Source organism: Pseudomonas sp. JAI115, assembly GCF_014200835.1.
Classification (GTDB): Bacteria; Pseudomonadota; Gammaproteobacteria; order Pseudomonadales; family Pseudomonadaceae; genus Aquipseudomonas; species Aquipseudomonas putida_A.
This window is the reverse complement of sequence record NZ_JACHCY010000002.1, coordinates 169,373-223,299: the sequence shown is the minus strand read 5'-3', so window position 1 is coordinate 223,299 and position 53,927 is coordinate 169,373. Positions and strand designations below refer to the sequence as shown.

Here is a 53,927-nt window from a genome sequence, read left to right as displayed (position 1 = left end):
GCGTTTTTCGGTTTCCCGCAGGGAAAAACCACAATCCACCAGCACATAGGTATCAGCGCTGGCGATCAGCGTGCCGTTCCCTTGGCTACCGCTGCCGAGAACGGCAAAGCGCATGTGATCAGCCCAGGTTGTCCTGAATCACGCTCAACACTTTGCGCGCCACATCGGCCGGCGCAACGGTATTGATGTTCTTCTCTACGGTCACCTGAACGTTTTCACCGACCTTGCTCAGGCGAACCTGATAACGCTCGGCGCGGGCTTCAACTTCTTCCTTGGTCGGCGCACTGCCGAACAGGCTGCTGAAGAAACCAGGCTTGTCGTCTTTCTTCTCGGCTTTCTCGGCCAGGTTGATGTAGTACAGGCCCAGGCTGCGGTTGATGTCTTCAACGCGCCACTGACCCTGCTCCAGCGCACGACCGACGCTCGACCAGGCACGATCCAGGTCAGGACCGACGTTCAGTACCGGGTTGCCGCTGCCGTCTTCGCTGAGGCTGACACGGCTCGGGGTATCGAAGTCACGCGAAGCCAGCATCGACACCGAACCACCCTTCTCGGAGATCCGGCTCATGCTCGCGAGCATGTCGTCGACCAGCGCTGCGTCCAGGCCAGTGTTGGCCGAACGGTTGGTGAAATCGACGTCGGCGGTGCTGCCGGCAGGACGCTCGGCGCTGACCACGTAGATTTCACTGGTGTTGCGCTGCACGCCTGGCTCGATACGCACCCGCACGCGGGTTTCGCTGTCGGCACCGACACCGGCGGCGCTCAGGCGCTTGGCCATGGCGGCGGACAGTTCGTCGGAATGCTGCCAGGTGGTGGTGAATTCGCCGGTTTGCGGACGCTGTTCATCCAGCCGGAAACCATTGTCCTGGAAGAACTGTACCGCCACTGGCCAGACTTCGGCCGGCGGGTGCTGGGCCACGACCCAACGCGAGTCACCGCTCTTCTGCAGCGAGTAGTCGGTCGCCTCGGCAACCGCCGTCAGCGGTTGCGGGCGCGGTACCACGTATTCGCCCTTCGCCGTGTCATCAGCCACGTTGCGCGGGATCGGCAACAGCGGATCCAGACGCTTGGAGGTGCTGACATTCGGTGGCAGTTGCATCGGTGCAGTCTGTTGCGCTTCCAGGTAATCGCTACCACGGTCACGGAAATAACCTTCCGGGCCCCAGACCCATCCGCAGCCACTGGTGCTGGAGATAATCAAGGCAAGTGCGGAAAGTCCGGCCATTCGCTTCATGCGTTGTACTTCCTCAATTAAACCAGGACGCTGCACTGGCGCAGGGCCGTGCGAAGCGTTTCATGACAAGGAGCGCTCAGCCAGGTCAACGGCAGGCGGATGCCTTCGTGCATCAGGCCCATTTCAACCAAAGCCCACTTCACCGGAATCGGGTTGGCTTCGATGAACAGGTCCTTGTGCAGCGGCATCAATTTTTCGTTGATCGCCCGTGCGGTCTCGGCGTCGCCTTTCAACGCGGCCTCGCACAGGTCAGCCATTTCGCGCGGGGCGACGTTGGCCGTTACGGAGATGTTGCCTTTGCCGCCCAGCAGGATCAGCTCAACCGCGGTCGGATCATCGCCGGACAGCACGATGAAGTCCTTGCTCACGCCGTCGATGATGGCTTTGGCGCGTTTCAGGTCGCCGGTGGCTTCCTTGATGCCGATGATGTTCGGCACGCTGGACAGGCGAATTACGGTCTCGGCCTGCATGTCGCAGGAGGTGCGGCCGGGAACGTTGTAGAGAATCTGTGGAATGTCGACGGCTTCGGCAATGTGCTTGAAGTGCTGGTACAGGCCTTCCTGGGTCGGCTTGTTGTAGTACGGAACTACCAGCAGGCAGGCGTCGGCGCCGGCTTCCTTGGCGTTGCGGGTCAGCTCGACGGCTTCGCGGGTCGAGTTGGCGCCGGTACCGGCGATCACCGGAATGCGCCCGGCTACCTGTTTGACCACGGCTTTGATGACGGCGATGTGTTCTTCTACATCAAGGGTCGCCGACTCGCCGGTAGTACCGACCGCGACAATGGCATGGGTGCCGTTCTTGAGATGGAAGTCCACGAGTTTGCTGAGGCTGTCCCAGTCAAGACGCCCTTGTGCATCCATGGGAGTGACCAGTGCCACCATACTGCCCGCAATCATGAAACCGCTCCTGCCGGAAAAAGAGAGCGGTAATGGTACTGGCGCCAAGATGCTTGCACAAGCGAAGTACTGCGCCGCCATTCCCCTTGGCGTCGGTTTTCGCTACCCTTCAGACTTTGATCGGTACAGATCAGCTTGTACGCCGGGTTCCAGCCTCCCCTTTCGGCCTCCCAGGCCCCGTTCCAGTGTCGCTGCTGCACGCTCCGCCTTTATTGGAGCGAATTGCGAGCCACGGCCCGGGGCTTTCTGAACGGGCACGCGCAGACGCTTCCCGACGGCCAACACCCATCGACCTACCGACCGCTCATCGCTTTAGGAATGCTGCATGTCCACCCCCACAGTTCGCGAACAATTCCTTGTCATCAGTGCCCTTGGCGCCAACCCCATGGAGCTGACTAACGTCCTGTGCCGCGCCAGCCATGAAAATCGCTGCGCCGTCGTCACCTCCCGCCTGACTCGCCATGGCGAATGCAGCGCCCTGGTGCTGGAAATCTCCGGCAGCTGGGACGCGCTGGCCCGCCTCGAAGGCAGCCTGCCGACCCTGGCCAAGCGCCACGCATTTACCGTCAACGTGGTGCGCAGTGCGGCCCTGGAAAATCGTCCACAGGCCCTGCCGTACGTGGCTTATGTCAGCTCGGCGTATCGCCCGGACATCATCAATGAGCTGTGCCAGTTCTTCATGGATCACAACGTCGAGCTGGAAAACCTGACCTGCGATACCTATCAGGCCCCGCAGACTGGCGGCACCATGCTCAACGCCACGTTCACCGTAACGCTGCCGGCCGGCACCCAGATCAGCTGGCTGCGCGACCAGTTCCTGGACTTCGCCGACGCGATGAACCTGGATGCGCTGATCGAACCTTGGCGCCCACAAAACCCAATGTAAGGAAGCTTTCATGGCCGTTGTCATCGACCAACCGGTTGCGGATTTCGAAGCACCTGCCACCAGCGGGCAGACCGTCAGCTTGTCCGCCCTGAAGGGCAAGCAAGTGGTGATCTACTTCTATCCGAAGGACAGCACCCCCGGCTGCACCACCGAAGGCCAGGGTTTTCGTGACCAGTACGCGGCGTTCCAGGCCGCTAATACCGAGATTTTCGGTATCTCCCGCGACAGCCTGAAGTCTCACGAGAACTTCAAATGCAAGCAGGAATTTCCGTTCGAGCTGATCAGCGACAAGGACGAAGCCGTCTGCCAGCTGTTCGACGTGATCAAGCTGAAGAAACTGTATGGCAAGGAATATCTGGGCGTTGATCGCAGCACGTTCCTGATCGACAAGAACGGTGTACTGCGTCAGGAATGGCGCGGCGTGAAAGTGCCGGGGCATGTGGATGCGGTGCTGGCTGCGGCTCAGGCCTTGAATAAAGCCTGAAGGTTTTGCGTCGCCCTCATTGACGCCTTCGCGAGCAGGCTCGCTCCCACATTGAACTTGTGAACGGCACAGATCCAATGTGGGAGCGAGCCTGCTCGCGAATAGCCTTCATCTAAAATCTGGCTCAACCGCTACAGCAGCGGAGCGACAACCGGCTCCTTGCGCGGCCACGCATCCAGCACGGCCTTGAACAGCGTCGCCAGCGGAATCGCGAAGAACACGCCCCAGAACCCCCACAACCCGCCAAACAACAGCACCGCGCAGATGATGGCCACCGGGTGCAGGTTGACTGCCTCGGAAAACAGCAACGGCACCAGCACGTTGCCATCCAGCGTTTGAATGATCCCGTAGACCGCCATCAGATAGATGAACTGATCGCTCCAACCCCACTGGAACAGCGCGATCAGTAACACCGGCACGGTCACCACCACCGCGCCGACGTACGGCACCACCACCGATACCCCGACCAGCAACGCCAGCAGCGCCGCATAGTTGAGGCCAAGCGCGACGAAGGCGATGTAGGTCACGCCGCCACAGATCACGATCTCGATGACCTTGCCGCGAATGTAGTTGGCGATCTGCCGGTTCATTTCCTGCGCCACGCGGGTGATCAGCGCCCGCTCACGGGGCAGATAGCCGCGCACCCACTCGCCGATCATGGCCCGATCCTTGAGAAAGAAGAACACCAGAATCGGCACCAGCACCAGATAGATCATGATATTGACCAGCAGCGGCAGGCTCGACAGCGAAAAGGTCAGCGCCCATTGGCCGAACTTGCCGATTTCGCCACGCGCCGCTTCGATAGCCTGCAGCACCTGCTCGTCAGAGACCAGATGCGGATAGCGCTCCGGCAGCAACAGCAACAGCGACTGCCATTTGGCGAGCATCCCCGGCAGCTCGTTGAACAGCGTGATCAACTGATGCCACAGCAACGGCAACACTACCACGATGAACACTAGCAACACGCCCATGAACAGCGCAAATACCAGCCCCACCGCCGCCGCACCAGGCACGCGCATACGCTCCAGTGCGAGTACCAGCCCCTGCATCAGATACGCCAGCACCATCCCGGCCAATACCGGCGCGAGCATGCCACCGAGCGTGAGCACCGCGGTGAAGGCGAGAAACAGCAGCACCGCCAGCACCACCGCTTCTTCGTCGGAAAAGTAGCGCTGAATCCAGTCGCGTAACACTTTGAACATCAATAATCCTTAGGTCTTTTACGCTGTCGGTTCAGGCTTTTTTCAACCAGTAACGGTAGACGCCCGCTTCGTCTTCTTCGCGCAGCAGCGTATGACCGGCCAGACGGGCAAAGGTGCGGAAGTCGCGCTGCGAACCCGCGTCCGTGGCGATCACCTTGAGCACCGCGCCGCTGGGCAGCTTGTTGAGTTCCATCTTGGCCTTGAGCAACGGCAACGGGCAATTCAGGCCACTGGCGTCCAATTCACAGTCATGGGCTACAGCGTCAGTCATTGCGTCACTCCGGTTCAGGTGGTTGAGCTGCCTAGAATATCTGGTCGCAGGCCCGGTGTCCGGCTACAGTAAGGTCTTTGTCTTCTAAGGCTTTGTGCATGACATTTCTGCGCCCTACCCTGCTGACGCTCGCTTGCCTGCTCGCCTCACCGGGCTTTGCCGACGATCTGCCGTCACTTGGCGACGCCAGTTCTGCCATTGTCTCTCCGCAACAGGAATATCAGCTGGGCCGCGCCTGGCTGGCGATGTTGCGCAGCCAGGTTGCACAGCTCAACGATCCGCAACTCAAAGACTACGTCGAATCCAGTGTTTACAAACTGGTGGAGACCAGCCAGGTCACCGACCGCCGTCTGGAATTCATTCTGATCAACAGCCCGCAGCTCAACGCCTTCGCGGCGCCGGGTGGCGTGGTCGGGGTCAACGGCGGCCTGTTCCTCAACGCGCAGACCGAAGGCGAATACGCCTCGGTACTGGCCCACGAACTGGCGCACTTGTCACAGCGCCACTTCGCGCGCGGTGTAGAAGCTTCGCAGCGGATGCAGGTGCCGATGATGGCGGCGCTGCTCGCCGGGATCGTGATTGCCGCCGCCGGTGGCGGTGATGCCGGGATCGCGACCATCGCCGGTACTCAGGCCGCAGCCATTCAGTCGCAGCGTACCTTCTCGCGCCAGAACGAGCAGGAAGCCGACCGTATCGGCATCCTCAACCTGGAAAAGGCCGGATACGACCCGCGCTCGATGCCGACCATGTTCGAACGTCTGATGCGCCAATACCGCTTCGACGCCAAGCCGCCAGAATTTCTGCTGACTCACCCGGTGACCGAATCGCGTATCGCCGACACCCGTAACCGCGCAGAACAAGCGCCGGCGGGCGGCATCGAAGACAGCATGCGCTATCAGCTGATTCGCGCTCGCGTACAGTTGATCTACGAAGAAACCCCGGGGCTGGGCGCCAAACGCTTTCGCGCACAACTGGACGAGAACCCGAAAAATGACGTGGCGCGCTACGGCCTGGCGATCGCTCAGATCAAGGGCGGCCAGCTCAATGAAGCCAGGGAGAATCTCAAACAGCTGCTGGCCAAGTCACCCAACGAGATCATCTACAACCTCGCACAGATCGACCTGGACATCACCAACAACCGCCTGCCGGATGCGCAAACGCGGGTTGACCGCATGCTCACGCAATATCCGGGCAATTACCCGCTGAATCAGGTTCGGGTCGATCTGTTGCTGAAACAGAATCGCACCGCCGACGCCGAGAAAGCCCTCGACAGCTTGCTCAAATCCCGTCCGAATGATCCGGACGTGTGGTATCAGGTCGCCGAAACCCGTGGCCTCTCTGGCAACATCATTGGTCTGCATCAGGCCCGCGCCGAGTACTTCGCGCTGGTGGGTGATTATCGTCAGGCGATCCAGCAGCTCGATTTTGCCAAGCGCAAGGCGGGCAGCAACTTCCCGCTATCCTCGCGGATCGATGCGCGCCAGCGCGAGTTGATGGAGCAGGAGCGCATGATCAAGGACATGATGGGCTGAGTTTTCCTCGACGAGGCAAATGTTTCAGGCATAAAAAAACCGCCTCTTTCGAGGCGGTTTTTCATTTCACCGCTAGCGGATTATTCAGCCAGTTTGAAGGTGATGAAGCTCGCGCGACCTTCACGCAGGACGCGCATCGACACCGAACGATTCTTCGGCAGCGCCTTGGCGATCTCGGCGAATTCCTTGGTGGAGCCAATGGCCTGATTGTTCAGGTGAGTGATCACGTCACCCGGTTGCAGACCGATCAAAGCCGCAGGACCGTCCTGAACTTCCTTGATCACCACTCCGCCCTTGAGGTCGTAGGTTTTCTTCTGCTCAGCGGTCAGTTCCGCCACCGAAACGCCGAGGCGGTTGCTGCTGCTTTCCGCACCCGACTTCGGCAGTGCAGCCAGCTCTTTGTCCTCATCCGGAATCGCACCGACAGTCAGCTCGACATTCTTGCGTTTGCCGTCACGGATCACTTCGAGGCTGGCCTTGGCGCCCGCTTTCAGCGCACCGACCAAGTGCGGCAGGTCGGCGGACATGACGATCGGCTGACCGTTCATGCTCAGGATCACGTCGCCCACTTGCAGGCCACCCTTGGCTGCCGGACCGTCATCCTGAATCTGCGCAACCAGCGCACCGGCCGGCTTATCAAGACCGAACGACTCGGCCAGATCCTTGTTCACTTCCTGGATGACCACGCCCAGCCAGCCGCGGCTGACTTTGCCACCGCTTTTCAGCTGATTGGAAACGTCCATCGCCACGTCGATCGGAATGGCGAACGACACACCCATGAAGCCACCGGAACGGGTGTAGATCTGCGAGTTGATCCCGACCACTTCACCGTTCAGGTTGAACAGCGGGCCACCGGAGTTACCCGGGTTGATTGGCACGTCGGTCTGGATGAACGGCACGTAGTTTTCGTTCGGCAGGCTACGGCCGACGGCGCTGACAATGCCTTGGGTCACAGTGTGGTCAAAGCCGAACGGCGAACCGATCGCCACGACCCACTGACCCGCCTTCAGGTCCTGGGACTTGCCGAGCTTGAGCACCGGCAGATCCTTGCCATCGATTTTCAGCAGGGCCACGTCGGAGCGAGGGTCGGTACCGATCAGCTTGGCTTTCATTTCACTGCGATCAGCCAGACGCACGAGGATTTCGTCGGCATCGGCAATCACATGGTTGTTGGTCAGGATGTAGCCATCGGAGGAAATGATGAAGCCCGAACCGAGCGATTGCGCTTCACGCTGACGATCGCCGCGCGGCGAACGCTGCTGAGGCGGCATGCCGCGCTCGAAGAACTCGCGCAACATCGGCGGCAAGCCTTCCAGGTCAGGCATCTGCTGGTTCACCTTGCGGTCCGGCAGCTTCTGCGTGGTACTGATGTTCACCACTGCAGGCGAGGCCTGTTCAACCAGTTGGGTGAAATCCGGCAGGTCGGCCGCCTGGACAGCGGGGACAGCCTGACCCAGCACCAGCACGGTGGCGAAAATGGAGAGATAAGACTTCAAGCTAAGTATCGACATACAGCTCCCGTTACGACGAGCAGGGTTAAGCGATATGGAGCAAGGAACACCGGGAACCGCGGGCCGGTATTTTTGTTCCGGGAACAACAGACAAGGCCAGAGCCGTGAGGCTCTGACCTATAAAAAACTTTCGGGTGATTTGCAAATGAAAATGCTGAGCAAACATTTCATCTACGTCTCGAAGAAGAAGTGGAAATGACTGAAATCAGCTCACTGCTTGCTGGTTGCAGCGCCATCGTTGCGCATCGAAAGGGCAATCCTCTCGGCCGTGCCGATTGGAATTTCGCCGACCACCGTCACCATCATCTCGCCCTCAGGCGTAGTGAGGCGGCGGGAAACAGCGACAGTCGGCCCCAACTGCGTGCGGGTATCGGTCACTGTTGCACCGTTCAACGGCTCAAGAAATACTGAAAACCGCGCCAGCCCGTCGTCATACATCAGGCTGCTGACTTGAGTTTTGGTTTCCGAATCTTTGTGTGAAGTACTGCTGGTCAGCACGAAACCCGGAGGCAGCCAGTCGGAATGCCAGACCTGAGCTGTCTTCACGGCCGACGCCTTGTCACTATCAATAGTGACGGCCTTGCACTCAGTGCCAGCTTGCAGATCTTTGTCCGACGGGACATCAGCGGTATTCAGGCTGGTGAACTGGAAACGCTCGAGTAGCTGCCCCTTGTCGTTGAGCAACAACGACTTCAGTGGCAAACCGGTCTGTTTATCCAGATGCAGCTCGAAACCATAGCGATGCTGGTCGCGGGGCGTCAGCGATACGATGACCGCATCACGCCCGGCCACGCGCGACTTGCCGATGACGGCAAGCTCATACCAGTTTTTCAGCTTTTGGGGATCAAGCGAACGAGCGGTCGAGTTGGGAGAGTCTCCCAACCCCGCAATCAGAGTGCCGCTTACGCATTGAGTATGCCCATCAACACGCACGACTTCCTGAGCCGAGCCGTCGAGCTGAAGCAAACGCTCGCGGACCTGACCGTTCTGGACACGATGCCAGATATTGTGGGTAGAAAAACTACCGTTACGCTCGTATACGAAAGTGCCTTGGAAGCTTTGCTGCTGCTCGGCCTGACCCAGGCGGATCAGCCAGTCCTGGGCCTCGTCGGCATGGGCTGGAACAATGAACCAGCCGCTAAGCAGAAGCGAAAGTAGAGGTATGGCGCGCATGATCCTCCTTAACGGTTTTCCATGCTTGCTGCACGCGCATAAGGCAGAGCGCTTTCAGTACCTTTCAACGCAGCTTGCTGGGCATGCTGACGCAGATAGCCTGGCAGACGCTGATCGTGCCAGCCTGGCTGACCTTGCAGAACGCCGTTGGCCATCGGCCCCGTAGTTTCCGAGCTTTCCTTGTAGCCAGCCAGGACGGCCGGGCCTTTGACCTGCGGCGCAACCAGCGAAGGCTGATTGGACTGCTGGGCGAGTTCGACGCCAGCGATTTCGTCCTGGTTGTACAGGCGCACACCAGCCAGTACCGCAACGGTCACCGAAGCCGCAACGGCCAGACGACCCAGGTTGCGCCAAGGGCCGCGGGATACTTTGGCTGGAGCCGTTTCGTCTTCCAGCGCAGCAGAAACTGCCGCAGCAATATCCAGACGCGGAAGCAGCAGATCCTTGTGCATGGCTGCCCGAGCGATCTGATAACGAGCCCAGGTCTCACGGGTTTCAACATCGTCCAGTGCATTGATCACTCGACGCAATTCCAGTTCGTCCGCTTCGTTATCCATCACTGCGGACAGCGATTCCTGCAGGGCTTCACGACTCATGGCGTTCCTCTCTTGGCTGTCGCCGCTGTCTCAGTTTTCCTGCAACAACGGCTGCAGGGCTTTATCGATGGCCTCCCGGGCGCGGAAAATCCGGGAGCGCACGGTACCCACCGGACACTGCATGACGCTCGCAATGTCCTCGTAACTCAGACCATCGAATTCACGTAAAGTTAAAGCCGTACGTAAATCCTCTGGCAGTTGCTGAATGGTTCGATGGACGGTGCCTTCGATCTCATCCCGCAGCAACGCGCGTTCCGGCGATTCGAGATCCTTCAGGCCGTGATCGCCGTCGTAGAACTCTGCGTCTTCAGAACTTACATCGCTATCCGGCGGCCGGCGGCCGCGTGAAACCAGATAGTTCTTTGCCGTGTTGATGGCAATGCGGTAAAGCCACGTATAGAACGCGCTGTCTCCGCGAAAGTTTCCTAGCGCTCGGTAGGCCTTGATAAAGGCTTCCTGAGCCACATCCTGGGCTTCATGGGTGTCGTGCACGAAACGCACGATCAACCCGAGAATTTTGTGCTGATATTTCAGCACCAGCAGATCGAAAGCTCGCTTGTCGCCACGCTGAACGCGCTCGACCAGCTGCTGATCCTCTTCCTGGGTTAGCATGAACACTCCTCGATAAGCATGGAGGAGGCTTGCATAACTAAACGACCAGACTTGCAAACATAGACTCGGGCTTTTCGCAAAAGTTCTCCCCCTCCAGGCAAGTTTCCTGCGGGCTCTGATTTGGCACGCACGAAAAACGCAGCGCGGGATAAACCGGCTGCGCGAATAATCTTGTCATCGGTTCGCCGGCAAAAACCCAATCGCAGGTTCTGCATTGAAGCCGACACTGTCCCGTGCTTCTGGCAACTGACTATTGATCTTGGGCCTCTGGCAAAAGTTCCAATTATTTATAGCCGTGCTGAAGCGACATTGAGCAACCGCGTGCTGAAAAAGCCTGTTTCATCCTCGATACAGTCGCCTTTTCCCAAAACGACAGAAAAAAACGTCCGACGAAACGTCAAGCTTTTGTCGTCACAGTAGTTTCACAATGCCATACGAGCTCGGCTATTGTGCCGCTCCCCCCCTCTATATACTAGTGGGCTGTGTGGCTGTCTTGACTCGCCGATCCAGCTGTCTTGCGCCAACCCCGATCCGGGTCGCTTTGAGCGGAATCCTGAAATGAGCCAACAGTTTCAACACGATGTTCTGGTCATTGGCAGCGGCGCTGCCGGTTTGAGTCTCGCGCTGACCCTGCCGGGTCATTTGCGCATTGCCGTATTGAGCAAAGGTGATCTGGCCAACGGCTCGACTTATTGGGCCCAGGGCGGCGTCGCTGCCGTGCTGGACGATACCGATACTGTCGAATCCCACGTCGACGACACCCTGAACGCCGGCGGCGGTCTGTGCCATGAAGACGCGGTGCGTTTTACCGTCGAGCACAGCCGCGAAGCCATCCAGTGGCTAATCGACCAGGGCGTGCCGTTCACCCGCGACGAACAGTCCGGTACCGAAGACGGCGGTTTCGAATTCCACCTGACCCGCGAAGGCGGCCACAGCCATCGGCGCATCATCCATGCCGCGGACGCAACCGGCGCAGCGATTTTCACCACCCTCCTCGCCCAGGCCAGAGAGCGCAGCAACATCGAACTGCTGGAGCAGCGAGTTGCCGTTGATCTGATCACCGAACGCCGTCTGGGCATGAATGGCGAGCGCTGCCTCGGCGCCTATGTGCTGAATCGCGCGACCGGCGAAGTCGACACCTACGGCGCACGCTTCGTGATCCTCGCGTCCGGCGGCGCCGCCAAGGTCTACCTCTATACCAGTAACCCCGACGGCGCTTGCGGTGACGGCATCGCCATGGCCTGGCGCTCGGGCTGCCGAGTGGCGAACCTGGAATTCAACCAGTTCCACCCTACGTGCCTGTATCACCCGCAGGCCAAGAGTTTCCTGATCACTGAAGCCTTGCGTGGCGAAGGCGCGCACCTGAAGCTGCCCAACGGCGAACGGTTCATGCCGCGCTTCGACAAACGTGCCGAACTGGCGCCACGCGACATCGTCGCCCGCGCCATCGACCATGAAATGAAGCGCCTGGGCGTCGACTGCGTCTATCTCGACATCAGCCACAAGCCTGAAGCCTTCATCAAAAACCACTTCCCGACCGTCTACGAACGTTGCCTGGGTTTCGGCATCGACATCACCAAACAGCCGATCCCGGTCGTGCCGGCGGCGCACTACACCTGTGGTGGGGTAATGGTCGATCAGCATGGTCGTACCGACGTGCCGGGGCTGTACGCCATCGGCGAAACCAGCTTCACCGGCCTGCACGGGGCCAACCGCATGGCCAGCAACTCGCTGCTCGAATGCTTCGTTTATGCCCGCTCGGCGGCAGCGGACATCCTTGCACAACTGGATGACGTCACCGCGCCAACCGCCCTGCCCGAGTGGGACGCCAGCCAGGTCACCGATTCCGACGAAGACGTGATCATCGCCCACAACTGGGACGAGCTGCGCCGCTTCATGTGGGACTACGTGGGGATCGTGCGCACCAATAAGCGCCTGCAACGAGCGCAGCACCGCGTGCGTCTGTTGCTGGACGAGATCGACGAGTTCTACAGCAACTATAAAGTCAGCCGCGACCTGATCGAGCTGCGTAATCTGGCGCAAGTCGCCGAACTGATGATCTGCTCAGCCATGGAGCGCAAGGAAAGTCGCGGTCTGCATTACACCCTCGACTACCCGAACCTGCTGCCCGAGGCGCTCGACACTATTCTGGTGCCGCCCACCTACGCCGGCTGAACTTGAGCCGCACTCGCAGGCGTCGGTGCACATCCGCTGCCTGCGAGTCTCGCGGTACACAAATCGAGCGCACCCGCCGCTCCCCGCGCAAACGAAAGCGCAGCACCACGATCAACGGCAACGCCAGGCTGTCAGGGCGCAGCTGGACTGCTTGCCAGCCGCCCGCCTGATTCCACAATTGCCAGCCATCGGCATCGCGGCGCAATCGGCAAAAAGCCTGCGGATGCGTCAGCAGAATCTGCCGTGGCAACACCCACACGGCGTGCAGCAGACAGGCGAAAGCCCCGAGCAGACAGGCCCAGAGTGGAATCGACAGAAGAAACAACAGACCCAGCGCGAACGCCTGGGTCAACAGATACGCCGCCAGCAACTGCCGAGAGGCATGCCAGCGGCATTCGAACGTATTACTTGGGCTGAACACGGTCCAGGATCATCCGGACCATGCGCTGCAGCTCAGGGTCTTCGGACTCACTGCGCTCCATGAACCAGCCGAACATGTCCTGATCCTCACAGGTCAGCAGACGGACATACAAGTCGCGATCGACCTGGTTGAGGTGCGGATAGACCTCTTTCACGAACGGCACCAGCAGCACGTCAAGTTCCAGCATGCCGCGGCGGCTGTGCCAGAAGAGGCGATTGAGTTCAACTTGTTCGACCATGGAGCCCTCCTCAAATAGGCGCGCAGTATACAGCCCCGGCGCGGGTCGCACAGTCGGCTTTGGTCGGGCACCACCGATCCTTTATCAACTACCCATTTCAACAACGCGCCCTTATGATGTGCCCCAGACTTTTTTACCCTGCGATGACCCATGGCCGATTCTGCTTTTTTCTGCACCCTGTCTCATGAAGGCGTACTCGCGGTTCGCGGCGTGGATGCCGGCAAATTCCTGCAAGGCCAATTGACCTGCAACATCAATTACCTCAGCGACAGCCAGGCCAGCCTGGGCGCGCGCTGCACGCAAAAAGGCCGGATGCAGTCGAGCTTCCGCATTCTGCTCGAAGGTGACGGCGTGCTGCTGGCAATGGCCAGTGAACTGCTGGAGCCGCAACTGGCGGATCTGAAAAAGTACGCGGTGTTCTCCAAATCCAAATTGACCGACGAAAGCGCCGCCTGGGTGCGTTTTGGCCTGGAGCACGGCGACGCCGCGTTGGCCAGCCTGGGTCTGAACCTGCCAGGCGAAACCGACGGCGTGGTGCGCAACGCAGGCCTGATCGCGATTCGCGTCTCGCCGGATCGCGCCGAACTCTGGGTACCGGCCGATCAAGCCGATGCCATCAAAGCCAAGTTGGCCACCGCCCTGCCTGAAGGCAAATTGAACCAATGGCTGCTGGGGCAGATTCGCGCCGGTATCGGTCAGGTCATGCCGACCACCCGCGAGTTGTTCATCCCGCAGATGCTCAACCTGCAGGCCGTCGGTGGCGTGAGTTTCAAGAAAGGTTGCTACACCGGCCAGGAAATCGTCGCGCGCATGCAGTACTTGGGCAAGCTCAAGCGTCGCCTCTATCGCGTAGAACTTGACGCGACTGAACTGCCAGAGCCGGGCACCCCGCTGTTCGCCCCAAGCCACAGCAGCGCCATCGGCGAAGTGGTGATTGCCGCCCGCGCCGCAGAAAAGATTGAACTGTTGGCGGTGTTGCAGGCCGAAGCTGCCGAAGCGGGTGATCTGCACCTGGGCGCCCTTGAAGGGCCAGCCTTGCATTTGCTCGACCTGCCCTACGAACTGGATCGCGACCGCGAAATCCAGCGCTGATCGCAGCTTTTGTTGCAACACCCTAGAGAATCTACATGAGCGAGCTGGCGGATAAGGTCCAACAGGATTTGGTTGAGGCCATCGATAACGATGACCTGGTTCTGCCAACATTACCGGAAGTGGCCCTGCAAATTCGCAAGGCTGCCGAAGACCCGGAGATCAGTGTCAGCGACCTGAGCAAAGTGATTGGCCGCGACACGGCGCTGTCGGCGCGCCTGATCAAAGTGGTCAACAGCCCGTTGCTGCGCGCGACCCAGGAAGTCACCGACCTGCACACCGCGATTACCCGACTGGGGGTGAACTACAGCAGCAACCTGGCGATCGGGCTGGTGATGGAACAGATCTTCCACGCCCGCTCCGAGGTGGTCGAACAGAAGATGCGCGAAGTCTGGCGCAAGAGCCTGGAGATCGCCGGCGTCAGCTACGCCCTGTGCCGTCGGCACACCCAACTCAAACCTGATCAGGCGGCGTTGGGCGGGCTGGTGCATCAGATCGGCGTATTGCCGATCCTGACCTACGCCGAAGATCACTACGAACTGCTGTCGGACCCGGTCAGCCTCAACCATGTGATCGACCACATTCACCCGCTGCTGGGCGACAAGCTGTTGCGGGTCTGGGAATTTCCCGAACAACTGGTGGCGTTGCCGGGGCTGTACCTGGATTTCAAACGCGACTCGGCGCACCTCGATTACGTCGATCTGGTGCAGGTGGCGAGTCTGTATTGTCACAAGGACAGCGATCATCCGATTGCGCGGATTGACCCGCTCAGCGTGCCGGCGTTCAGGAAGCTCGGGATCGATCCGGAGAACAAAGAGTTGTGCGCGGATCTGCAAGAATCGCGGACGATGTTTTACTGATCCGGAACCGCGGCGCGGCCTTCGCGAGCAAGCCCGCTCCCACAGGGGATTTGTGTACGGCGTGGATCCCCTGTGGGAGCGGGCTTGCTCGCGAAGAGGCCCGCAGCAACACCACATTTATCCAGCAATAAAACTCACCCGAACCTTCAAACCGGCCTGCTCACCATCGTGTAAGGTGATCTGCGCCAGATGCGCCCGGCAGATTTCTCCGACAATCGCCAGCCCCAACCCTGAGCCCGCAACCTGCTGATTGCGCCGATAGAAACGTTCAAACACCCGATCCCGCTCTTCCAGCGGAATCCCCGGCCCGTCATCTTCAACTTCAAGCACCGCCGGCGCCGCGACCCGCAGAATCACGTTGCCGCCCGGTGGCGTATGCGCCAGTGCGTTGTCCACCAGATTGCTCAGCAGCTCATTGAGCAACGTCGGCTCACCGCGCAGCCACACCGGCTCATCCGCCTCCAGAGCCAGCGCGACCCCGCGTGCATGAGCCAACGGCGCCATGGCCATGCCCAGCTCGCGGGCCAACTGACTCAGATCGAGCAGTTGCGCGCCGCCCTCGGCAATCGCCCGGGCACCGTTTTCCACCCGCGCCAGCGACAGCAGTTGATTGGCCAGATGGGTCAGGCGATCAGTGCTTTGCGCAGAGGATTCCAGGGTTGTGCGCCAGGTTTCCGCTTCAGACGAACGCAGCCCCAGTTCCAGCCGCGCCTTCAACGCCGCCAGTGGCGTGCGCAGTTCGTGGGCGGCATCGGCGATGAACTGCGCCTGCCGCTCGAATTGCCCGCGCAAACGTTCAGTGAAGTGATTGAGCGCGCGCACCAGCGGCCACAATTCATGTTGCACTTCCACCAGCGGCAGCGGCCGCAAATCATCGGGCTGACGCTCCTCCACCGCCGTGCGCAAACGCTCCAGCGGGCGCAGCGCGGCACTCACCGCAAACCACACCAGCAACAAGGCGCCGATCGCGAGCATGCCCAGACGCAGCAGCGTATCGGCCGCCAGACTGCGGGCCATGCTGACTCGCGCCTCATCGGTTTCCGCGACGCGGATTTCCGCCATACCGTTCATGTTCGGTTCGGTGACCGCTTTGAGCAGGCTGACCACGCGCACGTTCTGCCCGCGATAGGTCGCGTTATAGAAGCGCGCGAGCGCTGGATAATCGTCGGTTCTCGGCGTACCGGGTGGTGGTCCGGGCAGGTTTTCGTAGCCGGAAATCAGCTTCTGATGGATGTCGTTGACCTGGTAGTAAATCCGCCCGGCGCTGTCGTAAGCGAAGGTGTCCAGCGCCACGTAGGGCACGTCGGCGCTGAGCGTGCCGTCGCGCTGAGACAGGCCGGCGGCAATGGTTCGCGCCGAGGCCAGCAGGGTTCGGTCATAAGCCGTGTCGGCAGCTTCGCGCCCGTTCCAGTAAGCGCTCAGACCACTGGCGAGCATCAACACCACCAGCAGCAACGCGAGGTTCCACAGCAACCGCCAGCGCAGGCTGCTGGGCTTATGCATCGCGGCTTTCCAGCAGGTAACCAAGGCCACGGAAGGTCACGATCGCCACCGGTTGACCGTCGAGTTTCTTGCGCAGACGATGCACGTAGATTTCGATGGCATCGGGGCTGGCTTCTTCGTCGAGACCGAACACCTGTGCGGCGAGTTGCTCCTTGCTCATCACCCGTCCCGGGCGGGCGATCAACGCTTCGAGCACGGCTTGTTCGCGGGAGGTCAGAGTCAGCAGTTCTTCGCCGAGACTGAAGCGCCGGGTGTCGAGATCGTAGGCCAGCACGCCGCAGCGCTGCTGACGCTCGCCACCGAGCACACTGCGCCGCAACAGAGCTTTGACCCGGGCTTCGAGCTCGGTCAGTTCGAAGGGTTTGGCCAGGTAATCGTCAGCGCCGAGATTCAAGCCGTGGACTCGATCCTTCACGTCGCTGCGCGCTGTCAGCATCAACACCGGCAGGTTTTTACCGCGTGCGCGCAGGCGTGCCAGCACCTCGAAACCGTCCATGCGCGGCAGGCCGACATCGAGGATCGCCATCGCGTATTCCTCGCTGCCCAGCGCCAGGTCGGCGGCCACGCCATCGTGCAACACGTCCACGGTCAGACCGGTGCTCTTGAGCGCCTGGGCGACGCTTTCGGCCAGTTGCAAATGGTCTTCGACGAGCAGAACACGCATGGATCTCTACCTCATTCAGGGATGGCCGACGCCACTCTTTGCCGCGGAGTTTACAGCCGCAACCGCCGCTGTGAAGCCCGAAACCCGCGAAATCCAGCTGAAAGGTTAGTGAAAGGTTAGCCCGTTAGAGTCCGGTCACGGACAGTTTCGACTGCCGTCGCTGCTGCCACACAGCGATACGAAAAACGCCTCGAAGCGTTTTCGACCAATAAGAACAATAAACGGAGTACACCCGCATGCCGTCCTTGCAGACCAAGGCTTCTACGCCTGTTCGTCCTTCTCGTTTGCGCCACGCCACCCTCGCCAGCACCGCTGCCCTCGCCGGTTTTTCGCCGCTGAGCTACGCCGACTTCATCAAAGACAGTTCCGCCACCTTCGAAACCCGCAACATGTACTTCAACCGCGACTTTCGCGACGGCACCAGTGCCCAGCAAAGCAAGCGTGATGAATGGGCGCAGGGTTTCATGCTCAACCTGCAATCGGGTTACACCGACGGCACCGTGGGCTTCGGTGTCGATGCGCTGGGCATGTTGGGCGTCAAACTTGATTCGAGCCCGGATCGTACCGGTACAGGCCTGTTGCCGACCCACGATGACGGGCGCGCGGCGAACGAATACTCGAAAGTCGGCCTGACCGGCAAAGTGAAAATCTCCGCCACCGAACTGAAAATCGGCAGCCTGATTCCCGAACTGCCGATCCTCAAACCGAATGACGGGCGCATCCTGCCGCAGACCTTTGAAGGCGGCTTGCTGACCTCCAAAGAGATCAAGAACCTGACCTTCACCGGTGGGCGTCTGGAGAAAGCCAAGGATCGCGACAGCACCGATTTCGAGGACATCGCCCTCAACAACAAGAACAGCCGCTTCGCGGGCACCGTGGCCGGCAAGCATTTCGATTTTGCCGGCATGGACTACAAGTTCACCGACAAGATCACCGGCAGTTACCACTTCGCCCAGCTCGACGAAGTCTATAACCAGCACTTCTTCGGTCTGGTCGCCTCGCGGCCGATGGGCCCGGGCACCTTCGCCACCGACCTGCGCTTTGCGGTCAGTGACGATCAGGGCGCGGCCCGTGGTGGCGAGATCGACAACCGCTCGCTCAACGGTCTGGTCAGCTACGCCCTGAGCGGCCACAAGTTCAGCGCCGGTTATCAGCACATGTCCGGCGACAGCGCGTTCCCGTATGTCGATGGCAGCGACCCGTACCTGGTCAACTTCGTGCAGATCAACGACTTTGCCGGCGCCGAAGAACGCTCCTGGCAGGCGCGTTACGATTTCGACTTTGCGCGTCTCGGCATCCCTGGCCTGTCGTTCATGAGCCGTTACCTGAGCGGTGACAACATCAAGCTCAAGAACGGAGAAGAAGGCAAAGAGTGGGAGCGCAACACCGAGATCAAATATGTAGTACAAAGCGGCGCCCTGAAGGACGTTGCCGTACGCCTGCGTAATGCCACCTACCGTTCCAACTACTCCGCTCGCGATGCCGATGAAGTGCGTCTGCTGGTGAGCTATAGCGTTGCCCTTTGGTAATTCAGTACGTCCATAACAACAACTCCCAAGGAGACATAGATGAACTTATCACTGCGTAAAGTTGCTCTGGCCGCTGGCGTCATGCTGTTCGCCGGCCAACTGATGGCCGAACCGAAACGTCCGGAATGCATCGCCCCGGCCTCCCCCGGCGGCGGTTTCGACCTGACCTGCAAACTGGCGCAGAGCGCGCTGGTCAACGAAAAACTGCTGACCAAACCGATGCGCGTGACCTACATGCCCGGCGGTGTCGGCGCGGTGGCGTACAACGCGGTCGTCGCCCAGCGCCCGGCCGACGCCGGCACGCTGGTGGCGTGGTCCAGCGGTTCGCTGCTGAATCTGGCGCAAGGCAAGTTCGGCCGTTTCGACGAGACCAACGTGCGCTGGCTGGCCGCCGTCGGCACCAGTTACGGTGCCATCGCGGTGAAAAGCGATTCGCCTTACAAGACCCTCGACGATCTGGTCAAAGCCCTGAAGAAAGATCCGAGCTCCGTGGTGATCGGTTCCGGCGGCACCGTCGGCAGCCAGGACTGGATGCAGACCGCACTGATCGCCAAGGCTGCCGGGATCAACCCGCGTGACCTGCGTTACGTCGCCCTCGAAGGCGGCGGCGAAATCGCTACTGCACTGCTCGGCGGTCACATCCAGGTGGGTAGTACCGACATCTCCGACTCCATGCCGCATATCCAGAGCGGTGACATGCGGCTGCTCGCGGTGTTCGCCGATAAACGCATCGACGAACCGGAAATGAAAGACATCCCGACCGCGCGCGAGCAGGGCTACGACATCGTCTGGCCGGTGGTGCGTGGTTTCTACCTTGGGCCAAAAGTCAGCGACGAAGACTACGCCTGGTGGAAAGACGCCTTCGACAAACTGCTGGCCTCCGATGAGTTCGCCAAGCTGCGCGATCAGCGTGAACTGTTTCCGTTCGCCATGACCGGCCCGGAGCTGGACACCTACGTGAAGAAGCAGGTCGCGGACTACAAAGTGCTGGCCAAAGAGTTCGGCCTGATTCAGTGATCGTCTCTGTCTAGCGGCTGCGGCCTCGCGCATCGAGGCCTCGGCACAGGAGTTTCCCATGCTCTTACAACGCATTTTCGCCTCGGTGCTATTGCTGGCCTGCGTCGGCCTGGCGCTGATGGCGTGGCCGTATCAAGCGGCTTTTTCTTACGAACCGGTCGGCCCGCGCGCCTTTCCTCTGCTGATGCTCGGCCTGATGGGCGTGGCGCTGCTGTACATGGTGTTCCGCCCGGCACCGATCAAACACAGCGAAGACGAGCCACCGCTGGATCGCGAAACCCTGACCAAGATCGGCCTCTGCGTGCTGTTGCTGCTGGTGTTCGCCGGCCTGTTCGAACCGCTGGGCTTCATCCTCAGCAGCATCCTGATCGGCATCCCGATGGCGCGCCTGTATGGCGGTCGCTGGCTACCGAGCATTGTGGTGACAACGTTGATGGCCATCGGTCTGTACCTGCTGTTCGACCGTCTGATGGACGTTCCACTGCCTCTGGGCCTGCTCGACGTTCTGGAGAACTGATATGGATACTCTCGGTTATTTGGGTCAGGGCTTCGGCGTCGCGCTGAGTCCGTACAACCTGGTCACGGCCTTGACCGGCACGCTGATCGGCACCGTGGTCGGGCTGTTGCCGGGCCTGGGTCCGATCAATGGCGTGGCCCTGCTGATCCCGATCGCCTTCGCCCTCGGCCTGCCGCCGGAGTCGGCGCTGATTCTGCTGGCGGCGGTGTATCTGGGCTGCGAATACGGCGGGCGGATCAGCTCGATCCTGCTGAACATTCCGGGCGAAGCCTCCACCGTGATGACCACCCTCGACGGTTATCCGATGGCGCGCCAGGGTCTGGCCGGTGTCGCCCTGTCGCTGTCGGCATGGAGTTCGTTCATCGGTGCGTTCATCGCCACCTGCGGCATGGTGCTGTTCGCCCCGTTACTGGCGAAATGGGCGATTGCCTTCGGTCCGGCGGAATACTTCGTGTTGATGGTGTTTGCGATCGTCTGCCTTGGCGGCATGGCCGGTGATCGACCGCTGAAGACTTTTATTGCGGCGCTGATCGGGCTGTTTCTGTCGACCGTGGGCATCGACGCCAACAGCGGCGTATACCGTTTCACCGGCGACAACATTCACCTGACCGACGGCATCCAGTTCGTGGTGCTGGTACTGGGTCTGTTCTCGGTCAGTGAAATCCTTCTGCTGCTGGAAAAAACCCATCGCGGCCAGGAAGCGGTGAAGGCCACCGGGCGCATGATGTTCAACTTCAAGGAAGCGGCGTCGGTGTTCGTGGTGAACATCCGTTGCGGCCTGCTGGGTTTCATCATGGGCGTGTTGCCGGGTGCAGGTGCGACGCTGGCCAGCGCCGTGGCCTACATGACCGAAAAACGCATCGCCGGTGCCGGTGGCAAATTCGGTCAAGGTGACGCCCGTGGCCTTGCCGCTCCGGAAACCGCGATCGGCGCTTCGGCCTGTGGCGCACTGGTGCCGATGCTGACCCTCGGTGTACCCGGTTCGGGCACCACCGCCGTGATGATCGGCGCACTGTCGCTGTACAACATCACCCCGGGGCCGCTGCTGTTCCAACAGCAACCGGACATCGTCTGGGGCCTGATCGCGTCGTTGTTCATCGCCAACATCATGCTGGTGATCCTGAATATCCCGATGATCCGCATCTTCACCCGCATCCTCGCCGTGCCGAACTGGGCGCTGGTGCCGGTGATCGCGATCATCACCGGGATCGGCGTGTACGCCGTGCATGCGACCACCTTCGACCTGTTCCTGATGGTCGGCATCGGTATCTTCGGCTACATCCTGCGCAAGCTGGATTTCCCGTTGTCGCCCGTGCTGCTCGGGTTCATCCTCGGTGGGCTGATGGAGCAGAACCTGCGTCGTGCACTGTCGATCTCCAACGGTGCGCTGGAAATCCTCTGGTCGAGCCCGATCACTTTCGGCGTGTGGATCCTGACCGCGATCATGTTGCTGATGCCGCTGCTGCGCATCTGGCGCAAACGTGCGGCAGCGCAACGCGCCATCGCCGATGTCTGATCGCTCCTCCCTCAGAAGCTGGTGGGCGACCCCGCTGGTCGGTCTGCTTGGCGGTTTTATCGCCAGCCAGATCGGCTGGCCACTGCCGTGGATGGTCGGCTCGTTACTGGCGATCATCCTCGTGCGCTGCCTGACCCCGTGGCAACTCACGGAAATCCCCGGCGGGCGCAAATGCGGCCAATGGATTGTCGGCATCGGCATCGGCCTGCACTTCACCCCGTTGGTGATGGAGCAGGTGCTGAGTCATTTCGGATTGATCTTCTTCGGTGCCCTGGTCACCAGCCTGTCTGCGGTGGTCGGGGTGTGGTTGATGCGCCGTACCGGCGAGGATCGCGCCACGGCGTTTTTCTCGAGCATGCCCGGCGGCTCCGGCGAGATGGTCAACCTCGGCGCGCGCAATGGCGCGCTGCTCAGCCATGTCGCGGCGGGACAGAGTCTGCGGGTGCTGGTGGTGGTGCTGTGCGTGCCGGCCGCGTTCAAGTATCTGCTGGGCGACGGCACACCGATTTCCCACGCCGGCAATGTCGATTGGCGCTGGCTGGCGATTCTGTTTCCCACGGGCGCCCTGCTCGCCTGGCTCTGGCAGCGTTTGCGTCAACCCAATCCGTGGCTGTTCGGGCCGCTGCTGGTCAGTGCCACGGTGAGCATTGCCTGGGATTTGCACATCGGCCTGCCGGACGGCGGCAGCCAGATCGGCCAGTGGCTGATCGGCAGCGGGCTGGGCTGTCACTTCAATCGACAGTTCTTCCGCCGCGCGCCGTCATTCATGGGCCGTACGCTGATTGGCACGGCGCTGACCATGTTGATCGCGACATTGGCGGCTTTGGGCTTGAGTGCGCTGACCCATCTGGATCTGCGTTCGCTGACGTTGGGCATGATGCCCGGTGGGATTGCCGAGATGAGTCTGACGGCGGAGACCCTGCAACTGTCGGTGCCGCTGGTGACGGCGATGCAGGTGATGCGGCTGCTGTTTGTACTGTTTCTGGCGGAGCCGTTGTTCAAATACTGGAACCGTAATCCCGAGTAATACCGCGCCGCCCTTTTCGCGAGCAGGCTCGCTCCCACAGGGTTTTGAGGTGTTCACACAATCTGTGGCAACCACAGGAACCTGTGGGAGCGAGCCTGCTCGCGAAGGGGCCCGCCCATTCAACCCATCAAATCGGCGGCAGACGCCACTCAATTGGCGCTTCGCCATTTTGCTCGAGAAACTTGTTGGTCCGGCTGAAATGCCCGCAACCGAGGAAGCCCCGATAAGCCGATAGCGGCGACGGATGCACCGAGGTCAGCACCAGGTGCTTGGTCGCATCGATCAGCTTCTGCTTGCTCTGCGCATGCGCGCCCCACAGCATGAACACCAGATGCGGCTGGCGTTCGCTGACCACCTCAATAATCCGGTCGGTGAAGAACTGCCAGCCCTTGTCCTTATGCGCGTTGGCATTGGCGCGCTCGACGGTCATGGTGGTGTTGAGCATCAACACGCCCTGATCGGCCCAGCTCTGCAGGTAGCCGTGGTTGGGAATGTCGATGTTCAGGTCGCGTTTCAACTCTTTATAGATATTGACCAGCGACGGCGGCGCCGGCACGCCCGGTTGCACCGAGAAGCACAAGCCATGAGCCTGGCCCGGACCGTGGTAAGGGTCCTGGCCAAGGATCACCACTTTGACTTTATCCAGCGGCGTCGAATTCAGCGCGTTGAAAATCAGCGGCCCCGGCGGATAGATTTCCTTGCCGGCCGCCCGCTCCTGCTGCAGAAAAGTGCGCAACTCTGCCATATAAGGCTGGTCGAATTCAGCACGCAGTGCCTCCTTCCAGCTCGGTTCGAGTTTGATACGGTCGTCAGCAGTCATGGTCATACCCGGCAAAAACAATGGGGCGAACCCTAGGAAAGCCGACCACGCTTGTCAATTGATCTGACACAGATCCGGCACTTTCCCGCACAGCGATCATACTGAACGCTCAATTTCCCGATCGAGGTCACGATGAATCTGCACTTCGAAGAACTCACCGGCACCGACGGCGCCCGCCTCGGGATCGCCAGCCTGGATGCTGAAAAGTCGCTCAACGCGCTGTCCTTGCCGATGATCAACGCCCTGAGCGACAAACTGAACGCCTGGGCCAAAGATCCACAAATCGTTTGCGTGCTATTGCGCGGCAACGGCGCCAAAGCGTTCTGCGCCGGCGGCGAAGTGCGCAGCCTGGTGGAGGCCTGTCGCGCCCATCCCGGCGAAGTCCCGCCACTCGCTGCGCAGTTTTTCGCCGCCGAATATCGCCTGGACTACAGCCTGCACACCTACCCCAAACCGCTGATCTGCTGGGGCCACGGTTACGTGCTCGGCGGCGGCATGGGCCTGTTGCAAGGCGCCAGCACGCGGATCGTCACGCCGAGCAGTCGCCTGGCGATGCCGGAGATCACCATCGGTCTGTATCCGGACGTCGGGGCCAGTTGGTTTTTGTCACGGTTGCCGGGCAAGCTCGGCTTGTTCCTCGGTCTGACGGGTGCACATATGAATGGCCGCGATGCGATCGATCTGGATCTGGCCGACCGTTTCCTGCTTGAAGAGCAGCAACCGCAGCTGATCGAAGGCCTGCTGCAACTCAACTGGCAGGAACAGACCGACATGCAGCTCAACAGTCTGTTCAAGGCCCTGCAACAGGAAGCCGTCGGGCAGATGCCCGAGGCGCAGTGGTTACCCCGCCGTCAGCGGATCGACGAACTGCTCGACGTCAGCGACGTCACCTGTGCCTGGAAAGCCATCAGCCTGCAACGCGACAGCAGCGACCCGCTGATCGCCCGCGCCGCGAAAACCCTGAGCGAAGGCTCGCCGCTGACCGCGCATCTGGTCTGGGAACAGATCCTCCGCGCCCGCTATCTGTCGCTGGCCGAAGTGTTTCAGATGGAATACACCCTGAGCCTCAATTGCTGTCGGCACCCGGAATTCAGCGAAGGGGTTCGCGCGCGGCTGATCGACAAGGATCAGAAACCGCACTGGCATTGGCCGGACATCAATAACGTCCCGGACGCGGTGGTCGAGGCGCATTTTCACAAGGTCTGGGAAGGTCGGCATCCGTTGGCGGATCTGACGGTTTACTGATTGCCCGGCAAATCGCAGGCACAAAAAAGCGGCGCTCAATGCGCCGCTTTTTTGTTTGCGGATGATTATGATTACCAGCGACCGCCTCGCCCGCCGTGGTCACCGCGGTTACCGTGATGATCACGCCCACCCCGGTCACGATCCCAACCCCCACCGCGGTGGCCGTCCCAACGGCCACGATCATTGTCGTGCCAGCGACGACTCTTATAGTAGCGCGGCGCTGGTTGGTAGTAGCGGGGCGCCGAGTAGTAACGCGGAGCCGGTTGGTAGTAACGCGGGGCCGCCTGATAGTAGCGCGGGGCCGAGTAATAGGTGCTGCCACCGCTGTAATAGGTGCCGCCAGTGTTGTAGTAGGCCGGAGCGGGTGAGGTGTAGACCTCCGAGCTGTAATAACTGTCTGCGTAGGAGTAGGGAGCGCAACCGGCAACGGAAAACATCATCGCAGCAAGTAGAAGAATTCGTCGATACATGGCGGCCTCCTGGACCGCGGGTAGCCGCACCAGCGACGCTGGCAGGCATCAGTCGTTTATTCGGTGACTGACGGAACATCTGACAGCGTTTTCCGAATCTGGTGCGCTTCCGTAACAAGTTGAAACATGTGATTGATGAAATCCTGTTCATTTGGAAAACACTGTCATTCAGCCGCCGATCAGTGGTGCCCACCGTGATAGCCGCGTCCGTAACCGCCGCGATAGCCGTGACCGCCGTAGTAATAGTGCCCGCCACCGTAATAGCGCGGGCCGTAATAACCGCCGTAGTAATACGGTGAGTAATAGCCTGGATAGTAGTAAGTGGCAGGGTAAGCATCGTAAGGACCGGCGTAGTAATAACACCCGGACAGACCCAAGCCGAGCACCGCTCCCAGCAGCACCCGGCGCAACAGTTTGGAAGTAACCATGACGGCCTCCTGAAAGACCTGCGGCCGCAGCAGGACAGCGCAGCCGACACAGTTTTGACTGTCAGGTCCGGGGCAAGTGCCGGGCGCGCAAAGGCTTCAGATCAGCGGTGTCAGTCACACTGAAAATCCTCTGTGGAAGCAGGCTTGCTCACGAAAGCGGTGGGTCAGTGACGAATCACTGACTGACAGGACGCCTTCGCGAGCAAGCCCGCTCCCACTGTTGGCCTGCGTAATGTCCAGGCATACATCGGTGCCACCACCGTACATGCTGATGACACCTTGCATACCCTGCTGTCTCGGGCCGATCATGCGATGTAGCAGGCCAGACAAACTGGCCGTAACCGCAATTGCGTGGAAATGCCTTACTCGTCCTATGCCTGATTCCGACATCAAACCCGACCTCTGCCCGGCCTGCGGCGCGCGCAACGACTGCACCCTGGCTGACCCGCGCACCGCCGACCAGGCCTGCTGGTGCTATGCCGTGAGCATCGATCCGGCAGTACTTGAAGCCTTGCCCGCAGCGCTGCGCAATCAATCCTGTCTGTGCCCGCGCTGCGCGCAGGTCGAGGCGCAACTGCAAGCAGCGGCGCGGCCGATCCCGTAAGATACGCGCCCCTTTATCCGCCGATTCCTGACCATGCGCGTCGACCGTTTCCTCAGCAACCTGCCCCGCTATAACCGTCAGCAGGTTCGCCTGTTGCTGGTGGAAAAGCGCGTGCGGATCGACGGAAAAGTCGTCAGCGACCCGCACAGCGAAGTGCTGGAGTTCAGCCGCGTCGAAGTCGACGAAGAAGTCCTGCAACTCGGCAAACCGGCACGCTACTTCATGCTGCACAAGCCGCCGGGGTGCGTCAGTGCCACTCGCGATCCGCAGCACCCGACCGTGCTTGATCTGATCGATGAACCGGACAAAGACGACCTGCACATCGCCGGTCGCCTGGACTTCAACACCACCGGGTTGATGCTGATCACCAATGATGGCAGCTGGTCGCGACGCCTGACCCAACCGCAGACCAAACTGCCGAAGGTCTATTACGTCGAGACCGAACAGGAGATCGGGCCGCAATACGCGCTGACGTTTGCCGATGGCATCTACTTCGCCTTCGAAAACCTGACCACGCAACCGGCGCAACTCGATGTACTCGGCCCGCGAGTGGCGCGCCTGAGCATCGTCGAGGGTCGCTACCATCAGGTGAAGCGCATGTTTGGTCACTTCAACAACAAAGTCTTGCGCCTGCATCGCGAATCCATGGGCCCGCTGTCGCTGGATAGCGCGCTAAAACCGGGCGAGTACCGCGCTTTGCGCACCGAAGAGATTCATTTGTTCTAAGCCGGTGACCGCTCAGCAGAAGTTGTCGAACAATTTACCAACGGCACTTGCGCGATCCCCATCCCACTGCTTGAATCAGGACGTCGGCCAAATTGTGACCGATGAGTCACCACATACTTCCAAGAAACTTTTTGCCGGTCGTCAGCCCCTTGGGTTGCGCCTCAGCCGGCAGACTGCCCGCCAATAACAACACCCGTCGACCGCAGTCATGGATCGACATGGGCCAAGCAAATTCCAGGCGTATGCCTACCTGTCACAAAGCTCGTGCAATCTCTATTTGCGCGCATACCCGCTTGCTTGCCAGGAGTCTTATGACATGAGGCCAGAAATCGCTGTGCTGGATATACAGGGTCAGTATCGGGTTTACACGGAGTTCTATCGCGCAGACGCCGCAGAAAAGACCATCATCCTGGTCAACGGCTCGATGGCCACGACTGCGTCGTTTGCACAGACTGTGAAAAACCTGCACCCGCAATTCAACGTGGTTTGCTACGACCAGCCCTACGCGGGCCGGTCGAAAATCCACAACCGTCACGAGAAACATCTGACCAAGGAAGTCGAAGGGCAGATCCTGCTGGAGCTGATCGACCACTTCGGCGCCGAACACGTGCTGTCGTTTTCCTGGGGCGGCGCAGCCACCCTGGTTGCCCTGGCCCATCAGCCGCGGCGTATCGAGAAAGCCGTGATCAGCTCGTTCTCGCCGGTGATCAACGCACACATGCTTGATTACCTGGAGCGCGGTGTCGATTACCTCGGCCAGCGCGATGGCGACCGCGTCGGGCACCTGGTCAACAGCACTATCGGCAAACACCTGCCGTCACTGTTCAAGCGCTTCAACTATCGCCACGTCAGCAGCCTGGCCGAACACGAATACGGGCAGATGCACTTCCACATCAGTGACGTGCTGCACAGCGATCGCCAGTGCTATTTGAATGCGGCGAAAAAGATCAACGTGCCGGTGCTGTTTCTCAACGGCGAATGGGATGAATACACCGCCGCCGAAGACGCCCGGATATTCGGCAACCATGTGGCGCACAGCACCTTCACCACGCTGCAGGCCACCGGCCACTTCCTCGACATGGAACACAAGGCTGCGTGCCGCGATAGCCAGAACGCCCTGCTCGGTTTCCTGAAACCCTCACCGCAGTCGAGCCGAACGCGTTACGCGTTCGTTCAGGATCACCATGCATTGGCCATTTGAAAAAGCGTCGTCGCGAGCGAGTCTGTGGGGCTGAAAGACCAGCATTGATTGTCCTGCAGATTTGCCCGCGAATGACCGTTTTCAATGCTGTAACGCGCTGCGGGCAAAAGAAAAACTTCAAATCCGCGCCCGACTCTGGTACAAAGTCAGCCGCTCTGAGCGGGTATAGTTTAGTGGCAAAACGAAAGCTTCCCAAGCTTTAGTTGAGGGTTCGATTCCCTCTACCCGCTCCACTCATTCAGGTCTCACGTCGTGTTACGACGGGAGATGCAGGAACAGAAAAAACCGGCCTACAGGGCCGGTTTTTTTGTGTCTGCGATTTGAGAAAAAGCAATGCAAGGAGTAATCCTCCTCACAGGAAGCCCCCCTTAATCGAATATGCATAACTCCACTTCTCTGTGTTTTATTGCGATTTCTGAGAGATAAGCCACAATACTCAGGAATAATGTATTGATACCGATCCTCTCACTAATCCAGAATTACCAGCTTTAAAGTAGTTTTTGAGGTGTAAAACCCATTATGTTGGATTTAATCCTTAGCAAACCGAATGAGATCGTCAAGCGGATCTGCGAACGCCTGCGCACTGACCGGCTCGCTCTGGAAATGACACAAGCGGATGTGGCTGCACGTGCCGGCATCGGAACCAACACGGTGTCCAATCTGGAAGCCGGGCGTAATGTGGGTTTCGAAAATCTGGTGCGCGTCGCCATGGTACTTGGACGCAGCAAGGAACTCGAAAATCTGTTCCTGCCAAAGCTTGAAACTCTGGACGACATCCTGCGCTACGAAAACAGCGCCAAGCGTCAACGCATCAAAAGGAAATCCGAAAATGCTTGAGCGAGTGGACGTCTACTACGAAGGCTGGGGTGAACATTGGCAGTGGGGCACGCTGGCTTCCACCACAGCTCTGACCGGTCGGCCGCTGGTGGTGTTTGAGTACAGCGACGAAGCGAAAAAAAGAGGACTCGAACTTTCGTCCCTGAAACTTCCTTTACAAGGCGCAAAATTAAGCCGGGATTTCCCGCAACATCAGTTGGGATTACCAGGCCCCGTCTATGACTCGCTGCCCGACGGTTGGGGCATGCTGCTGATGGATCGTCTATTCAAACGTCGCGGCCTGAATCCCGCACGCATCGGCCCCTTGGAACGACTGGCCTACATTGGCAACAATGCCATGGGATCCATGTCGTTCAAGCCTGTGGCGCCTGACGTACTAGAACCGCAGATGCATGTTCCCATTGAATTGCTTGCAGCCGAAGTGCAGCAAGTGCTCAAAGGTGAAGGGGGTGAGCTTCTTCAGAAGTTGTTGCTGGTGGGAGGATCTCCGCAAGGTGCCAGACCAAAAGCTCTGGTCTATCGCGATCCTGATACCGGGACGTTCACCACTGCCGCCACTCCGGATTTTGAAGCATGGCTGGTGAAGTTCCCGGCCCAGCACGAACACCCCGAAGTGTGCGCTATCGAAATGATCTATGCCGAGTGCTTGCGCCTCTGCGGCATTCAAACACCAGACACGCAATACTTCAGTCTGTCAGACGGAATGACTGCCTTCGCCAGCAAACGCTTTGATCGACAGGACGGGCTGCGCGTCCCCATGCAAAGTCTCGCAGCTTTCACCGGAGCAGATTTTCGATCCCCTGGAGCATTGGACTACGCCAACTTCCTGCGCGCGACGCAGAGATGCACCAATGATGTACGAGAAAAAGCTCGAGCGTTCGAGCGAGCTGTATTCAACGTTGCGTTCCACAATCGAGACGATCACCCCAAAAACTTTGCCTACACCATGTCACGAACTGGCGACTGGAAATTAGCCCCGGCCTACGATGTGACCTTTTGTGAGGGGCCGGGTGGGTATCACCAGATGGATGTGATGGGCGAAGCGCTGGAAATCGACCGAAAGGCCATGCTTGGACTGGCAGCAGAAGCGGAGGTTAGTGCCTATGAGGCAGGAGTTATCATTGAGCGCTTTTGCGACGTATCCAGCCAATTCTCAACTGTGGCAAATGATCGTTATCCTGGCGCGATCACTCAGGAAACCCTGCGTACCATTCAAAGCCGAATTGATCACAACATCAAGTTGTTGCGATGACTGCATATCCTTGCAAATCACACTTTTTGAAACCCTGAAGATTTTTCCGACATTACAGATCCACAACAAACCACGGTTCTCACCATCCCCACGACCCGCTAGCATTTCCACTTCACCCACCAACCCTCCCCCCTGCGCGGCCATCGACGAATACGCGTTTTGACTTTCGAGGGACTCCATGGCGCGGCCCCTGCGCCGCTGATGACCGAACTCAAAAGAGCACTTTCCCATGACGCAAAACATTTACGACGACCCCGAATTTTTTCACGGTTACAGCCAAATGAACCGTTCAATCGGCGGCCTCGATGCCGCGCCGGAGTGGCCGGCGCTCAAGGCGTTGCTGCCATCGATGCACGACTTGAATGTGGTCGACCTCGGCTGCGGCTATGGCTGGTTCAGCCGTTGGGCCAGTGAACATGGCGCCGCCCATGTGCTGGGGCTGGATGTCTCGGAAAAGATGCTGGAGCGGGCGCGCGAAACCACAGCGGCGGCGAACATCCGCTATGAACGCGCCGACCTCGAACATCTCGACTTGCCGGCCTGCAGTTTCGATCTGGCCTACAGTTCGCTGGCGCTGCACTACATCAAGGATCTGGCCGGACTGTTCGCCCATCTGTACGCGGCGCTGAAACCGGGTTCGCATTTTGTGTTCTCCATCGAGCACCCGATCTTCATGGCCCCGCGCAATCCAGGCTGGCTGGTCGACAGCGATGGCCACAAGCGCTGGCCGCTGGACAGCTATCAGATGGAGGGCGAGCGGGTGACCCACTGGCTGGCCGACGGGGTGATCAAGCAGCATCGCACGATGGGCACGCTGTTGAATTCGTTGATCGCGGCGGGTTTTGCCATTCGCCATGTCAATGAATGGGGGCCGAGCGATGCGGAGGTGGCGGTGCAACCAGCGCTGGCTGAAGAGCGGGAGCGGCCGATGATGTTGTTGGTGGCGGTGCAGCGCTAATCTGATCTGAGCAAACAATATGTGGTGAGGGGATTTATCCCCGATGGTTGCGTAGCAACCGCTTAAAGGGCCTGCTGCGCAGTCCATCGGGGATAAATCCCCTCACTACAGGTGGCTGAAGGCTGGCTTCAGCGAGTCGCGACGATGAACAGCCGCGGAAACGGCAACAGCACCGAACCATCCGGCAACGCCGGATAGGCCTCGGCAACTGCAGCCAGATACTGCTGCAGATATTGCGCCCGCTCCTCTTCAGTCAGCGGATTCAGGAACGGAATCAAACCACTGCCCTTGAACCACTCCACCACCCCCGCCGCCCCGCCCGGCAGTTGATGGTGATAGGTGGTACGCCACACATCGACCCGCGCACAGTGCGGACGCAACATCGAGAAGTAATCGCTGGCACTGGCCATCTCGGTGCGCTGCCCGGCGGCGTCGGCGAGTTTCGCGGCCCATGGGCCGTTGGCGGCAACTTCACGCATCAGTCGATGAGAAGGCTCGTTGAGGTTGTCCGGCATCTGGATCGCCAGACTGCCACCGTCCGAAAGCTTACCCGCCAACGCCGGCAGCAACGTCGCGTGATCCGGCACCCATTGCAGCACTGCATTGGCGAAGATCACATCGAACGGCCCTTGATCCGCCCAACTATCGATTTCTGCGACCTCGAACTGCAACTGCGGCAGGCGCTTGCGCGCGGCGTTGACCATGTCCGGCGAACTGTCGAGCCCCCTGACCTGGGCCTGCTCAAAACGCTGCACCAGCAATTCGGTGGAATTACCCGGGCCACAACCGATATCGACCACCGATCGCGCCTGAACCGTGGGAATCGCCGCCAGCAGATCACGGGCCGGGCGGGTGCGTTCATCTTCGAAAGCGACGTATTGTCTGGCGGACCAACTCATTGCGTTCTCCAGTCGGGACATTCCTGCGGTTCGTCACAATACAGGCAGCGCTGCGGACAGTTCCAGAGAGGCTTATTGCAAGGGATGTCTCCGCCTTCACAATTATTGGCAGGAGTCATTTGTAAGTAGAATTTTCATCGCGCCCCGGATGTCTGAATTTCAAGCTCTCCCAATAAGGAACATCGCAATGAAATTCGCGAAAATCTCCCAGACCCTGGCCCTCTGGGCCGGTAGCCCGAAAACCTTCATGGGCGCATTGATCCTGATTTTTCTGTGGGGTTTGAGTGGGCCGATTTTTGATTTCAATGACACCTGGCAACTGATCATCAACACCTCGACCACGATCATCACTTTTCTGATGGTATTCCTGATCCAGAATACGCAGAACCGTGATACCGACATCCTGCATCTGAAGCTCGATGAGTTATTGCGGGTGAACAAGGAAGCGCAGAACGCAATGCTCGGCCTGGAATCGCTGGATCTCAAACAACTCGAGGCGCTGCGCAAGCATTACCGCAGCCTGGGGGAAAGCGAGGTATTCGATCTTGAAGGGCTGGGGGAGAAGAGCAAGCCGAAGCAGGATTTGAATGACTGCTAAGTAAAGTTGAACAAAGCAAAAGATCGCAGCCTGCGGCAGTTCCTACACCGTTCTATGTAGGAGCTGCCGCAGGCTGCGATCTTTTGATTGGCAGTTGGTGTCAGCGACTGGCTTGCAGAGCTCGGGCCATTTCCAGATGGCTTTGCAGTTTTGGCAGCGTCTCGTCGGCAAATGCCTTGATTTCCGGCACGTCGGTCGACTGCGCTTCCTGCTGAATCTGCTGGATGGCCTCTTCGGTCGCTTTCACTTGGCTCGCGGCGTAGGCCTGGTCGAAGGTTTCACCGTCCTTGACCTGAGGGATCATGGTCTTGGCCTTGTCGGCAATTTCTTCACGGGGAGCGACCGGCAGATCGAGTTTCTTCGCGATCTTCGCCAGATGCTGGTTGGCCGTGGTGCGGTCATTGATCACGACAATGGTGTAATCCTTGACCTCTTTGGATTCGGATTTCTGGTGCGCCAGCCGGCTGGCTTCAATGTCGGCCATGCCTTTGGCGGACGCATCGTTGATGAAGTCGGCAGGCGACTGGGCGAATGCACTGCCAGCGAACAAACCCAACAGCGTGGCAAAACTGAAACGACGTATCTGGGTGGCCATCCGGCTCATGGTCGCGCCCTCCTATCTCTGCAAATTCAAGCGGGGGCTTGCGCCCCCGCCTCTCAATCAAAACTACCTCACCGACTACTTCGACTTCTGAGCTGGCTTGCGGCCCATTTCGGTTTTCGCAGGCTCTTTGTCGACTGTCGTGGTGGTGGTTTTCCCACCTTTGCGACCGGCTTCAGAGGCCTTCGTTCGATCGTTGGCGAAGTTTCCCGAGTTCGAGTTTCTTGAATTAGGCATGATTCTCTTCCTCTTGGTGTTGATCGTTGGCGAGCAGATGCCCGCCTAGATTGAGAATTGCCGGACTGCCAAAGGTTTAGAAAAGTTGCCCGCGCCGCGACGAACGGCGCGCATTGTTTCAGCTATCCACCGCCCGATGATTGAGGCGTTTGGCGGCGTACATCGCTTGGTCGGCATGCCGGAACAATTGTTGCTCCTCACTGCCATGTTCGGGATAACGGGCCACGCCGATGCTCGGTTCGATATACAGGTTGTGACCGTCCAGGCGCATCGGCTGCACCAGCACCTGGCGGATTTTTCCGGCCACGATGTCGGCGTCTTCAGCGGCGTGAACGCTGTGCAACAGCACCACGAATTCGTCGCCACCGATGCGCGCCACGGTATCGGTGTCGCGTACGCAGCCCTTGAGCCGACTCGCCACCGTTTGCAGCAGCATGTCGCCGACCGCATGGCCAAAGGTGTCGTTGACCTGTTTGAAGCGATCCAGATCGACGTACAGCAGCGCCATGTTTCCCGAGGTTTCCCGGGCACCGGCCAGCGCAGCCTTGAGACGGTCTTTGAGCAACCCGCGATTGGGCAACTGGGTCAGTTGATCGTATTGCGCCATGCGCTTGAGCCGCGCGTGCAACTGCTGGCGCTCGATGGCGGTGGCGACCTGGGCGCAGACGTATTGCAGCAGTTCCTTGTCCTGCTCGGTATAACGCTCACCGCCCGGCAGGCTTTTGACGATCAGCGCACCGATGGTGCCGTTCTTCGAATTCAGCGGCACACCGAGCCAGCACGGTGAGTCCTGCCCCGCCACCAGCGCGGCGAAGTCGGGCGAGGCGTCGGGGCTGTCCGGCGTCAGCAGAATCGGCTGACCGCTGCGGATGACCTCCGCACACAAACGCCCGGTAACGGTGCCAGGTTGCTCGGGCTGCAATTCGTGATCGTCGACGTGATAGGGAAAATTCAGCTGCGCACAGTGCTCGTCGTACAGCGCCACGGAGAAATTCAGCGCCGGCAGCCATTCGCCGATGATCAGGTGGATGCGTTTGAACAGCGCCAGCAAGTCTTCGGCGACATGCGCCGCCTCGGAAATCGCATACAGCGCAGCCTGACGCGATTCCGCCTGCTTGCGCTCGGTGATGTCGCGGGCCACGGCGATGCGCAACTGATCGACCTCCGACCAGCGCGCCGACCAGAGGATATTCACAATGCGGCCATCCTTGCGCACATAACGGTTTTCGAAATTGTGCTTGGGTTCGCCGCTCATGATGTCGTGGGCGGCGGCCAAGGTGCGCTGGCGGTCTGCGGGATGCACCAGTTCGATCATCGACCGGCAGATCAACTCGTCAGGCGTATAACCAAAAATACGCTCGCAGGCAGCACTGACAAAAACGAAACGGCCCTGCCTGTCCACCGCGCAGACGGCATCCAGCAACAGGTCCATATAACTCGCCAACGGCGCGGAATTTCGGCTTTCCATGGTTCAGCGTGGGTGTCCGGACAATGCAGCACTGTTCAACCATCCCTGACCCTTTGTTCACGCATCCCTGCACACAACATCAAGCCTTGTTCGGCAGCAATCCCGGTAGTGCGTGCATCAGTGCGTTGATCGCAAAACCGATGAACATCACGCCACACAAACGCGTGATCATCAGCTCGTGGCGCTGATACAGCGTGCGCACCCGTCGGGCGCCGACAACGCCGATCAAGATAGCGTAAGCCAGCAATCCGCCGAGAAAGCTCAGGGCGATCAGCGCCGGCAACATCGACCAGTTGAGCAGTTCGGCGCGGCTCGACAGCAGCGCGGTAAAGGTCGCGACCGCCACCGGGTAGGCCTTGGGATTGGTCAAACCGAACAGGATGCCGTGCCAGAACGGCTGACGCGCTGCGCCCTGTGGCTGATCAGCGCTGCGCCGCTGGGCTCGCACTGCGCGCCAGCCAAGCCAGAACAGGTACAAGCCGCTGAGCACACCCAGCACATCGAATGCGGTGCTGCCGATCTCGCGGGCACCGACGATGGCGATCAGCGCGGTGCTGCACCAGACCACATCGCCAAGCAAATGCCCACAAAGAAACCCGGCCCCGGCCCGTCGCCCATGCGCCGCGCCAATGCCGAACACTGCCAGAACGCCCGGCCCGGGCGTGATGCCGTAAATGAAACCCGAGGCCAGAACGGCCATTAGCAGCGATGGAGTCATGAAAAACCTGCTGGCGCCAGTACAAATGATGGCCAGTCTATATCAGCCCAATGTGTCTGATCACGACGCGTCGTAAAAACGCATGCCCGTGTACGGTTTCAACCGACAGGCTGCCAGTCGCGAAGCCAGATCACCGACGTGAACCTCAAGCTTGTGGCCATCAGGGTCAAGAAAGTAGAACGACGCACCTTCGCTGCGGTTGTCGCGCCATTCCTTCACATTCGCCGCTTTTAGCGTCTGCACTAACAACGGAAAATCTGCCTCGGCGAGGCTGAACGCGTAATGGGTGTAGTCGACGGACGGCTCGGTGGTGCGCTGCGCATCCAGCGACAGACACAACCACAGCCCCGGCAGCGACAGATAGGCACCGGCGTCCCACGAGGCTTCGACGCGCAGACCCAATACATCGCGATAGAACGCCAGGCTGCGGGGCAAATCACTGACGGCGAGGGTCAGGTGGTTGAGGCCGGTAAGCATGGGGTCAGTAACCTCTGAGGTCTTCAGGAACGTTGTACTGCTGGCCATCGTACGTCAGGGTGATCTGTTTTTTCTTCAGGTCGGTGTTTGTCGAAACGCACTGATTGCCGGACTTGGTGTTTTTCATTTTGCTGCCGGTGGTGGTGACGATCAGATCGGCGAAACCATTGTGGCTCGTTGGAGCGATCTCGAGGGTCCGGCGGATTTTTTTGCTATAGCCCTCGCAGTCATTCACGAACTCACCGTTGTTCTTGAAGACCACCAGCCCTTCGAGCACCGGACGCAGGCTGTCGCCCTCGCGCACATACAGCGCCAGATCGGTTTTCTCGTAGGGAATGGCATGGGAACTGTGGACGAACTTGGCTCGCAGCCCAAAAGCGCGGATATCCGGCGTCAAACGGTAGCGCGCCGTGTCGATGCGCACATCATCCAAGCGCACGGCATCAGAGTTGTAAGCGCCCGGTTTACGGTAGGTGGCGATGGGTTTGGCGTTGCTCGCATTGAGCAGCGCCAGATCCAGATCGAACGCCCCGGCATCGTCACCACCAGAATCGGCCAGATAGGTGGATTTGACCGAAATCGCCTGACTCGGGAACGCCGGCCAGACGTTGCAGCGTGACATGGATTTGCCGTCGAAACGCTTGGTGGTGCAGGCGGCGTGGGCTTGGGTGGTGATGGCCAGCAAAACGAAGGCGATCAGGAGTCTGGTGGGGTTAAGCATGGTTCTTCCTTGATAAGTGTCGTGTTGGGCTGGCGGGTTACAGGCCTTGGAAACCGTTTGGCAAAACGTAGGATTTTCCGTCGTAGTGCAATGTTGTCAAAACGGGTTTGTTGTCAGTGGTTTTAGTTTTACATGCGTCTCCCGTCCCCACACTTGTTGTGTCTTTCTCCAAGGTTTTGACAATCAGATCTGCATAGCCGTGAGAGCTCGTTTTAGCGATTTCTACCGTTCTTGAAATCTCATATCGCTCGCCTTCGCAGTCACCATCCCACTCGCCGCCATACCGATAAACCACTAATTTATCCAATACCGGGCGCAATTTTTCGCCCTCTTTCACGTAGAGCGAAAGCAGGTTTTCTTCCATCGGATTGATCCGGGATCCATTAGTGGATAACGCACGTACGCCAAAGGCACGAAGATCGGTAGTCAGTGTGTAGCGAGCCGTATCGAGCGTTATTTCTCGCAAACTGACGCCATCCAATACAAATGCAGCCGCTTTGTAATAAGTCGCAATGGGCTTCGATTGAGCGGTGTCCAGAACGGACAAGTCGAAATCGTAGGTACTCAGCGCCTCTGGGTCATCAGATGGGGATCCGCGCTTAAACTGTGCAGTGGCGTTGATGGTTAATCCTGGATAGGCAGGCCACTCCTTGCAGACAGAAAGATCCAGATCTCCTGCCATCGGTGTTGGCACGCAACCAGCCAACACCTGCCCCGCCATCAACCACCCACTCAGGGCCACCCACCCGACCCATCCAGACTTCACTGTCACATCCCACTCCTTGATAACGTTTTCAGCCGCGCACTATCCCCTCCTCAATCCGGCGATTCAACCAGTTCAACGCCTGATCCCCACTCCGGCGCTTATGCCACGCCAGCACAAACGTGAACGGCGCAATCTCGAACGGTGGCGGCAGCACAATCAATTCCTGCTGATCAATCTCGCGCACGCTGCGCGACGACACCGTGAGAATCAGATCCGTACCGCTGATCAACTCGGGGGCGACGTTCCAGTGCGGCAGGCTGATGGCGACGCGGCGGCGTTCGCGCAATGAGGTCAGCGCCCGTTCGATTTCCGGGGTGCCGCTGCCGCGCATTTCCAGTAACACATGCGGGCGCGACAGGTAGGTCGGCAAATCAAGTACGCCGTCGGCCGGCAAGCTGCGGCGATCCAGCAGGCAGACGTAGCGCTCTTCGAACAGCACGCTGCTGCGCAACTCGTTGGGCATTTCCGGGAACACCCCGGCGGCCAAATCGATGTCACCGTTGAGCACACCCTCCAGCATGCCCTCGCGGCTGGCATGGCTGATTTGCAGGTCGATGCCCGGGGCCTCTCGGCGCAAGGTGCGGATCAGATCGGGCAGGATGATGGCCGCGCCGTAGTCGGACATCGCCACACGAAAGGTTCGCCGCGCAGTGGCCGGACCGAAAGTGTTCGGCGCCAGCAGCGACTGCACCTGGGCCAACGCTTCGGCCAGTGGCGCAACCAGTTCCAGCGCCCGCGCCGTGGGCACCAGCGTCGAACCGGCGCGCACCAGCAGCGGATCGCCGAGCAAGTCGCGCAGCCGCGCCAGCGCATGGCTGACCGCCGGTTGACTCAGGTGCAGCCGCTCGGCAGCGCGGGTGACATGTTGCTCGCTGAGCAAAGCATCGAGGACCACCAGCAGGTTGAGATCGATACGGCGTAGATCATTCATCTTGTGCATGTTCTGGATGACAAAACGGAATTTAAATCTGCGCGACGAATACCCTAGAGTCCAGCAAAACCTGTTGGAGAGTGAGCATGAGTACGTTGCAGTGGGTTGGCTTGTTGCTGCTGGCCGCGTTTGCCGGGGCGGTGGTGCCGTTTCAAAGTGCGATCAACAGCAACCTGGCGCGGGGCCTCGGCCATCCGCTATGGGCAACCTTGGCCTCGTTGCTGGTGAGTGTGTTGGTGCTGTTGCCGGTGATTCTGGCGTTGCGCCTGCCGCTGCCGTCGCTGGGTTTTATCAGCAAGGCGCCGTTGTGGATGTGGGCTGGCGGTGCGTTCGGCGTGTGCTTTGTGGCGCTGGCGGTGATGTTGCTGCCGAAGCTCGGCGCGTCGGGGTTTGTTGCGCTGGCGTTGGCCGGGCAGGTGATTGCGTCGATGCTGCTGGATCACTTCGGGTTGTTTGGGCTGGTGGAGAAACAGCTGACGGCGTCGCGGGTGTTGGGCGCGTTGCTGCTGATTGGCGGGGTGGTGTTGATTCAGTTTGGTGGGGTGTTTGAGCGGAATGTGGCGGCGGTTGGCTGATCTGAGAGCTCATGGTTTTGTGGTGTTGACGAGTCAGTCTTCGCGAGCAGGCTCGCTCCCACAGTGATCGCATTTCAACTGTGGGAGCGAGCCTGCTCGCGAAGGGGCCAGTGAGCTCTGCTGAACATATCAGGACGGCGCATCTCAAAACGCGTTACGGAAAATCTCCTCGATCTGCCGCTGATCCGCCGCCCGTGGGTTGGTCAGGCCGCACGCGTCTTTCAACGCGTTGGTGGCGAGCACTGGAATATCGCTGAGCTTGGCGCCGAGTTCACGCAGGCCGCCGGGAATATCGACGTCCCTGGCCAGACAACGGATCGCGTTGATCGCCGCCTGAGCGCCCTCCTCCGGGCTGAAACCACGGATGTCCGCCCCCATCGCATGGGCGACATCGGTCAGGCGTTCGGCACAGACCAGCGCGTTGAAAGTCTGCACATGCGGCAGCAGCACGGCGTTGCACACGCCATGGGGCAAGTCGTAGAAACCGCCCAACTGGTGGGCCATGGCGTGCACGTAGCCAAGCGATGCGTTGTTGAACGCCATGCCGGCGAGGAACTGCGCGTAAGCCATGTTTTCCCGCGCCGCGAGGTCGCTGCCGTCACGCACGGCCAGGCGCAGGTTGTTGCTGATCAGGGTCATGGCCTTCAGCGCGCAGGCGTCGGTGATCGGGTTGGCCGCAGTCGAAACGTAGGCTTCGATGGCGTGGGTCAGCGCGTCCATGCCGGTGGCGGCAGTCAGGCTTTTCGGCATCGCGACCATCAGGGCCGGGTCGTTGACCGACAGCAGCGGCGTGACGTTGCGGTCGACGATGGCCATTTTCACGTGGCGCGATTCGTCGGTGATGATGCAGAAACGGGTCATCTCGCTGGCGGTGCCGGCGGTGGTGTTGATGGCGATCAGCGGTAATTGCGGCTTGCTCGATTGATCGACGCCTTCGTAGTCGCGGATCTGCCCGCCGTTGGTCGCACACAGAGCAATGCCCTTGGCGCAGTCATGGGGCGAACCGCCGCCCAGCGACACCACGAAATCGCAGCGACTGTCCTTGAGCAGCGCCAACCCGGCCTCGACGTTGGCGATGCTCGGATTCGGTTTGGCGCCGTCGAAGATCACCGAATCGATGTCCTGCATCGCCAGTTTTTCGGCAAGCATGGTCGCCACGCCAGCCTTGGCCAGCCCCGCGTCGGTGACGATCAGCGCCTTGCGAAAACCGTAGTTGCGGATCGCAACCATGGCTTCGTCGAGGCATCCGTTGCCCATGATGTTTACGGCCGGAATGAAAAAGGTGCTGCTCATGCGCGTCTCCTGACTGGGGCCGAATCGACTGCTCCGATCCGGCGGATGTGCACAGGATCGACCGATCGGTCACCACCGATGTTGATCTGGCTCAATGCCCGCTCGTGATAAAGTCGCCGTCCATCCGCCCTTTGTTTTGAGACTGCCCACGCAATGACCGATTTTCTGGACGTCGACGCCACCCTCGAAGACTGGAGCGCCCTGCGCGCCACCGCCGACTTCAACGGTCTGCTGGTGGGCAATGGCGCCAGCCGCGCGGTGTGGGACGATTTCGGCTACGACTCGCTGTTCGAAAACGCGCGCACCGTGGAGGAGAAACCGCTGAGCCCGTCGGAACTGAGCGTGTTCGACGCGATGCAGACGCGCAGCTTCGAGCAGGTACTCGGCGCGCTGAAAACCACCAGCCGGGTCAACAAGGCCCTGGCCGTCAGTTCGGCGGCACCGCGCAATCGCTACTACGCGATCAAGGAAGCGCTGATCAACACCGTACACGCCGTGCACATTCCCTGGCGCCTGGTGCAGGCCTCGACTCTGGCCACGCTCAATGAAGAACTGGCGCGCTATCGCACGGTGTTCACCACCAATTACGACCTGCTCAGCTACTGGGCGATCCAGCACCGCAGCGAGGCGATCGACGACCTGTTCAACGGCCCCGACGCCAGTTTCGATCTGAGTGCAAGCAGCAGCGCCAAACCGCGTCTGTTGTACCTGCACGGCGGTCTGCACTTGGTGCGCAATCAGGACGGCACCGCGCGCAAACTGACCTCGACCGAGGGCACCCTGCTCGGCAGTTTCGCGATCAACAATACAATCAAGACGCTCGACGACGTGCCGCTGTTCGTCAACGAAGGGCCGAGTGCGGACAAGCTGAAGACCATTCGCAGTTCGGATTATCTGTCGTTCTGTTATGAGCAGTTATTGGGCCACGCGCAGAACCTGTGCATCTTCGGTCATGCCTTGGGCGAGCAGGATACTCACATCGTCAGGGCGCTGCGCCTGGCGAAACCGGCGAGCGTGGCGATCTCGATTTATCCGCGCAGTGCGGCGTTCATTCAGCATCAGAAACGCCATTACGCCAAGGTGTTCGAGGGCACCGGGATTGCGTTGCGGTTTTTTGATGCGAAGACGCATGCGTTGGGGAGTCCGAAGCTTTCGGTTCCCGTCGAGATTTGATGTAAGCAGTACTGACGCCTTCGCGAGCAAGCCCGCTCCCACCTTGGAATGCATTCCAAATGTGGGAGCGGGCTTGCTCGCGAAGATTTTTCTGGCGGCTCATTCTTCCGAGCTGTGCACCACCACCAGCAACTGCGCCTGCACCTCGCCCACCGACCTGATCCGGTGCGGCTTCTGCGCGTTGAAGTGCAGCGCATCGCCACGTTCGAGCAGCACCCGCTCGTTCATGAAATCCACTTCCACCTGCCCTTCGTGGACGAACAGAAACTCCTCGCCCAAATGCTCCTTGAAGGTCTTGTCGGTGAACTCGCGCGGCGGGTAGATGATGAACGGCAGCAGGTTGCGCTCGCTGACCTGATGCGCCAGCACCGCATACCCCGGGCTCTGATCGTTGGCCGCCAGTGACTGGCGTTCGTGGCTGCGCACCAGGCTGTAGCTGTCGAGGCTGACGTTGTCTTCGGAGAACAATTCCTCGACCTTCACGTTCAGTGCCTTCGCCAGTTTCAGCGCGGCCGCAATCGACGGGGTGTTCAGCCCGCGCTCGACCTTCGACAGATAACTCTTGGTCATGCCGGATTTTTCCGCCAGCGCCTCAAGTGTCACGCCAAGTTTTTTTCTCAACAATTTCAAACGGATAGACATGCGCAGCAGTTATTCCATCAAGGAAACGACGATTGATGCTTGCTTATGACACTTTGTGTCATATAGGCTCTTTAGTGTCATTTGCAATCACCCAAAGGACACCGACATGGCCAAGACATTAGCACTACCCAAAGAGCAACTGGTCAAGCAAGCGCTGACCCAGATGCAAAACACCCTGGCGGATAATACGTGGACTGACCGGCAAAAGCTGGCGCTGACCTGCCGGATCCTGTTCGAGAGCGGTCACGACTCCGGTCTGGCCGGACAAATCACCGCTCGCGGCCCACAACCGGGGACCTATTACACTCAGCAACTGGGCCTGGGTTTTGATGAAATCACCGCGAGTAATCTGCTGCTGGTCAACGAAGACCTGGAAGTGCTCGAAGGCCACGGCATGGCCAACCCGGCCAACCGTTTCCACAGCTGGGTCTACCGCGCCCGGCCTGACGTGAACTGCATCATCCATACCCACCCGACGCACATTGCCGCGCTGTCGATGCTGGAAGTGCCGCTGCAGATTTCCCACATGGATCTGTGCCCGCTGTACGACGACTGCGCATTTCTCGAAGGCTGGCCAGGCGTGCCAGTGGGCAACGAAGAAGGCGAACTGATCGCCGGAGCGCTGGGCGACAAGCGCGCGATTCTACTGTCGCACCACGGCCAACTGTCGACCGGCAGCACGATCGAAGAAGCCTGTGTCATCGCCCAACTGATCGAGCGCGCCGCCAGACTGCAGCTGCTGGCAATGGCCGCCGGTACGATCAAACCGATCATTCCGGCGCTGGGGCGCGAGGCCCATGACTGGGTGTCGAAACCCAAACGCCACGCCGCCGCCTTCAACTACTACGCCCGGCAGAACCTGCGCCAACACGCCGATTGCCTGAACTGATTTCAGCTTTTTCCGGAGACTCATCATGTCCAATATTCACGGCATCATCGGCTACACCATCACCCCGTTCGGCACCCACGGCGAAGGCCTCGATCTGCCGGCGCTCGGCCAATCGATCGATCGTCTGATCGACAGCGGCGTCCATGCCATCGCCCCGCTGGGCAGCACCGGCGAAGGCGCTTACCTCAGCGACGCCGAGTGGGATCAGGTCGCCGAGTTCAGCATCAAGCACGTGGGCAAACGGGTGCCGACCATCGTCAGCGTGTCCGACCTGACCACCGCCAAAGCCGTACGCCGCGCACGCTTCGCTGAAGCCCACGGCGCCGACGTGGTGATGGTGCTGCCGGCGTCGTACTGGAAGCTCACTGAAGCGGAAATCCTCGCGCACTACCGCGCCATCGGCGACAGCATCGGCGTGCCGATCATGCTCTACAACAACCCGGCCACCAGCGGCACCGACATGTCGGTCGAGCTGATTCTGCGCATCGTCAATGGCGTGGAAAACGTGACCATGGTCAAGGAGAGCACTGGCGATATTCAGCGCATGCACAAGCTGCAATTACTTGGTGAAGGTCAGGTGCCGTTCTACAACGGCTGCAATCCGCTGGCACTGGAAGCGTTTGCCGCCGGGGCGAAGGGTTGGTGCACCGCCGCGCCGAACCTGATCCCGCAGTTGAACCTGGATTTGTATGCGGCCGCTCTGGCCGGTGATCTGCAGCAGGCACGCGAGTTGTTCTACCGCCAGTTGCCGCTGCTGGACTTCATCCTCAAGGGCGGTTTGCCGGCGACGATCAAGGCCGGATTGCGCGAGACGGGGCTGGAGGTTGGTGATCCGCGCTTGCCGGTGTTTCCGTTGAGCGAAGCTGGGCAAGCTCAGCTAAAAGCAATCCTCAACACCCTGCGCTAACACACACAACCCCATGTGGGAGCGGGCTTGCTCGCGAGGCGGTGGATCAGTCACTGGAGATGTCGACTGACACGACGCCTTCGCGAGCAAGCCCGCTCCCACATTTTTGCTCTTCTGTGTTCTTCAGAGCACCGGCAAGGTCTTGTCCTTGATCACTTTGCTCGGCCCATTGGCCTTGACGCTCGCGATGCCTTTGGCACACGCGGCATCGTTGGAGTACGACTCGCTGCTGCCGATGATCTGATGGTTGGCAGCCTTGAGGTTGAAGTAAGGATGACCATCCTTGGTGGTCTTTTTCTCGTAGCGCTCATCCAGCGGGCTGTTGGTCTGCACGGAAGCAATGCCGTTGTCGGCAGCCGCGCGGGTGGTGTAGAGCTCGCTGGTGAGAATGGTTTCAGCGTTGGCGGCCTTCAGCACAAACCTGAACTGGCCGTTGCTGCTTTTGCTCACTTCGTACCATCCGGACATGCGCGTTTCTCCTTGGCGGTTGAGAGGTTTTGCGCTTCAAAGTAAAGACCAGCCCGAGACTTCTGTCGCCTGTAGTGGCCTCTTCGCGAGCAAGCCCGCTCCCACAGTAGATCTCCAGTGATCACAAAAATAGGTGAGCACTCGGCAATCAATGTGGGAGCGAGCCTGCTCGCGAAGGCGTCACCCCGGTGTTGGCTATTTCACCCCCGCCCGCACCACCGACAACTCCGGCGCACTCACCCGTCGCTGACTCAGATACCGCGTGCAACTCACCCGCAGGAACGAAGCGAAATTCACCACCTCCCCGCGATAATCCATCACCTCTTCATACAGCTTGGCGATCAGTTGATTGGTGGTCATGCCATCGACTTCGGCGATTTCGCTGAGGATGTCCCAGAACTGGTTTTCCAGGCGCAGTGTCGTCACCACGCCGCAGATGCGCAGCGAGCGCGAGCGGGATTCGTAGAGAATCGGGTCGGCCTTGACGTAGAGCTCGCACATCGGCGGATCCTCGTTACAGGGTGATCTTGGTGCCGAGCAGGCCGAGGAAACCGGCCAGCCAGTTCGGATGCGCCGGCCACGCTGGCGCAGTCGCCAGATTGCCTTGAACGTGGCCGTCGGTCACCGGAATATCGATGAACGTGCCACCGGCCAGGCGCACTTCCGGGGCGCAGGCCGGATAGGCGCTGCACTCGCGACCTTCGAGAACGCCGGCCGCTGCCAGCAATTGCGCACCGTGGCAGACCGCAGCAATCGGCTTGCCGGCCTTGTCGAAGGCGCGCACCAGCTCCAGAACTTTTTCGTTCAGGCGCAGGTATTCCGGCGCTCGTCCCCCGGGGATCAGCAGCGCGTCGTAATCGGCCTCGGCGACCTTGGCGAAATCAAAGTTGAGGGCAAACAGGTGACCCGGTTTCTCGCTGTAAGTCTGGTCGCCTTCGAAGTCATGGATCGCGGTGCGCACAGTCTTGCCCGCAACCTTGTCCGGGCACACGGCGTGCACAGTGTGACCGACCATTTGCAGGGCCTGGAACGGCACCATCACTTCGTAGTCTTCGACGTAATCGCCGACCAGCATCAGGATTTTTTTCGCGGCCATGGGGAGGACTCCTCTGGGAATGGGCTTGCGGGAGTATTCAAGGTAGACCTTATCCGTTGGAGCGGGTAACAACCGGCTACTACCTCGAAGACCGCGTTATCGTTCTTCGCGAGCAGGCTCGCTCCCACGCTGGAATGCCATCCACTGTGGGAGCGAGCCTGCTCGCGAAGAGGCCCTCAAACTGTACGCCTAAGTCTGTGCCTAGCTGTAACAGCCCGACCTGCCCGGTTTATGGCTAGATGAAGCCACCTCCCTGTCACCTTCAATTCTGGTCACTCACATGTCCTCGCGCGAAAACACCGGCATGGCCCTCGGCCTGCTCGGGGTTGTGATTTTCAGCTTGACCCTGCCCTTCACCCGGATTGTGGTGCAGGAACTGCATCCGTTGCTCAACGGCCTCGGCCGCGCGCTGTTCGCGGCGATTCCCGCGGCAGCGTTGTTGTTATGGCGACGCGAGAAGTGGCCGAGCTGGCAGCAGATCAAAGGCCTGAGCCTGGTAATCGCCGGGGTGATTCTCGGCTTCCCGGTGCTGTCGGCGTGGGCCATGCAGACCTTGCCGGCGTCCCACGGCGCGCTGGTCAACGGTTTGCAGCCGCTGTGCGTGGCGCTGTATGCCGCCTGGTTGTCCCATGAACGCCCGTGGAAAGCCTTCTGGGCCTGCGCCGCACTGGGCAGTGCGCTGGTGCTCGGCTACGCGTTGTACACCGGCGACGGGAGCATTCAGGCCGGTGACTTGTTGATGCTCGGCGCAATTGCCGTCGGTGGTCTGGGCTATGCCGAGGGTGGCCGGTTGGCCAGGGAAATGGGCGGCTGGCAGGTAATCTGCTGGGCGCTGGTGCTGTCGACGCCGCTGCTGCTCGGCCCGGTGTTGTACTTGGCGCTGCAGCATCACGGTGCAGTGTCAGCCAAGGCCTGGTGGGCGTTCGGCTACGTGGCACTGTTTTCGCAGTTTCTCGGCTTCTTCGCCTGGTACGCCGGGCTGGCGATGGGCGGGATCGCGCGGGTCAGTCAGATCCAGTTGCTGCAGATCTTTTTCACCATCGCGTTTTCGGCGCTGCTCTTTGGTGAACATGTCGAGCCGATTACCTGGGTGTTTGCCTGCGGGGTGATTGCCACTGTGATGCTCGGGCGCAAGACCGCCATCAAACCCCATGTGGGAGCGAGCCTGCTCGCGAAGGGGCCATAACAGCCAGCAGCATCCTTGGCTGGCAGTCTGCCTTCGCGAGCAGGCTCGCTCCCACAAGGTCAGGCGAGAAAGCCGTCGGCGCGCAGCAGGGTTTCCAGACAGTGCTCGCTGATGTTGTAGAAATCCTTGAGCTCCTGAATCTTCACCAGCAACTGAGCCGGGTCCACCGGCTCGGCGCGTTTCACCGCGAGAATCATCTTGTTCTTGTTGGTGTGTTCCAGCGAGATGAACTCGAACACTTTGGTCTCGTAACCGCAGGCTTCGAGGAACAGCGCGCGCAGGCTGTCGGTGACCATCTCCGCCTGTTGGCCCAGGTGCAGACCGTATTGCAGCATCGGCTTGAGCAGCGCCGGACTCTGGATCTGCAGGCGGATCTGTTTGTGGCAGCACGGCGAGCACATGATGATCGACGCACCCGAGCGAATGCCGGTGTGAATCGCGTAGTCGGTGGCGATGTCGCAGGCATGCAGGGCGATCATCACGTCCAGTTCGCTCGGCGCCACGCTGCGCACGTCACCGCACTTGAACACCAGGCCCGGGTGTTCCAACTTGGCCGCGGCGGCGTTGCACAGGTTGACCATCTCTTCGCGCAGCTCGACGCCGGTGACTTCGCCTTCGGCCTTGAGCGTGTTGCGCAGGTAATCGTGGATGGCGAACGTCAGATAGCCCTTGCCCGAACCGAAGTCCGCCACCCGCACCGGTTTGTCCAGCGCCAGCGGTGACGAGGTCAGCGCGTGGCTGAAGACTTCGATGAACTTGTTGATCTGCTTCCACTTGCGCGACATCGCCGGGATCAGCTCGTGTTGCGCGTTGGTCACGCCCAGGTCCTTGAGGAACGGCCGGCTCAAGTCCAGAAAACGGTTCTTCTCACGGTTGTGCTCGGCGGACGGCGCTTCACGCAATTGCTGAGGTTTGCTCTTGAACAGTGAACTCTTGCCCTTTTTGCTGTATTCGAGCTGGGCTTCGTCGGTCACGGTCAGCAAATGCGCATTCTTGAACGCGGCCGGCAACAGCTCGGCAATCACCGCCACGCCTTCGCTCAGCGGCAGATTCTTGGTGATGTCGCGGGTCTTGTAGCGATAGACAAACGACAGGTTTGGCTGCGCCTTGACCGTCACCGCTTTGATGATGATCCGCTGCAGATCCGCCTCTTCACCCACGTACTTGGCCAGCACCAGTTTGATGAAGCCGTTGTGTTCGAGGCTGGTTTGCAGCAGCTCGATGAACTGGGCGTGATGATCGGGCGCGGGTTTGAGGGAGGGGGCGGTAACGGACATGGAAAAGCGGCCTCGGACGGGCGAAATCGGGAATGGCAGGTATTTTAGGGGGGATGGCGCTTGGGGACACGTTCTTATTTACCCAACGGCACAAGAACTCAGCGCACTGCCTGGCCCCTGTGGGAGCGGGCTTGCTCGCGAAAGCGGCGTATCAGGCGACATCGATGTTGAATGTCAGACCGTATTCGCGAGCAAGCCCGCTCCCACACTGGCGTAATCCGGCCATATGTATCAGACAGGCCTTGTTCAGCGGGACCGGAAAGAACCGCACCCAGACTCAGCCCAACACAATCAACCGATTGGGCAATTCATTCCTCACCTGCGTCACCGGCACGTGCACCTTGAGTAATTCACCGCAGGCCTCGATGCACGTCACAAAGCCCTCAAGCGTGCGCCCCTGCCGCACCTGCTCGGTGAACGCGGCGACGATCGCGTCCCAGCTCTTGTTGTCCAGCCGCCGGGAAATCCCCTCGTCCACCAGAATCTCCACGTAGCGCTCGGCCTCGCAGACAAAGATCAGCATCCCGGTGCTGCCGACGGTGTGGTGCAGGTTCTGTTCGAGGAACTGCCGCCGAGCCAGATTCGATGCCCGCCAGTGGCGCACGCGGCGCGGGATCAGATGGGTGGTGATCTTCGGCAGGCGAAACAGCAGGCACAGGACGATGAACAGCCCCCATTGCACCAGCAACAGGCTGTGCATGGTCAGCCAGCCAGTCAGGTAATGGACGATGCCCGGCACCAGCAGCGCCAGCAGGCTGGCCCACAGCAGCGGTATGTACGCGTAGTCATCGGCGCGGGCCGCCAGCACGGTGACCAGTTCGGCGTCGGTGTCGCGCTCGACCCGGGCAATCGCCTCGGCGACTTTGCGTTGTTCGTGTTCAGTCAGTAATGCCATGTCGAAAAGTGCCTGATCATTATTGTTGTGTGTTCACCAGCCGCCGGACGAACCGCCGCCGCCGAAACTGCCCCCGCCGCCGCTGAAGCCCCCGCCTCCACCGCCACCGCCAAATCCACCACCGCCGAAACCGCCCCCGCCTCCGGAGCCGCCACGGCCGGCGGGAAGGATACCGAGCATCTGGCAGACAAACACGGTCAGGATGAACAACACCACCAGAAAAACGAACAACAGCGGATGCCGCGAGACAAAATCGCTCTGCGGATCGCCGCTCGACTCGTACACCGTCGACGGTTCGTCCAGCGGATTGCCGCCGAGCACCACCAGCATCGCCGCCACGCCGTCGCTGATGCCCTTGCTGAAATTGCCGGCCTTGAACGCCGGGGTGATCACTTGATGAATGATCACCGAACTCTGCGCATCGGTCAGCCGATCTTCCAGCCCGTAACCGACTTCGATGCGCAGTTTGCGCTCGTCCCGGGCGACGATCAGCAGCGCGCCGTTGTTCTTGTCTTTCTGGCCGATGCCCCAGTGCCGGCCCAGTTGCACACCGTAATCCTCGATGGTGGTGCCCTGCAGATCAGGCACCGTGACCACCACCAGTTGCTCGCCGGTAGCTTGCTCGTGAGCCTGCAATTGCTGGCTCAACTGGGCGCGCACCGACGGCTCGAGCATCTGCGCCTCGTCCACCACCCGCCCGCTCAGCGCCGGGAACGTCAACTCGGCCCGGGCGCTGAGGGCGAACAGCCACAGCATCAGCACCAGGCCTATCTTCAACACACGCATGAATAACCTCGAATCAGAACTTCACTTCCGGGGCCTTTTCCGCACCGGGGGTGGTGGCTTCGAAGGTTTCGCGAATCGGCAGGTCGCTGTACATCACGCTGTGCCAGAGGCGCCCGGGAAACGTGCGGATCTCGGTGTTGTATTTCTGCACCGCCAGAATGAAATCGCGCCGCGCCACGGCAATCCGGTTTTCCGTGCCTTCGAGCTGCGATTGCAGGGCAAGGAAGTTCTGGTTGGCCTTCAGGTCCGGATAACGCTCGGAGACCACCATCAAACGGCTGAGCGCGCCACTCAACTGATCCTGAGCCTGCTGGAACTGCTTGAGTTTTTCCGGATTGTCGAGGGTGCTGGCATCGACCTGGATCGACGTCGCCTTGGCCCGCGCCTCGACCACGGCGGTCAGGGTCGCCTCCTCATGCTTGGCGTAGCCTCTGACGGTCTCCACCAGGTTGGGGATCAGGTCGGCACGGCGCTGGTACTGGTTCTGGACCTGGCCCCAGGCCGCCTTGGCCTGTTCATCGAGGGTCGGGATATTGTTGATGCCGCATGCGGTCAACAACGTGGCAAGCACCAGTAACGTGGCGACCTGCAGACGCGAGCGGTAGGTTGGACTGACATTCATCAAAGTGATGCTCCCTGGCATATTTCATAAAAAACCGACCGTGAAACCTTCTGCATCAGCGGTTGGGGCATAATCGGCCGCGCCACTGGATTGCAACGGGCCGATGGGCTAAAAAGAGGCCCTGCGCAAACGCAGCCGAGTGTCGGCGGACGTTTTTGGCTCGGTCATTTTGAGCCTGCACCCGAACAACAATAGTCGCTCCCTAACTTTTGGCTGGCCGGCATTGCATTGCCGCTTGGGCCCTTGAGAAAAATATTCATGAAGAAGCTGTGTTTGCTGGGCCTGTTCGTCAGCCTGGCCAGTCATCAAGTATTGGCCGCCACGACCCCGGTACCCCTGGAAAACAAGGACGCGTTCATCAGCAATCTGATGAAACAAATGACCCTCGATGAAAAGATCGGCCAGTTGCGCCTGATCAGCATCGGCCCGGAAATGCCCCGTGAGTTGATCCGCAAAGAGATCGCCGCCGGCAACATCGGCGGTACGTTCAACTCGATCACCCGCCCGGAAAACCGTCCGATGCAGGACGCGGCGATGCGCAGTCGCCTGAAGATTCCGATGTTTTTTGCGTACGACGTGATCCACGGTCACCGTACGATTTTCCCGATTCCGCTGGCCCTGGCATCGAGCTGGGACATGGACGCCATCGGTCAGTCCGGGCGCGTTGCCGCCAAGGAAGCCGCGGCCGACAGCCTCGACATCACCTTCGCGCCGATGGTCGACATCTCCCGCGATCCGCGCTGGGGCCGCAGCTCCGAAGGGTTCGGTGAAGACACCTACCTGACCTCGCGCATTGCCAAAGTGATGGTCAAGGCCTATCAGGGCGACACGCCGAGCGCGGCTGACAGCATCATGGCCAGCGTCAAGCACTTCGCCCTGTATGGCGCGGTCGAGGGCGGGCGCGACTACAACGTCGTCGACATGAGCCCGGTGAAGATGTACCAGGACTACCTGCCACCGTACCGCGCGGCGATCGACGCCGGTGCCGGCGGGGTAATGGTGGCGTTGAACTCGATCAACGGCATTCCGGCCACCGCCAACACCTGGCTGATGAACGACCTGCTGCGCAAGGACTGGGGCTTCAAGGGCCTGGCCGTCAGCGACCACGGGGCGATCTTCGAGCTGATCAAGCACGGCGTGGCCGCCGACGGTCGTGAAGCGGCGAAGCTGGCGATCAAGGCCGGCATCGACATGAGCATGAACGACACCCTGTACGGCAAAGAGCTGCCGGGGCTGCTCAAGTCCGGCGAGATCGAGCAGAAAGACATCGACAACGCCGTGCGCGAAGTGCTCGCCGCCAAGTACGACATGGGCCTGTTCAAGGACCCGTACCTGCGCATCGGCAAGGCCGAGGATGATCCGGCCGACACCTACGCCGAAAGCCGTCTGCACCGCGCCGAGGCCCGTGACGTGGCACGCCGCAGCCTGGTGCTGCTGAAGAACCAGAACGACACCCTGCCGCTGAAGAAAGACGCGAAAGTCATGCTGGTCGGTCCATTGGCCAAGGCGCCGATCGACATGATGGGCAGTTGGGCGGCGGCCGGTAAGCCGGCGCAATCGGTGACGCTGTTCGACGGCATGAGCTCGGTGATTGGCGACAAGGCCAACCTGATCTACGCCCGTGGCGCGAACATCACCAGCGACAAGAAGGTGCTGGATTACCTGAACTTCCTCAATTTCGATGCTCCGGAAGTGGTCGATGACCCGCGCCCGGCCAACGTGCTGATCGACGAGGCGGTGAAAGCAGCCAAGGACGCTGACGTGATCGTCGCCGCCGTTGGCGAGTCCCGTGGCATGTCCCACGAATCCTCCAGCCGCACCGACCTGAACATCCCGGAAAATCAGCGCGAGCTGATCCGTGCCCTGAAAGCCACCGGCAAACCACTGGTACTGGTACTGATGAACGGCCGTCCGCTGACCATCCTCGAAGAGAACCAGTCGGCTGATGCGATTCTGGAAACCTGGTTCAGCGGCACCGAGGGCGGTAACGCCATCGCCGACGTGCTGTTCGGCGACTACAACCCGTCGGGCAAACTGCCGGTGACCTTCCCGCGTTCCGTGGGCCAGATCCCGACCTACTACAACCACCTGAGCATTGGCCGGCCGTTCACGCCGGGCAAACCGGGCAACTACACCTCGCAGTATTTCGATGACACCACCGGTCCCCTGTTCCCGTTCGGTTACGGCTTGAGCTACACCCAGTTCGCCCTGAGCGACATGGCGCTGTCCTCGACCACGCTGAACAAGACCGGCAAGCTCGATGCCAGTGTCACCCTGAAAAATACCGGCAAACGTGACGGCGAAACCGTGGTGCAGCTGTACATCCAGGACGTCGCCGGTTCGATGATTCGCCCGGTGAAAGAACTGAAGAACTTCCAGAAAGTCATGCTCAAGGCCGGCGAACAGAAAGTCGTGCACTTCACCATCACCGAGGATGACCTGAAGTTCTACAACGCCCAGCTCAAGTACGCGGCCGAGCCTGGCAAGTTCAACGTGCAGATCGGCCTGGATTCGCAGGATGTGACGCAGCAGAGTTTTGAGTTGCTGTAATTATTCAGTAACCAATGCCCGTGTGAGAGGGGCCTTTGTGGGAGGGGGCTTGCTCCCGAATGCGCTGTATCAGCTAAATAAATGCTGAATGACATGCCGCCTTCGGGAGCAAGCCCCCTCCCACATTGGAATCCACTGGTTTCGAAATTGGCGTTAACCGCGTCTGTCGAGAATGTTGACCACCAGCCGATCCACCCAACCCCAGATCCGCTGCTTCACCCGCCGCCACAACGGCCGGCGCTGCCACTCCTCCAGACTGACCTGCTGGCTCAGACCGAAATCCTTCTCGAAACTCTGCACCACCGCTGCCGTCAACGACGGGTCCAGTGCCTCCAGATTCGCCTCCAGATTGAAGCGCAGGTTCCAGTGATCGAAGTTGCACGAACCGATACTCACCCACTCGTCCACCAGGACCATTTTCAGATGCAGGAAGCACGGCTGGTATTCGAAGATCTGCACCCCGGCCTTGAGCAGGCGCGGGTAGTAGCGATGGCCGGCGTAACGCACCGACGGGTGATCGGTGCGCGGCCCGGTGAGCAGTAGCCGGACGTCGACACCGCGAGCAGCAGCCTTGCGCAGCGAGCGGCGGATTTTCCAGGTCGGCAGGAAATACGGGGTGGCCATCCAGATGCGTTTCTGCCCGCTGTTCAAGGCGCGG

The 53,927-nt window shown here is 60.1% G+C and carries 60 protein-coding genes and 1 tRNA gene (2 of these 61 running past the window's edge); 26 read left to right on the top strand and 35 right to left on the bottom strand.

The window, feature by feature from the left end; all coding sequences use genetic code 11:
* The 3 genes in view from HDC30_RS06185 to dapA are tightly spaced (at most 17 nt apart) and all read right to left on the bottom strand, a layout consistent with a single transcriptional unit that may run on beyond the window.
* Positions 1-114, bottom strand: partial view of an MBL fold metallo-hydrolase gene (locus HDC30_RS06185; RefSeq protein ID WP_183781638.1) — the 5' end (the start) only. Its footprint begins 648 nt before the window's first position; 114 of the gene's 762 nt are visible here — the first part of the coding sequence; its start codon is at positions 112-114; its stop codon lies off the left edge, out of view.
* A gap of 4 nt (positions 115-118) precedes the next feature.
* Positions 119-1,234, bottom strand: a complete 1,116-nt coding sequence (gene bamC, locus HDC30_RS06180) for an outer membrane protein assembly factor BamC (protein WP_183781635.1) — start codon at positions 1,232-1,234, stop codon at positions 119-121.
* A 17-nt stretch (positions 1,235-1,251) separates the two neighbouring features.
* Positions 1,252-2,130, bottom strand: coding sequence for a 4-hydroxy-tetrahydrodipicolinate synthase (dapA, locus tag HDC30_RS06175; protein ID WP_027614465.1), 879 nt, complete (start codon positions 2,128-2,130; stop codon positions 1,252-1,254).
* A gap of 325 nt (positions 2,131-2,455) precedes the next feature.
* Between dapA and HDC30_RS06170 the strand changes: the two genes are divergently transcribed.
* A complete protein-coding gene (locus tag HDC30_RS06170; RefSeq protein WP_007963284.1) occupies positions 2,456-3,016 on the top strand; it encodes a glycine cleavage system protein R in 561 nt (186 codons plus the stop codon).
* Between the two features lie 10 nt (positions 3,017-3,026).
* Positions 3,027-3,500: a peroxiredoxin gene (locus tag HDC30_RS06165; protein ID WP_003222570.1), complete on the top strand. Its 474-nt coding sequence runs from the start codon at positions 3,027-3,029 to the stop codon at positions 3,498-3,500.
* Positions 3,501-3,631: 131 nt separating this feature from the next.
* Here the strand turns inward: HDC30_RS06165 and HDC30_RS06160 are convergent, their stop codons facing one another.
* Both HDC30_RS06160 and HDC30_RS06155 read right to left on the bottom strand, forming a co-directional pair.
* The gene (locus tag HDC30_RS06160) at positions 3,632-4,702 is read right to left on the bottom strand and encodes an AI-2E family transporter (RefSeq protein WP_027614463.1); all 1,071 of its coding nucleotides are present in this window, start codon (positions 4,700-4,702) and stop codon (positions 3,632-3,634) included.
* Between the two features lie 31 nt (positions 4,703-4,733).
* On the bottom strand, positions 4,734-4,973 hold the full coding sequence (locus HDC30_RS06155; RefSeq protein WP_007963279.1) for a sulfurtransferase TusA family protein: 240 nt from the start codon (positions 4,971-4,973) through the stop codon (positions 4,734-4,736).
* 98 nt (positions 4,974-5,071) lie between these two features.
* On the opposite strand from HDC30_RS06155, the gene HDC30_RS06150 reads away from it, so the two are divergent.
* On the top strand, positions 5,072-6,505 hold the full coding sequence (locus tag HDC30_RS06150) for a M48 family metalloprotease (protein WP_007963277.1): 1,434 nt from the start codon (positions 5,072-5,074) through the stop codon (positions 6,503-6,505).
* Positions 6,506-6,585: 80 nt separating this feature from the next.
* Here HDC30_RS06150 and HDC30_RS06145 read toward each other — a convergent pair whose 3' ends face one another.
* From HDC30_RS06145 to rpoE, 4 genes are all read right to left on the bottom strand, one after another.
* Positions 6,586-8,016 carry a DegQ family serine endoprotease gene (locus HDC30_RS06145; RefSeq protein ID WP_096796602.1) on the bottom strand — a complete coding sequence of 477 codons (1,431 nt, stop codon included), beginning with the start codon at positions 8,014-8,016 and terminating at the stop codon, positions 6,586-6,588.
* 210 nt (positions 8,017-8,226) lie between these two features.
* Positions 8,227-9,189: a MucB/RseB C-terminal domain-containing protein gene (locus HDC30_RS06140; RefSeq protein ID WP_115988030.1), complete on the bottom strand. Its 963-nt coding sequence runs from the start codon at positions 9,187-9,189 to the stop codon at positions 8,227-8,229.
* Between the two features lie 8 nt (positions 9,190-9,197).
* On the bottom strand, positions 9,198-9,785 hold the full coding sequence (locus tag HDC30_RS06135) for a sigma-E factor negative regulatory protein (protein ID WP_003222558.1): 588 nt from the start codon (positions 9,783-9,785) through the stop codon (positions 9,198-9,200).
* Between the two features lie 30 nt (positions 9,786-9,815).
* Positions 9,816-10,397 (bottom strand): RNA polymerase sigma factor RpoE, encoded by a 582-nt coding sequence (gene rpoE / locus HDC30_RS06130; RefSeq protein ID WP_003172477.1) that lies wholly within the window; start codon positions 10,395-10,397, stop codon positions 9,816-9,818.
* A 558-nt stretch (positions 10,398-10,955) separates the two neighbouring features.
* On the opposite strand from rpoE, the gene nadB reads away from it, so the two are divergent.
* Positions 10,956-12,572 (top strand): L-aspartate oxidase, encoded by a 1,617-nt coding sequence (gene nadB / locus HDC30_RS06125; RefSeq protein ID WP_103368268.1) that lies wholly within the window; start codon positions 10,956-10,958, stop codon positions 12,570-12,572.
* On the opposite strand, the gene HDC30_RS06120 is transcribed toward nadB, so the two are convergent.
* Together HDC30_RS06120 and HDC30_RS06115 are read right to left on the bottom strand one after the other, a co-directional pair.
* The gene (locus HDC30_RS06120) at positions 12,541-12,993 is read right to left on the bottom strand and encodes a protein YgfX (protein ID WP_150370446.1); all 453 of its coding nucleotides are present in this window, start codon (positions 12,991-12,993) and stop codon (positions 12,541-12,543) included. The two genes, nadB and HDC30_RS06120, sit on opposite strands and share 32 nt — an antisense overlap.
* Positions 12,977-13,231, bottom strand: coding sequence for a succinate dehydrogenase assembly factor 2 (locus HDC30_RS06115; RefSeq protein ID WP_003222550.1), 255 nt, complete (start codon positions 13,229-13,231; stop codon positions 12,977-12,979). The genes HDC30_RS06120 and HDC30_RS06115 overlap by 17 nt, the downstream gene beginning before the upstream one ends.
* 150 nt (positions 13,232-13,381) lie before the next feature.
* On the opposite strand from HDC30_RS06115, the gene HDC30_RS06110 reads away from it, so the two are divergent.
* Entirely contained in the window at positions 13,382-14,323 is a 942-nt protein-coding gene (locus tag HDC30_RS06110) for a folate-binding protein YgfZ (protein ID WP_183781632.1), read from the top strand.
* 35 nt (positions 14,324-14,358) lie between these two features.
* Positions 14,359-15,180, top strand: coding sequence for an HDOD domain-containing protein (locus HDC30_RS06105; RefSeq protein ID WP_097086666.1), 822 nt, complete (start codon positions 14,359-14,361; stop codon positions 15,178-15,180).
* Positions 15,181-15,297: 117 nt separating this feature from the next.
* Here the strand turns inward: HDC30_RS06105 and HDC30_RS06100 are convergent, their stop codons facing one another.
* Both HDC30_RS06100 and HDC30_RS06095 read right to left on the bottom strand, forming a co-directional pair.
* Entirely contained in the window at positions 15,298-16,683 is a 1,386-nt protein-coding gene (locus HDC30_RS06100) for a sensor histidine kinase (RefSeq protein ID WP_183781629.1), read from the bottom strand.
* A complete protein-coding gene (locus tag HDC30_RS06095; RefSeq protein ID WP_003222545.1) occupies positions 16,676-17,347 on the bottom strand; it encodes a response regulator in 672 nt (223 codons plus the stop codon). Before HDC30_RS06095 ends, HDC30_RS06100 begins: the two co-directional genes overlap by 8 nt.
* Before the next feature lie 236 nt (positions 17,348-17,583).
* Here HDC30_RS06095 and HDC30_RS06090 point away from each other — a divergent pair, with 236 nt between their 5' ends.
* The 5 genes from HDC30_RS06090 to HDC30_RS06070 are packed head-to-tail and all read left to right on the top strand — an operon-like array spanning position 17,584 to position 22,953.
* Positions 17,584-18,876: an OprD family porin gene (locus tag HDC30_RS06090; protein ID WP_183781626.1), complete on the top strand. Its 1,293-nt coding sequence runs from the start codon at positions 17,584-17,586 to the stop codon at positions 18,874-18,876.
* Positions 18,877-18,915: 39 nt separating this feature from the next.
* Positions 18,916-19,893, top strand: coding sequence for a tripartite tricarboxylate transporter substrate binding protein (locus HDC30_RS06085; protein WP_027614454.1), 978 nt, complete (start codon positions 18,916-18,918; stop codon positions 19,891-19,893).
* Between the two features lie 58 nt (positions 19,894-19,951).
* Positions 19,952-20,410 (top strand): tripartite tricarboxylate transporter TctB family protein, encoded by a 459-nt coding sequence (locus HDC30_RS06080; RefSeq protein WP_183781623.1) that lies wholly within the window; start codon positions 19,952-19,954, stop codon positions 20,408-20,410.
* 1 nt (position 20,411) lies between these two features.
* On the top strand, positions 20,412-21,926 hold the full coding sequence (locus HDC30_RS06075; protein ID WP_183781620.1) for a tripartite tricarboxylate transporter permease: 1,515 nt from the start codon (positions 20,412-20,414) through the stop codon (positions 21,924-21,926).
* Entirely contained in the window at positions 21,919-22,953 is a 1,035-nt protein-coding gene (locus tag HDC30_RS06070; RefSeq protein WP_027614451.1) for an AbrB family transcriptional regulator, read from the top strand. The genes HDC30_RS06075 and HDC30_RS06070 overlap by 8 nt, the downstream gene beginning before the upstream one ends.
* A gap of 127 nt (positions 22,954-23,080) precedes the next feature.
* On the opposite strand, the gene ung is transcribed toward HDC30_RS06070, so the two are convergent.
* On the bottom strand, positions 23,081-23,773 hold the full coding sequence (ung, locus tag HDC30_RS06065) for a uracil-DNA glycosylase (protein WP_139055269.1): 693 nt from the start codon (positions 23,771-23,773) through the stop codon (positions 23,081-23,083).
* A 132-nt stretch (positions 23,774-23,905) separates the two neighbouring features.
* Between ung and HDC30_RS06060 the strand changes: the two genes are divergently transcribed.
* On the top strand, positions 23,906-25,018 hold the full coding sequence (locus HDC30_RS06060; RefSeq protein WP_183781618.1) for an enoyl-CoA hydratase/isomerase family protein: 1,113 nt from the start codon (positions 23,906-23,908) through the stop codon (positions 25,016-25,018).
* 71 nt (positions 25,019-25,089) lie between these two features.
* Here HDC30_RS06060 and HDC30_RS06055 read toward each other — a convergent pair whose 3' ends face one another.
* Together HDC30_RS06055 and HDC30_RS06050 are read right to left on the bottom strand one after the other, a co-directional pair.
* Positions 25,090-25,488: a hypothetical protein gene (locus tag HDC30_RS06055; RefSeq protein WP_183781616.1), complete on the bottom strand. Its 399-nt coding sequence runs from the start codon at positions 25,486-25,488 to the stop codon at positions 25,090-25,092.
* A gap of 179 nt (positions 25,489-25,667) precedes the next feature.
* Positions 25,668-25,916: a hypothetical protein gene (locus HDC30_RS06050; RefSeq protein ID WP_103368263.1), complete on the bottom strand. Its 249-nt coding sequence runs from the start codon at positions 25,914-25,916 to the stop codon at positions 25,668-25,670.
* Between the two features lie 373 nt (positions 25,917-26,289).
* Here HDC30_RS06050 and HDC30_RS06045 point away from each other — a divergent pair, with 373 nt between their 5' ends.
* From HDC30_RS06045 to HDC30_RS06015, 7 genes are all read left to right on the top strand, one after another.
* A complete protein-coding gene (locus HDC30_RS06045; protein WP_098967655.1) occupies positions 26,290-26,520 on the top strand; it encodes a cysteine-rich CWC family protein in 231 nt (76 codons plus the stop codon).
* Between the two features lie 33 nt (positions 26,521-26,553).
* Positions 26,554-27,246, top strand: a complete 693-nt coding sequence (locus HDC30_RS06040; protein WP_183781613.1) for a pseudouridine synthase — start codon at positions 26,554-26,556, stop codon at positions 27,244-27,246.
* A 316-nt stretch (positions 27,247-27,562) separates the two neighbouring features.
* Positions 27,563-28,447 carry an alpha/beta fold hydrolase gene (locus HDC30_RS06035; RefSeq protein ID WP_098967651.1) on the top strand — a complete coding sequence of 295 codons (885 nt, stop codon included), beginning with the start codon at positions 27,563-27,565 and terminating at the stop codon, positions 28,445-28,447.
* A 159-nt stretch (positions 28,448-28,606) separates the two neighbouring features.
* A tRNA-Gly gene (locus HDC30_RS06030) sits at positions 28,607-28,680 on the top strand.
* A 286-nt stretch (positions 28,681-28,966) separates the two neighbouring features.
* On the top strand, positions 28,967-29,284 hold the full coding sequence (locus HDC30_RS06025) for a helix-turn-helix domain-containing protein (protein ID WP_183781608.1): 318 nt from the start codon (positions 28,967-28,969) through the stop codon (positions 29,282-29,284).
* Complete coding sequence (locus tag HDC30_RS06020) at positions 29,277-30,536, top strand: type II toxin-antitoxin system HipA family toxin (RefSeq protein WP_183781605.1); 1,260 nt, start codon at positions 29,277-29,279, stop codon at positions 30,534-30,536. The genes HDC30_RS06025 and HDC30_RS06020 overlap by 8 nt, the downstream gene beginning before the upstream one ends.
* A 229-nt stretch (positions 30,537-30,765) precedes the next feature.
* Positions 30,766-31,494 carry a class I SAM-dependent methyltransferase gene (locus HDC30_RS06015; protein WP_183781602.1) on the top strand — a complete coding sequence of 243 codons (729 nt, stop codon included), beginning with the start codon at positions 30,766-30,768 and terminating at the stop codon, positions 31,492-31,494.
* 128 nt (positions 31,495-31,622) lie between these two features.
* On the opposite strand, the gene tam is transcribed toward HDC30_RS06015, so the two are convergent.
* On the bottom strand, positions 31,623-32,393 hold the full coding sequence (gene tam, locus HDC30_RS06010; RefSeq protein ID WP_183781599.1) for a trans-aconitate 2-methyltransferase: 771 nt from the start codon (positions 32,391-32,393) through the stop codon (positions 31,623-31,625).
* Positions 32,394-32,580: 187 nt separating this feature from the next.
* Between tam and HDC30_RS06005 the strand changes: the two genes are divergently transcribed.
* Entirely contained in the window at positions 32,581-32,991 is a 411-nt protein-coding gene (locus HDC30_RS06005) for a low affinity iron permease family protein (RefSeq protein WP_027614440.1), read from the top strand.
* Positions 32,992-33,091: 100 nt separating this feature from the next.
* Here the strand turns inward: HDC30_RS06005 and HDC30_RS06000 are convergent, their stop codons facing one another.
* The 8 genes from HDC30_RS06000 to HDC30_RS05965 all read right to left on the bottom strand — a co-directional run bounded on the left by HDC30_RS06000 (position 33,092) and on the right by HDC30_RS05965 (position 38,919).
* Positions 33,092-33,595 (bottom strand): DUF4142 domain-containing protein, encoded by a 504-nt coding sequence (locus HDC30_RS06000; protein ID WP_007963247.1) that lies wholly within the window; start codon positions 33,593-33,595, stop codon positions 33,092-33,094.
* Between the two features lie 75 nt (positions 33,596-33,670).
* A complete protein-coding gene (locus tag HDC30_RS05995) occupies positions 33,671-33,829 on the bottom strand; it encodes a KGG domain-containing protein (RefSeq protein WP_003222499.1) in 159 nt (52 codons plus the stop codon).
* Between the two features lie 118 nt (positions 33,830-33,947).
* A complete protein-coding gene (locus HDC30_RS05990; protein WP_183781595.1) occupies positions 33,948-35,297 on the bottom strand; it encodes a bifunctional diguanylate cyclase/phosphodiesterase in 1,350 nt (449 codons plus the stop codon).
* Between the two features lie 79 nt (positions 35,298-35,376).
* Positions 35,377-36,015, bottom strand: a complete 639-nt coding sequence (locus HDC30_RS05985; RefSeq protein ID WP_027614436.1) for a LysE family translocator — start codon at positions 36,013-36,015, stop codon at positions 35,377-35,379.
* A gap of 60 nt (positions 36,016-36,075) precedes the next feature.
* Entirely contained in the window at positions 36,076-36,492 is a 417-nt protein-coding gene (gene fos, locus HDC30_RS05980) for a fosfomycin resistance glutathione transferase (protein ID WP_183781579.1), read from the bottom strand.
* Between the two features lie 4 nt (positions 36,493-36,496).
* A complete protein-coding gene (locus tag HDC30_RS05975; protein WP_183781576.1) occupies positions 36,497-37,213 on the bottom strand; it encodes a hypothetical protein in 717 nt (238 codons plus the stop codon).
* A 37-nt stretch (positions 37,214-37,250) separates the two neighbouring features.
* Positions 37,251-37,985 carry a hypothetical protein gene (locus HDC30_RS05970; RefSeq protein WP_183781573.1) on the bottom strand — a complete coding sequence of 245 codons (735 nt, stop codon included), beginning with the start codon at positions 37,983-37,985 and terminating at the stop codon, positions 37,251-37,253.
* 22 nt (positions 37,986-38,007) lie between these two features.
* The gene (locus HDC30_RS05965) at positions 38,008-38,919 is read right to left on the bottom strand and encodes a LysR substrate-binding domain-containing protein (protein ID WP_183781570.1); all 912 of its coding nucleotides are present in this window, start codon (positions 38,917-38,919) and stop codon (positions 38,008-38,010) included.
* Positions 38,920-38,996: 77 nt separating this feature from the next.
* On the opposite strand from HDC30_RS05965, the gene HDC30_RS05960 reads away from it, so the two are divergent.
* Entirely contained in the window at positions 38,997-39,485 is a 489-nt protein-coding gene (locus HDC30_RS05960) for a DMT family transporter (RefSeq protein WP_027614431.1), read from the top strand.
* Positions 39,486-39,629: 144 nt separating this feature from the next.
* Here the strand turns inward: HDC30_RS05960 and yiaY are convergent, their stop codons facing one another.
* Positions 39,630-40,778 (bottom strand): L-threonine dehydrogenase, encoded by a 1,149-nt coding sequence (yiaY, locus tag HDC30_RS05955; protein WP_097086634.1) that lies wholly within the window; start codon positions 40,776-40,778, stop codon positions 39,630-39,632.
* Positions 40,779-40,931: 153 nt separating this feature from the next.
* Here yiaY and HDC30_RS05950 point away from each other — a divergent pair, with 153 nt between their 5' ends.
* Positions 40,932-41,951: a DUF4917 family protein gene (locus HDC30_RS05950; protein WP_183781567.1), complete on the top strand. Its 1,020-nt coding sequence runs from the start codon at positions 40,932-40,934 to the stop codon at positions 41,949-41,951.
* 99 nt (positions 41,952-42,050) lie between these two features.
* Here HDC30_RS05950 and HDC30_RS05945 read toward each other — a convergent pair whose 3' ends face one another.
* Positions 42,051-42,593 carry a helix-turn-helix domain-containing protein gene (locus tag HDC30_RS05945; protein WP_027614428.1) on the bottom strand — a complete coding sequence of 181 codons (543 nt, stop codon included), beginning with the start codon at positions 42,591-42,593 and terminating at the stop codon, positions 42,051-42,053.
* A 106-nt stretch (positions 42,594-42,699) separates the two neighbouring features.
* On the opposite strand from HDC30_RS05945, the gene HDC30_RS05940 reads away from it, so the two are divergent.
* Positions 42,700-43,482: an aldolase gene (locus tag HDC30_RS05940; protein ID WP_027614427.1), complete on the top strand. Its 783-nt coding sequence runs from the start codon at positions 42,700-42,702 to the stop codon at positions 43,480-43,482.
* 22 nt (positions 43,483-43,504) lie between these two features.
* On the top strand, positions 43,505-44,389 hold the full coding sequence (locus tag HDC30_RS05935) for a dihydrodipicolinate synthase family protein (RefSeq protein WP_183782142.1): 885 nt from the start codon (positions 43,505-43,507) through the stop codon (positions 44,387-44,389).
* Between the two features lie 123 nt (positions 44,390-44,512).
* Here HDC30_RS05935 and HDC30_RS05930 read toward each other — a convergent pair whose 3' ends face one another.
* From HDC30_RS05930 to HDC30_RS05920, 3 genes are all read right to left on the bottom strand, one after another.
* A complete protein-coding gene (locus tag HDC30_RS05930; RefSeq protein WP_096797064.1) occupies positions 44,513-44,857 on the bottom strand; it encodes a YegP family protein in 345 nt (114 codons plus the stop codon).
* Positions 44,858-45,052: 195 nt separating this feature from the next.
* Positions 45,053-45,358: a ribbon-helix-helix domain-containing protein gene (locus HDC30_RS05925; RefSeq protein ID WP_150370430.1), complete on the bottom strand. Its 306-nt coding sequence runs from the start codon at positions 45,356-45,358 to the stop codon at positions 45,053-45,055.
* 13 nt (positions 45,359-45,371) lie between these two features.
* Entirely contained in the window at positions 45,372-45,953 is a 582-nt protein-coding gene (locus tag HDC30_RS05920) for a DJ-1/PfpI family protein (protein ID WP_064586386.1), read from the bottom strand.
* A gap of 280 nt (positions 45,954-46,233) precedes the next feature.
* On the opposite strand from HDC30_RS05920, the gene HDC30_RS05915 reads away from it, so the two are divergent.
* Positions 46,234-47,139 (top strand): DMT family transporter, encoded by a 906-nt coding sequence (locus HDC30_RS05915; RefSeq protein WP_183781563.1) that lies wholly within the window; start codon positions 46,234-46,236, stop codon positions 47,137-47,139.
* A 59-nt stretch (positions 47,140-47,198) separates the two neighbouring features.
* Here HDC30_RS05915 and HDC30_RS05910 read toward each other — a convergent pair whose 3' ends face one another.
* The 4 genes from HDC30_RS05910 to HDC30_RS05895 form a co-directional block, all read right to left on the bottom strand.
* Complete coding sequence (locus tag HDC30_RS05910; protein ID WP_183781561.1) at positions 47,199-48,416, bottom strand: SAM-dependent methyltransferase; 1,218 nt, start codon at positions 48,414-48,416, stop codon at positions 47,199-47,201.
* 277 nt (positions 48,417-48,693) lie between these two features.
* Positions 48,694-49,311, bottom strand: a complete 618-nt coding sequence (locus HDC30_RS05905) for a TPM domain-containing protein (protein WP_027614420.1) — start codon at positions 49,309-49,311, stop codon at positions 48,694-48,696.
* A 33-nt stretch (positions 49,312-49,344) separates the two neighbouring features.
* Entirely contained in the window at positions 49,345-50,097 is a 753-nt protein-coding gene (locus tag HDC30_RS05900; RefSeq protein WP_115988048.1) for a YgcG family protein, read from the bottom strand.
* A gap of 13 nt (positions 50,098-50,110) precedes the next feature.
* On the bottom strand, positions 50,111-50,719 hold the full coding sequence (locus tag HDC30_RS05895; protein WP_007963199.1) for a LemA family protein: 609 nt from the start codon (positions 50,717-50,719) through the stop codon (positions 50,111-50,113).
* 258 nt (positions 50,720-50,977) lie between these two features.
* On the opposite strand from HDC30_RS05895, the gene bglX reads away from it, so the two are divergent.
* Positions 50,978-53,269, top strand: a complete 2,292-nt coding sequence (gene bglX, locus HDC30_RS05890; protein ID WP_183781559.1) for a beta-glucosidase BglX — start codon at positions 50,978-50,980, stop codon at positions 53,267-53,269.
* A 153-nt stretch (positions 53,270-53,422) separates the two neighbouring features.
* Here the strand turns inward: bglX and HDC30_RS05885 are convergent, their stop codons facing one another.
* A protein-coding gene (locus tag HDC30_RS05885) for a phosphatidylserine/phosphatidylglycerophosphate/cardiolipin synthase family protein (protein WP_098967611.1) crosses the window boundary here: on the bottom strand, positions 53,423-53,927 show its final stretch. Its footprint extends 653 nt past the window's final position; the window shows 505 of its 1,158 coding nt (coding positions 654-1,158); the start codon falls outside the window, past its right edge; it ends in the stop codon at positions 53,423-53,425.

Excerpts from the sequence above, each read along its gene's own strand:
- HDC30_RS05920 (WP_064586386.1), bottom strand. The coding sequence starts at position 45,953 with ATGGCCGCGAAAAAAATCCTGATGCTGGTCGGCGATTACGTCGAAGAC.
- HDC30_RS05995 (WP_003222499.1), bottom strand. The coding sequence starts at position 33,829 with ATGCCTAATTCAAGAAACTCGAACTCGGGAAACTTCGCCAACGATCGA.
- bamC (WP_183781635.1), bottom strand. The coding sequence starts at position 1,234 with ATGAAGCGAATGGCCGGACTTTCCGCACTTGCCTTGATTATCTCCAGC.
- HDC30_RS06110 (WP_183781632.1), top strand. The coding sequence starts at position 13,382 with ATGGCCGATTCTGCTTTTTTCTGCACCCTGTCTCATGAAGGCGTACTC.
- HDC30_RS06145 (WP_096796602.1), bottom strand. The coding sequence starts at position 8,016 with ATGTCGATACTTAGCTTGAAGTCTTATCTCTCCATTTTCGCCACCGTG.
- rpoE (WP_003172477.1), bottom strand. The coding sequence starts at position 10,397 with ATGCTAACCCAGGAAGAGGATCAGCAGCTGGTCGAGCGCGTTCAGCGT.
- HDC30_RS05975 (WP_183781576.1), bottom strand. The coding sequence starts at position 37,213 with ATGCTTAACCCCACCAGACTCCTGATCGCCTTCGTTTTGCTGGCCATC.
- HDC30_RS06090 (WP_183781626.1), top strand. The coding sequence starts at position 17,584 with ATGCCGTCCTTGCAGACCAAGGCTTCTACGCCTGTTCGTCCTTCTCGT.
- HDC30_RS05960 (WP_027614431.1), top strand. The coding sequence starts at position 38,997 with ATGAGTACGTTGCAGTGGGTTGGCTTGTTGCTGCTGGCCGCGTTTGCC.
- bglX (WP_183781559.1), top strand. The coding sequence starts at position 50,978 with ATGAAGAAGCTGTGTTTGCTGGGCCTGTTCGTCAGCCTGGCCAGTCAT.
- HDC30_RS05945 (WP_027614428.1), bottom strand. The coding sequence starts at position 42,593 with ATGTCTATCCGTTTGAAATTGTTGAGAAAAAAACTTGGCGTGACACTT.
- HDC30_RS06100 (WP_183781629.1), bottom strand. The coding sequence starts at position 16,683 with ATGCATAAGCCCAGCAGCCTGCGCTGGCGGTTGCTGTGGAACCTCGCG.
- HDC30_RS05900 (WP_115988048.1), bottom strand. The coding sequence starts at position 50,097 with ATGCGTGTGTTGAAGATAGGCCTGGTGCTGATGCTGTGGCTGTTCGCC.
- HDC30_RS06015 (WP_183781602.1), top strand. The coding sequence starts at position 30,766 with ATGACGCAAAACATTTACGACGACCCCGAATTTTTTCACGGTTACAGC.
- HDC30_RS06075 (WP_183781620.1), top strand. The coding sequence starts at position 20,412 with ATGGATACTCTCGGTTATTTGGGTCAGGGCTTCGGCGTCGCGCTGAGT.
- HDC30_RS06005 (WP_027614440.1), top strand. The coding sequence starts at position 32,581 with ATGAAATTCGCGAAAATCTCCCAGACCCTGGCCCTCTGGGCCGGTAGC.
- HDC30_RS06085 (WP_027614454.1), top strand. The coding sequence starts at position 18,916 with ATGAACTTATCACTGCGTAAAGTTGCTCTGGCCGCTGGCGTCATGCTG.
- HDC30_RS06105 (WP_097086666.1), top strand. The coding sequence starts at position 14,359 with ATGAGCGAGCTGGCGGATAAGGTCCAACAGGATTTGGTTGAGGCCATC.
- HDC30_RS06060 (WP_183781618.1), top strand. The coding sequence starts at position 23,906 with ATGAATCTGCACTTCGAAGAACTCACCGGCACCGACGGCGCCCGCCTC.
- HDC30_RS06070 (WP_027614451.1), top strand. The coding sequence starts at position 21,919 with ATGTCTGATCGCTCCTCCCTCAGAAGCTGGTGGGCGACCCCGCTGGTC.
- HDC30_RS06140 (WP_115988030.1), bottom strand. The coding sequence starts at position 9,189 with ATGCGCGCCATACCTCTACTTTCGCTTCTGCTTAGCGGCTGGTTCATT.
- HDC30_RS06000 (WP_007963247.1), bottom strand. The coding sequence starts at position 33,595 with ATGAGCCGGATGGCCACCCAGATACGTCGTTTCAGTTTTGCCACGCTG.
- HDC30_RS06035 (WP_098967651.1), top strand. The coding sequence starts at position 27,563 with ATGAGGCCAGAAATCGCTGTGCTGGATATACAGGGTCAGTATCGGGTT.
- HDC30_RS05910 (WP_183781561.1), bottom strand. The coding sequence starts at position 48,416 with ATGTCCGTTACCGCCCCCTCCCTCAAACCCGCGCCCGATCATCACGCC.
- HDC30_RS06025 (WP_183781608.1), top strand. The coding sequence starts at position 28,967 with ATGTTGGATTTAATCCTTAGCAAACCGAATGAGATCGTCAAGCGGATC.
- HDC30_RS05990 (WP_183781595.1), bottom strand. The coding sequence starts at position 35,297 with ATGGAAAGCCGAAATTCCGCGCCGTTGGCGAGTTATATGGACCTGTTG.
- HDC30_RS06045 (WP_098967655.1), top strand. The coding sequence starts at position 26,290 with ATGCCTGATTCCGACATCAAACCCGACCTCTGCCCGGCCTGCGGCGCG.
- nadB (WP_103368268.1), top strand. The coding sequence starts at position 10,956 with ATGAGCCAACAGTTTCAACACGATGTTCTGGTCATTGGCAGCGGCGCT.
- HDC30_RS06155 (WP_007963279.1), bottom strand. The coding sequence starts at position 4,973 with ATGACTGACGCTGTAGCCCATGACTGTGAATTGGACGCCAGTGGCCTG.
- dapA (WP_027614465.1), bottom strand. The coding sequence starts at position 2,130 with ATGATTGCGGGCAGTATGGTGGCACTGGTCACTCCCATGGATGCACAA.
- yiaY (WP_097086634.1), bottom strand. The coding sequence starts at position 40,778 with ATGAGCAGCACCTTTTTCATTCCGGCCGTAAACATCATGGGCAACGGA.
- HDC30_RS06135 (WP_003222558.1), bottom strand. The coding sequence starts at position 9,785 with ATGAGTCGTGAAGCCCTGCAGGAATCGCTGTCCGCAGTGATGGATAAC.
- HDC30_RS06095 (WP_003222545.1), bottom strand. The coding sequence starts at position 17,347 with ATGCGTGTTCTGCTCGTCGAAGACCATTTGCAACTGGCCGAAAGCGTC.
- HDC30_RS05925 (WP_150370430.1), bottom strand. The coding sequence starts at position 45,358 with ATGTGCGAGCTCTACGTCAAGGCCGACCCGATTCTCTACGAATCCCGC.
- HDC30_RS06170 (WP_007963284.1), top strand. The coding sequence starts at position 2,456 with ATGTCCACCCCCACAGTTCGCGAACAATTCCTTGTCATCAGTGCCCTT.
- HDC30_RS05985 (WP_027614436.1), bottom strand. The coding sequence starts at position 36,015 with ATGACTCCATCGCTGCTAATGGCCGTTCTGGCCTCGGGTTTCATTTAC.
- HDC30_RS05930 (WP_096797064.1), bottom strand. The coding sequence starts at position 44,857 with ATGTCCGGATGGTACGAAGTGAGCAAAAGCAGCAACGGCCAGTTCAGG.
- fos (WP_183781579.1), bottom strand. The coding sequence starts at position 36,492 with ATGCTTACCGGCCTCAACCACCTGACCCTCGCCGTCAGTGATTTGCCC.
- HDC30_RS05965 (WP_183781570.1), bottom strand. The coding sequence starts at position 38,919 with ATGCACAAGATGAATGATCTACGCCGTATCGATCTCAACCTGCTGGTG.
- tam (WP_183781599.1), bottom strand. The coding sequence starts at position 32,393 with ATGAGTTGGTCCGCCAGACAATACGTCGCTTTCGAAGATGAACGCACC.
- HDC30_RS05915 (WP_183781563.1), top strand. The coding sequence starts at position 46,234 with ATGTCCTCGCGCGAAAACACCGGCATGGCCCTCGGCCTGCTCGGGGTT.
- HDC30_RS06160 (WP_027614463.1), bottom strand. The coding sequence starts at position 4,702 with ATGTTCAAAGTGTTACGCGACTGGATTCAGCGCTACTTTTCCGACGAA.
- HDC30_RS06050 (WP_103368263.1), bottom strand. The coding sequence starts at position 25,916 with ATGGTTACTTCCAAACTGTTGCGCCGGGTGCTGCTGGGAGCGGTGCTC.
- ung (WP_139055269.1), bottom strand. The coding sequence starts at position 23,773 with ATGACTGCTGACGACCGTATCAAACTCGAACCGAGCTGGAAGGAGGCA.
- HDC30_RS06080 (WP_183781623.1), top strand. The coding sequence starts at position 19,952 with ATGCTCTTACAACGCATTTTCGCCTCGGTGCTATTGCTGGCCTGCGTC.
- HDC30_RS05940 (WP_027614427.1), top strand. The coding sequence starts at position 42,700 with ATGGCCAAGACATTAGCACTACCCAAAGAGCAACTGGTCAAGCAAGCG.
- HDC30_RS05905 (WP_027614420.1), bottom strand. The coding sequence starts at position 49,311 with ATGGCATTACTGACTGAACACGAACAACGCAAAGTCGCCGAGGCGATT.
- HDC30_RS06055 (WP_183781616.1), bottom strand. The coding sequence starts at position 25,488 with ATGTATCGACGAATTCTTCTACTTGCTGCGATGATGTTTTCCGTTGCC.
- HDC30_RS06040 (WP_183781613.1), top strand. The coding sequence starts at position 26,554 with ATGCGCGTCGACCGTTTCCTCAGCAACCTGCCCCGCTATAACCGTCAG.
- HDC30_RS06020 (WP_183781605.1), top strand. The coding sequence starts at position 29,277 with ATGCTTGAGCGAGTGGACGTCTACTACGAAGGCTGGGGTGAACATTGG.
- HDC30_RS06165 (WP_003222570.1), top strand. The coding sequence starts at position 3,027 with ATGGCCGTTGTCATCGACCAACCGGTTGCGGATTTCGAAGCACCTGCC.
- HDC30_RS05950 (WP_183781567.1), top strand. The coding sequence starts at position 40,932 with ATGACCGATTTTCTGGACGTCGACGCCACCCTCGAAGACTGGAGCGCC.
- HDC30_RS06115 (WP_003222550.1), bottom strand. The coding sequence starts at position 13,231 with ATGGTCGAACAAGTTGAACTCAATCGCCTCTTCTGGCACAGCCGCCGC.
- HDC30_RS06150 (WP_007963277.1), top strand. The coding sequence starts at position 5,072 with ATGACATTTCTGCGCCCTACCCTGCTGACGCTCGCTTGCCTGCTCGCC.
- HDC30_RS05895 (WP_007963199.1), bottom strand. The coding sequence starts at position 50,719 with ATGAATGTCAGTCCAACCTACCGCTCGCGTCTGCAGGTCGCCACGTTA.